We start from the raw sequence: 56,195 nt of genomic DNA, 5'->3' as shown, positions 1-56,195 counted from the left end.
GGCATCCCGGGGACGGTGGCCGCCGCGCCCTGGACCTTGCGCAGGGCCACCGCCGGCACGATCCCGCAGACGGTGCCGAGCAGGGTGCCCATGGCGGCGATCACCCCGCACTGGAAGCCGGACAGCGTGCGCCGGATCCGGGGCTCGGCGCCGACCGCCGCGAGGGTGGTCAGGTCGCGCTGGGAGTCGGCGGCGGCGAGTCCGGTGGCGATGCCGGCCGCGCCGAGGGCGACGATGCCGGCGAAGATCGACAGCCCGAGGCCGATCAGGTCGGCCCTGGACTGGTAGCCGCGCTCGATCGAGAGGACCTCCTGGTCGGTGAGCTTGGCCAGCGCCCCGTTGGCCTTCTGCTGGGCGCCGTCGGAGGGGGAGCTGTCGGGCAGCCAGACCGAGCCGGCCGGGGCGGTGGTGAGGCCGAGGCGGGTGGCGGTGTCGGGGCTGATCACGGCCTGGCCGCTGGCCGGCACCGCCGAGGACGCGAGGACGGCGTCGACGGAGATCTCGGTGTGGCCGCGCTTCCTGGGGGACGGCCCGTGGGACGACCCGTCGGTCTCCTCCATCGGATCGTTCAGCTCGACCGCGATCTTGCCGTCCTTGAGGTAGCGCGCGTCGAAGACCACGGCCTTGCCGGCGGCGAGGGCCTGCCCGGCGGCCGGGTCGGTGACGCCGTAGAGGTTGTGCAGCAGGGTGGCGTCGCCCGCGGAGAGGTTGCTGAACTGGTTGCCGCGGTGGCCCGAGACCTGGCAGCGCGGGTCGGTGCCGAGGATGCGCTCCGTCTCGCTGGTGCTGCGCTCGGTGTCGTCGAGGACGGGGCAGCGCAGTTCCTCGGGCAGCGCGACCTGGATGTAGCCGCAGCGGCTGCCGCCGTCGGCGCAGTCGCCCTTGTAGTTGACGCGCTGGACGTCGGCGCGCGGTCCGAGGGCGGGGATGTTGCGTTCCACCGCGTCGCGCATCTGCGGCAGCAGATTGCCCTCGGAGGCGGGCAGCCAGCCGCTGCCGAGCAGGACGGCGCCGGAGGGGGCGGCGGCGGTGTACTCGCGGCGGTTCCCCTCGTCGTAGCTGGCGAGGTAGACGCTGACCGCGACGGTGCCGGCGACGGCGGCCATCACGGCGGCGACGGCGGGCGCGGTGCGGCCGCGGTGGCGCACCGAGTCGCGCAGGGCGAGCCGGGGGCCGAGCGAGAGCCAGCGGCCGAGCCGGCCGAACAGGCCGACCAGGTAGGGCGTCAGGGCGACCATGCCGAGTTCGGCGACGGCCGAGCCGCCGAGGACGGACAGGCTGCGGTTGGCGAAGCCGCTGGTGGCACCGAGCAGGGCGAGCGCGGAGCCGCCGCCGAGCATCAGCAGGCCGACCACGGCGAGCCTGCGGCTCGGGGGCTTGAGCGAGTCGCGGCCGGTGAGCGCGGCGACGACGTCCTGGCGGGAGGCCTGGACGGCGGGCACGACGGCGGCGAGCAGGCCGGTGACCAGGCCGACCAGGAGCACGCCGAGCAGGTCGAGCGGCTGGAGGTTGAAGTGGCCGAAGCGCTGGCCGGCGTACTCCTCGGCCCGGGTGCGCAGCAGGGCGACCAGGCCGATGCCGAGTCCGAGGCCGACGACGGCGCCGGTGACGCCGAGGACGATGCCGCCGCCGAGGACGACGGCGCGGATGTTGGCGCGCTCACCGCCGCCTGCGGCGAGCAGGCCGAGCTGCCGCCGGGAGCGCCTGGCCCCGACGGCGAAGGCGGGGCCCGCGAGGAGGACGATCTCCAGCAGGGCCATGCCGACGACGGTGGCGAGGATGACGACGGAGGTGCGGTCGAGGTAGCCGGGGGTGGGGCCGCCGTGCTTGTCGGCCTCGACGTAGTAGGGCACGTCGGCGCGGGCCGGCGGGTCGAGCAGGACGGCGCGGGAGGCGAGGGCGAAGCCGTAGCCGCCCAGTTCGGTGACCTTGGGCCAGTCGAGGGTGGCGCCGGCGGGGAGCTTGACGAGCCAGTGGGTGGGCGCGTCGGTGCCGGCGTTGCGGCCGCGGTCGGCGCCGGGGAGCTTGGCGAGCTTGCTGATCAGGGTGCCGGGCCGGGCGATGATCTCGGTGGCCGTCAGTTCACCGGGGTACTCGACGACGCCGGTGATGGTGAAGGGGCTGTCCTCCAGGCCGCGGACGGCGGTCCGGTCGCCGATCTTGAGGCCGGAGCGGGTGAGGAAGTCCCGGGTGACGGCGGCTTCGCCGTCGGTGGCGGGGGCGCGGCCCTTGACCAGGTTGACGCGGCCGTTCCAGACCGGGTCGGTGAGGTCCAGTTCGGTGGTCCCGGTGCTGAGCAGGCCCTGGGAGCTGCCGGCGGCGATGTAGGGGCCCTGCCGCTCGGGCACGAGGGTGGCGCCGGGCGGGAGCAGCTGCTTCGCCAGTTCGGCGGGCTCGGTGTCGAGGCTGCGCTGCTGGGCGGGGGTGTACTGGGGGGCGGCGCCGTTCTTCGCCTCGTCCTTGGCGCTCTTGGTGGTCATTCCCTTGTCGGGGTCGGGCGCCTGGAGGACGGTGGAGCCGCGTTCGACCATCTGCAGTTCGCCGGCGGCCTGGCCCATGACGCGCACGACGTGTTCGGCGGGTTCGAGGTCGGCGCTGCGGAAGACCACGTCGGCGCCGGTGACGCCGAGGACGGGCAGCGCGACCATGGCGATGACCAGGGCGCTGCGTCCCTTGGCCCGCAGGGCGTCGCGGCGGGCGATGCGCAGGGCGACCCGCCAGGCGCTGAGCTTCACTCGTCCACCTTCATGCTGTTGGTGGCGGCGCTGACGAGCAGGCTGGCGGCGTCCTGGCTGACGCTCTCGTCGACCATGCGGCCGTCGCGCAGGAAGACCACGCGGTCGGCCCAGGCGGCGTGCCGGGCCTCGTGGGTGACCATCATGGCGGCGGCGCCGGCGTCGCAGCGGGCGCGCAGGACGGCGAGGACGGCCTCACCGGTGGTGGAGTCGAGGGCGCCCGTGGGCTCGTCGGCGAGGACGAGGCGGCGCTCGCCGATGAGGGCGCGGGCGATGGCGACGCGCTGCTGCTGGCCGCCGGACATGTCGTCGGGGAAGCGGTCGGCGAGCTCGGGGATGCCGAGCTCCTCCAGGGCGGCGAGCGCCTCGCGGCGGGCGGCGCGGGCGGAGAGGCCGTCGAGTTCGCGCGGCAGCGAGATGTTCTCGCCGGCGGTGAGGGCCGGGATCAGGTTGTAGTCCTGGAAGACGTAGCCGATGGAGCGGCGGCGGACCTGGGCGAGCCGCTTGCGGTTGAGCCCGCCGAGGGCGACGCCCTCGACGAGGACCTGGCCGGTGGTCGGGGTGTCCAGTCCGCCGGCGAGGGTGAGGAGCGTCGACTTGCCGGAGCCGGACGGGCCCATGACGGCGACGAACTCGCCGGGGTGGACCTTGAGGTCGATGCCGCGCAGGGCTTGGACCTCCGCGGCGCCTTGGCCGTGGACTCGGGTGACGTTCTCCAGGTGCAGTACCGGCGTCTGCCGGGCCGGGTCGGTGTGGGACATGGTTCCCCCCTTGTGCTGGTGGTGGGCTCGGCGTCGGGTCCGGGCCGATGGTTCGGGTGGCCGCCGGGGTCAGGTGCGTCAGCGGCGGCGGGCGGGGTCGGGTGCGTGGGCTACGGCGGGCGAGGTCAGGTGCGCGCGGTCAGGTGCGCGAGCGGCGGCGGGCGGGCCGGGCGGCCGTGGCGCCGCCGTCGCGGGCGGCTTCGGCGGCGCGGGCCTGTTCGGTCTCCGCGTGCTGGTGGAGCCGGGTCTCGCAGTGGTCGAGCCAGCGGATCTCGGCCTCGGTCTGGAAGATCAGCTGGTCGAGGACGAGCAGCCAGGCCAGGTCGTTGCTCGCGGAGGGCGCGATGCCGGGCCGGGACTCCCCGGCCAGCGCGCGGCCCTTGAGCCGGGTGTAGTCCTGGAGCGCCTTGATGCTGTGGCGGCGCTGGCCCTGGACGACGGCGGAGACGTCCACCCCGGGGACGGTGACGGCCATGGCGAGCTTGATGGCCAGTTCGTCGCGCGGGGGGTTGGTCCGGGGCACCGGGGTGTCGAACCAGGCCCGCAGCTCGGTGCGCCCCTCCTCGGTGACGGCGTAGAACTGGTGGCCCTCGTCGTCCTCTCCGGCGGGCTCGACCAGGCCGTCCCGCTCCAGTCGGGACAGCGTGGTGTAGACCTGCCCGACGTTGAGCGGCCAGGTGGCGCCGGTGCGCGCCTCGAACTCGGTGCGCAGTTGGTAGCCGTAGCGCGGGCCCTGGTCGAGCAGGGCGAGCAGACCGTGTCGGATGGACATACTCAGTATGTATACCCGGTATGCCCTACAGGCTCAAGCCGCGCCCCCTCCCCCGGCGAGCGGGTACCGTCGTGCGGTGTGAGCCAGTTGCGCATCGCCACCTTCAACCTGCTGCACGGTCAGCCGCTCGCCCCGGACGGCGCCCCGCGGCCCTACCCCGCCGACGCCGGCGGGCCGCTGGCGGAGGCGGTGGCCGCGCTGGACGCCGACGTACTGGCCCTGCAGGAGGTGGACCGCCACCAGTCCCGCTCCGGCGGCACCGACCAGGCCGCGGTGGCCGCCAAGGCCATGGGGGCCGCCGACTGGCGGTTCGCCGCCGCCCTGCACGGGCGCCCGGCGCCGGTCGCGGGCTGGGTGCCGGAGCCCTCCGTGCCCGGCGGCCTGCGGGTGTACGGGCCCGGCGACGTCGGCGACGGCGCCCCGCCCTCGTACGGCACCGCGCTGCTGACCCGGCTCCCGGTGCGGCACTGGCGGGCCCGCCGGTTCGCCCCGGCCCCGTTCGGACTGCCGCTGCGGGTGGCCGGCCGACGCGGGCTCACCCCGGTGCCGGACGAGCCGCGGGCGGCGCTGGCGGCCGTACTGGAGGGCGACCACGGCCCGTTCACCGTGGTGGCGGCGCACCTGTCCTTCGTCCCCGGGTGGAACATGGCGCAGCTGGCCGGCATCCGGCGGTGGATCGCGGACCTGCCGCAGCCGTACCTGGTGCTGGGCGACTTCAACCTGGTCGGCGCGGTGCCGCGCACCGTCCTCGGCGGGGCGACCGCGCTGGAGCGCACCGCGCCCCGGGCGCGGGTCCGGGAGCTGCGGGCGGCCCGGCGGGCCCGGCCGGCCCTGGCCGAGCCGCGCCGGCGCCGGGTGCGCGAGCCCCGCCCCCGGCTGCAGGGCTGGTACGACCTGGCCCGCACCCCGACGTACCCCTCGCACCGCCCGGCGGTGCAGTTCGACCACGTGCTGGCGGTCGGTGTGCCGCGCGCCGCGGTCGGCCCGGCGGCGGCGCCGCGCGCGGCGGTGTCGGACCACCGGCCGCTGCTGGTGGAGGTCTCGCTCTAGCGTGTGTCCGAGCCTAGCGCTGGCGGGACAGGATGCCGTGCTGGTGCGGTAGTTGGGGGCCGGCGGCGGGGGCCGGCGCGTACTGGAGGAGCAGCATGGCCGCGTCGTCGCCGAGTTGGCGGCCGACGTGGCGCACCACGTCCTCGTGCAGGCGCTGCAGGACGTCCGCCGGGCGGCCGTCGGCGCAGCGCGGGAGGCGTTCGGCGAGCGGGTAGAAGGCGCCGGAGCGGTCGCGGGCCTCGATCACCCCGTCGGTGAACAGCAGGACCCGGTCGCCGGGCCGCAGTGCCACCCGGTGCACCGGCGGCCGGACGTCGGCCGGGTCGAGGACGCCCAGCGGCGGGACGGTCTCGGCGAGTTCGAGCGGCCGGACGTCCCCGCCGCGCAGCAGCAGCGGCGAGGGGTGGCCGCAGTTGACCAGTTCCGCGGTGCCGTCCGCCCCGACGCCGATCAGCACCAGGGTGACGAACTCCTCCTCCACGCCCGGGTGGTCGTTCTCGTGCAGGGCCCGGTCGAGGCTGACGGCCAGCCAGCCGGCGACCCGGTCCAGTGCGGGCTCCTGGTGCGCGGCCTCGCGGAAGGCGCCGAGGACGGCGGCGGCGGTCTCGACCGCGCCGAGGCCCTTGCCGCGGACGTCGCCGACCACGGCCCGCACCCCGTGCCGGGTGTTGACCACCTCGTACAGGTCGCCGCCGATCCTGGCGTGCGCGGCGGCGGCCTCGTAGTGGACGGCCGCCTGGACGGTGCCGACCCGCTCGGGGACGGGCCGCAGCAGCACCCGGCGGGCGATCGAGGCGACGAGCTGGGCGTCGGCCAGCGCCCGCTCCTGGCGCAGCCGCAGGGTGGCGCTGACCCAGCCGATCAGGGCGACCAGCAGGATCGCGAAGACGCTGGCGGCGTGCACGGACTGGTCGAGGGCGTCGCTGCGGAAGGCCATCAGGAAGGCCACCGCCTCGGTGAAGAGGCCGATGGCGAGCGGGTACCAGGTTCGGTGGCTGACCACGGCGGCCAGCGCGGGGACGGCGGTGAGGGCCGGTTCGACCGTCACCTCGGTGTTGCTGACGAAGTCGAGGGCGACGATCAGCGCCATGCCGATGAAGGGCAGCGCGAGCGCCGTCCTCGGCCAGGTGCCGGTCGTGCCCGGAGCGGGTCCCGGGGTCGGCCCGGTGAACCGCTCTCTGATCCATCCGGTCGCGCTCAACGTCGGTTACTCCAGCAGAAGACGCCGATGCCCGGGGGCACCTGCGGTGATGACTGAGGGTTAGGGAATGCGGGCCTCGCTGGCGGCCGGAGCACGGGGGTTGACCGGTTACCGACCCCACAATAGGCACGAAACGTGCATGGCGCACAGGTTTCGGGCGCTGCCGTGATGACTTGAATGCTCTGCGTGACTCATTCTTCACTGTTCCCGATCAGGAGCCGTTCCAACTCTTTTCGGTCGGGAAGTCCTGTCGGACGGACGATCCGCCCGCTGCGGACGTACAGGAAGGAAGCCGTGACCTGCTCCGGCGGAACGCCCGCCTGCTCGGCCCAGGCGATCCGGTAGACCGCGAGCTGCAACGGGTCGGCAGTCTCCTCGCGGTGGGTCTTCCAGTCCACCACTTCGTAGCGTGACGCGCCACCGGTTACTGACGTCACGTCACCGTCCCGGTATACCGCGTCGATCCGGCCGCGCACCACCCGCCCCCCGAGCACCAGCTGGAACGGCGCCTCCACCCGGTGCGGCCGGCGCTGGGCGTACGGGGTACGCAGGAACGCCTCCTTGAGCCGCTCCAGGTCCTGCTCGTCCTCGATGCCGTCGTCGTCGGCGCCGGGCAGCGCGCCCGGCTCGATCAGCAGCAGCGGTTCGATCCGGGACTGCACCCAGGCGTGGAAGCGGGTGCCCCGCCGGGCGGCCGGCTGCGGCGGGCGCGGCATCGGCCGGGCCAGGTCGCGCGCGAAGCCGTCCGGGTCGGCGGCCAGGCGCAGCAGTTGGGTGGCGGACAGCGCGGCGGGCAGCGGCACGTCGCGGGCGGTGCGCCGGGAGCGCTCCAACTCGCCCAGCAGCGCGGTGAGGTCACGGTCCCAGGAGGCCGCCTGGCGCTGGTCCTCGGCGGCCATCAGCTCGGGTTCGGGGGCGGGCGCGCCGGCCAGCCGGGCGTGCACCACCTCGGCGACCCGGCGGCGGGCCAGCTGGGCAGCCGGGTCCAGCGGCAGCGGCCAGGGGCGCTCGACGGGATCGGCCAGCGCCGGGTTCTCGGCGCCCTTCTCCGGCTGCTCGGCCCAGTGCTCGACCTCCCCGGCGCCGGGCCGCTCGCAGTGCTCGCGCAGCTGCTCCAGGAAGGCGGACGGGCCGCGGACGGTCTTCTGGCTGGGCCCCCACCAGTGCCCGGAGGCCAGCAGCAGCGTGCGCGGGCGGGTGAACGCGACGTAGCCCAGGCGCAGTTCCTCGGTGCCGGAGTGCTCGGCCAGCTGCCGCTTGAACGCGGTCATGGCCTTGCCGTCCCACCCGCCGCGCACGTCGGGCAGGGTGTCCGCGTCGCCGCGCAGGGCGTGCGGGAGCACCCGCTTGCTGCTGGTCCAGCGCTCGCGCGAGGTGGTGGACGGGAACGAGCCCTTGACCAGGCCGGGGACGGCGACGACGTCCCACTCCAGGCCCTTGGACTTGTGCGCGGTGAGCACCTTCACGGTGTCCTCGCCGCCGGGCAGGCTGCTGTCCAGGCCGCGCTCGTACTCCTGGGCGGCGCGCAGGAAGCCGAGGAAGGCGGCCAGGCCGGGATCGCCGTCGAGGTCGGCGAAGGAGGCGGCGACGTCCAGGAAGGCGTGCAGGGTCTCGCGCCGCCGGGCGGCCAGCGCCTGCGGGGAGGCGGCGAGTTCGACCTCCAGGCCGGTGACGGCCAGCACCCGGTGCAGCACGTCCATCAGCGGGTCGGCGAGCGAGCGGCGCAGGTCGCGCAGCTCCTGGCCGAGGCGGGCCAGGCGGACCCTGGCCTCGGCGGAGAAGGGCAGTTCGTCGGGCTGCTCCGCGTCGAGGAAGGTCTCCACCGCGTCGGCGAGCGAGACCACCTCGGTGGGGTCGGCCTCGGCGACGGCCGCCGTCAGCGCCTCCACGCCCTCGGGCCGGTCGGTGCGCACCAGGTCGGCGGCCCGGCGCCCGAGCAGGGCGAGGTCGCGCGGGCCGATCCGCCAGCGCGGGCCGATCAGCAGGCGCACCAGCGCGGCGTTGGCGGTCGGGTCCTGGAGCACCTCGCAGACCGCCACCAGGTCGGCCACCTCGGGCAGTTGCAGCAGCCCACCCAGGCCCACCACCTCGACCGGCACCTCGCGGGCGACCAGGGCGGCGTGGATGTCCGGGAAGGCCGCGCCGCCGCGGCACAGCACGGCGATCCGGCCGGGCGCGGTGCCGGTGCGCACCAGGTGGGCGATCGAGTCGGCGAGCCAGTCGACCTCCTCGGCGTGGGTGGGCAGCAGCGCCGCCCGCACGTAGCCGTCCTGCTCGGCGCCGGGGGCCGGGCGCAGCGCCTCGACGCCCTCGTGCATGGCCCGCAGCGGCGCGGCGAGTTCGTTGGCGAAGGCGAGCAGCCGGCCGCCGCTGCGGCGGTTCTCGCTGAGCGCGTAGCGGGCGGCGGGGCGGCCGTCGGCCTTCGGGAAGTGCCGGGGGAACTCGTCGAGGTTGGCGACGGAGGCGCCGCGCCACCCGTAGATCGCCTGGCAGGGGTCGCCGACGGCGGTGACGGGGTGGCCGGCGACGGGACGGTCGGAGCCGGCGCCGGGGCCGGCGCCGAACAGGCCGGCCAGCATCAGCCGCTGGGCGACCGAGGTGTCCTGGTACTCGTCGAGCAGCACGACCCGGAACTGGCCGCGGAGCAGCGCGCCGACCTCGGGCCGCTGCTGGGCGAGCCGGGCGGCGGCGGCTATCTGGTCGCCGAAGTCCATCAGCCCGGCGGTGTGCTTGCGGCGCCGGTAGTCCTCGACCAGGCGCAGCAGCTCCAGCCGGGCCCGGGCGGTGGCGGGGACGGCCCGCAGGTCGTCGTTGGTGAGCTTGACGGTGGCGAGGGTGTCCAGCAGGTCCTCGTCGTGGGCGCGCAGGGTGTCCGGCTCGACCAGGTGTTCGGCGAGTTCGCCGTCCAGGGCGATCAGGTCGGCGACCAGGTTGGCGAAGGTGCCGGTGAGCGCGGGGAACGGGCCGCGGGCGGTGCGCAGCACCTTGGCGGCGAGCTGGAAGCGGGTGGCGTCGGCGAGCAGCCGCACGTCGGGTTCGATGCCGATCCGCAGGCCGTGCTCCTTGAGCAGCCGGCCGGCGAAGGCGTGGTAGGTGGAGATCTCCGGTTCGCCGAGCGGCTCCGCGGCGTCCTGCCCGGTGACGCCGGCCCGCAGCAGGGCGGTGCGCACGCGTTCGGCGAGTTCGCCGGCGGCCTTGTTGGTGAAGGTGAGGCCGAGCACCTCCTCGGGCCGGACGGCGCCGGAGCCGACCAGCCAGACCACCCGGGCGGCCATCACCGTGGTCTTGCCGGAGCCGGCGCCGGCCACGATCACGGCCGGTTCCAGGGGGGCGCCGATGGCCGCCATCTGCTCCCGGTTGAACGGGATGCCCAGCAGCTCCTTGAGCTGGTCGGGATGGCTGAGCACGGCGGTCACCCCGCAACGTTAACCGGAGCGGCGGACAACCTTCACTCGACGAGTTGCGCCCCGTCCCGCTGGGCGGAGCAGCTGCGGCGGAAGGTGCAGCGGTCGCAGCCGCCGCCGGTCTGCGGGACGAAGCGCTCGGCGAGGACCCGGCCGGCCGCGTCGGCGAGCAGGTTCTCGATCCACGGCTCGCCCTCCGGCGGGTCCTGCCGCTGCACCTTGGGGGCGTCCTGGGCGGCCTTGGCGGCGGGCTCGCGCAGGTGGACGAGTTCGGCGCCGCCGGTGGCCGGGGGGCGGTCGGCGAAGCCGGGCAGTTCGTTGAGGGCCCCGGCGCGGACGGCGAGCTGGTAGACGGCGAGCTGCTTGTGCTCGGGCAGCGACTTGTCGGTGGGGATCTGCTTGCCGGTCTTGAAGTCGACGACGTAGGCGCGCCCGGCCGCGTCCTTCTCGACCCGGTCCATCGAGCCGCGGATGCGCACCGAGACGCCACCGGCGTCGAGGGTGACGTCGAAGCCGTGCTCGGTGGCGACGAGGTCGCGGCCGCGTTCCAGCACGTGCCAGTTGAGGAAGCGCTCCAGGGCGGCGCGGGCCTGGGTCTTCTCCTGGTGGGACTTCCAGGGCGCGTCGAAGGCCAGCGCGTCCCAGACGGTGTCCAGGCGTTCCATCAGGACGGCGAGGTCGGCGGGGGTGCGCCCGGAGCCGACCTCGTCGGCGAGCGCGTGCACGACGTTGCCGAAGCCCTGGGCGGCGGAGCCGGCTGCGCGGGCCTTGACCTCCTTGTCCAGGAACCACTGCAGCGAGCAGTTCTCCAGTTGTTCCAGGCCGCTGCCGGACAGCCGCACCGGCAGGTCGGCGCTGCGCAGCGGGTCGGGGGCGGCGGTGGCGTCGGCCAGGCCCCACCAGCGGTCGGGGCGGGCGGCGGGCACCAGCGGCTGGCCCTCGTCGTCGGTGGCGGTGGCGAGGAGGGCGAGCCGTTCGGCGGCGGCCCGGCGCAGTTCGGGCGAGCGGGCCGGGTCGACGGTGACGGCCCGCAGTTCGGCGACCAGTGCGGCGACGGACAGCGGGCGGCGCGGGCGGTGGGTGACGTCCTCGACGACGACGGACGGGGTGCGGCGCACGACCTTGCCGGTACGCGGGTCGACGTCCTCGCGGTAGAGCTCGCGCAGGAAGCGGGAGGGCTCGTCGCCGTCGTCGGCGGGGGCCTTGACGGCGGTGACGATCAGCCGTTCCCGGGCGCGGGTCGCGGCGACGTAGAAGAGTCGGCGCTCCTCGCCGAGCAGGGCGCCCGGGGAGAGCGGTTCGGCGAGGCCGTCGCGGCCGATCCGGTCGGCCTCCAGCAGGGAGCCGCGGCGGCGCAGGTCGGGCCAGAGGCCGTCCTGGACGCCGGCGACGACGACCAGGCGCCACTCCAGGCCCTTGGAGCGGTGGGCGGTCATCAGCCGGACGGCCTCGGGGCGCACGGCCCGGACGGTGAGGGTGTCGGCGGCGATGTCCTGGGCGTCGAGCTCGGCGAGCAGGTCGAGGGCGCCGCGGTGTCCGGTGACCTGCTCCTCGGCGCGGGCGGCGGTCTCGAACAGGGCGCACAGCGCGTCGAGGTCGCGGTCGGCGTTGCGGCCGGCGGCGCCGCCGCGCAGGGCGGCCCGTTCCAGGCGCTCGCGCCAGCGGCGGCTGCCGTCCCACAGCTCCCAGAGCGCCTCCTCGGCGGTGCAGCCGCCGGCGAGGCGTTCGCGGACCTTGCGCAGCAGGGTGCCGAGGTCGCGGGCCCGGCGGGCGTGGGCGGGGTCGAGGGCGATCAGCCGCTCGGGTTCGGCGAGGGCCTCGCGCAGCAGGTCGCCGGCCGGGCGCGGGGCGGCCGGGTCCCCGTCGGCGCGCAGGGCGGCGCGTTCCTCCTCGCGCAGGACGCGGCCGAGGCGGCGCAGGTCGGAGCCGTCGAGGCCGCCGAGCGGGCCGGTGAGCAGGGCGTGGGCCAGGTCGGTGGTGAGCGGGTCGGGTGTGTCGGGGTCGCCGTGCCGGTCGCGGGCGGCCTGCTCGGCGCAGACCCGCAGGGCGAGCAGCAGGTGGGCGACGGCCGGCTCCTCGCGCAGCGGCAGGTCGTCGCCGTCGATCTCCAGCGGGACGCCGGCCGCGCCGAGCGCCCGCCGTACGCCGGGGATGGAGCGGGCGCCGGCCCGGACCAGGACGGCCATCTCGCCCCAGGGCACGCCGTCCTCCAAGTGGGCGCGGCGCAGCAGGTCGGCGATCGAGTCCAGTTCGGCGCCGGGGGTGGGGTAGGTGTAGACCTCGGCCCGGCCGCCCTCGCGGGAGGGCAGCAGCGCCCGGTGCTGGGCGAGTTTGTCTGCGGGCAGCCGGCCCATCGGCATCCGCCGGGCGAGCTCCCGGGAGGCGGCGAGCAGGACGGCGCCGGAGCGGCGGGAGACGCGCAGCACCTTGACGTCGGCGGGTTCGCCGTCGGCCCGGCGGAAGGTCTGCGGGAAGTCGAGGATGCCGTTGATGTCGGCGCCGCGGAAGGCGTAGATCGACTGGTCGGGGTCGCCGACCGCGACGAGTTCGCGGCCGCCGCCGGCCAGCTGGCGCAGCAGCCGGACCTGGGAGGGGTCGGTGTCCTGGTACTCGTCGACGAACACCACCTCGTAGCGCCGCCGCAGTTGGTCGGCGACCTCGGGGCGTTCGGCGAGCAGGACGGCCCGGTGGACGAGTTCGGCGTAGTCGAGGACGCCGCGCAGGTCGAGCACGTCGAGGTAGTCGGCGAGGAAGTGCGCGGCGGCGGCCCAGTCGGGGCGCTGGACGCCCTGGGCGAAGCGCTCCAGTTCGGCTTCGCCCAGGCCCAGCTCGCGGCTGCGGGCGAGGACGGCGCGGACCTCGTCGGCGAAGCCGCGGGTGGTCAGGCAGGCCCGCAGGTCGAGCGGCCAGTGGATCCGGGAGCTGCCGAGCTTCGCGTCCTCGGCGCCGCCGGCCAGCAGTTCGCGGACCATGACGTCCTGCTCGGGGCCGGAGAGCAGCCGCAGCGGTTCGGCGTAGTCCTGCGGGTCCTGGTGGGCGCGCAGCAGGGCGTAGCTGAAGGAGTGGAAGGTGGTGGCCTGGGGGGCTGCCGAGGAGGAGCCGAGCCGGGCGGACATCCGGTCGCGCAGTTCCGTCGCGGCCTTGCGGCTGAAGGTGAGGACGAGGATGCGCTCGGGGTCGGTGCCGTGCTCGATCCGCCGGGCGACGGCCTCGACCAGGGTGGTGGTCTTGCCCGTCCCGGGGCCGGCGAGCACCAGCAGCGGCCCGCCGCCGTGCTCGACCACGGCGCGCTGGTACTCGTCCAGCACGGGTGGGGCGGGCTGGACGAGCGGGCTGCGCACGAGCCGGTACGGGGAACTCACGGAGGCGGATCCTGGGGTTGTGCTGGAGGCGTGGCCGGGCGGGCCCGCCGGGGCCCGCCCGTATCGAGCCTACGATCCTGCCCCGTCATTCCCGTCCGCGCGGCGGTTTCGCGGCATCCCCGGTCCGCGGCGACCTCGTTCCGCTTTCCGCGGCGACCTCATTGCTCGCCGCCCGGCTCCCGCCCGTCCCAGCGGGCCCGCCGCAGGTCGACCCGGGGCGGGTCGGCGAGTTCGCGCAGCGGGGTGCCCTCCTCGCCGTAGTGGGCGAGGGCGCGGTGCTCGTGTCCGGGCAGGAAGCGGCCGTCGGCGCGGATGACCCGCCACCAGGGGACCGAGCCGCCGTACAGGGCCATCACCCGGCCGACCTGCCGGGGGCCGCCCTGGCCGAGGTACTCGGCAACGTCCCCGTAGGTCATCACCCTGCCGGGTGGAATCCGCTCGGTCAGGTCGAGCACCAGTTCGGCGAAGGGTGGCAGGGTGTCCGGGAGGCCGTCGTCTGTTACGTCCGTCACCTGCGGCATTCTTCCTCACGGGGGCGCACCCGCGGCCCCGTACGAACGATCCGCCGCGCCCGATCCGGCCCCTGTCCAGCACGGGGCGCCGAGGCATGCCACCATCTTCGGGGCGGTGAGTGGTGATACGAGGACAAGACCAGATGACCGGGACGGCTGACGTGGGTGTGGACGAGGACTCCGACGAGTCCGCCGCCGCCGTGCCCTCGGCTCCCGGTGGTGGGCCCGCGACCGGGCCGACACCGGAAGTCTCCCTGATCAAGGACCTGACGATCAAGACCCCCGCGCCCGCCGAGGCCTCCGAAGAACCCGCCGAACCCGCTGAAGCCGCCGAGGACCCCGGGGAACCGGCCGCCGCCGCGCCGCCGGCCCGGCGCCCGCTGCCCGACTACCACGACCCGTTGGGCGACACCACGCACCTGGACGTCGACGAGCCCCTGCTCGCCGCCCGGGCGCACCGCCCGTCCGACCTGATCCGCTTCCTGGCCGGCGTCCTCGGCATAGTCGCCGTCTTCGTGCTGGCGGGCATCGCCACCTCGACCACCACCGGCATCGAACAGGACATCGCCACCAACGCGCCGCACTTCTCCGCGGTGCTCTCCACGATCACCGGCCTGCTCTCCAGCGTCGCGGTGCTCGCCGTACCGCTGGCCTTCGCGGTCGAGCGGCTGATCAAACGCGACGGCCTGCGGGTCGCCGACGGCGTGCTCGCCTCGGTGCTCGCCTACGGCGTCTCGCTGGGCATCGACTGGTGGGTGGCCGAGGGCGCCTCCGACCACATCCGGGACGCGCTGACCAGACTGCCGATGGACAGCAACGGCACCCTCACCGACCCGGTGCACGGCTACCTCGCCCCGGTGATCGCCTACATGACCGCGGTCGGCATGTCGAGCCGCCCCCGGTGGCGGGTCGCCCTGTGGGTGGTGGTGGTCTTCAGCGGGATCACCGAACTGCTCGGCGGCTACACCACCCCGCTGTCGCTGCTGCTCACCGTCCTGATCGGCTGGTCCGTCGCGTACGGCACGCTGTACGCGATCGGCTCCCCGAACATCCGGCCCACCGGCCAGCACCTGATGATCGGCCTGCGCAAGGTCGGCTTCACCCCGGAGAGCGCCCACCGCGCCCCGGACGCGCCCGGCGGCACCCGCCGCTACTACGTCACCCAGCAGAGCGGCCCGCCGCTGGACGTCCACATCATCGACCGCGAGCAGCAGGCCTCCGGCTTCTTCTACCGGGCCTGGCGGCGGCTGCGGCTGCGCTCGGTGGCGGTGCGCCGCAGCCCGCAGTCGCTGCGCCAGGCGCTGGAGCAGGAGGCCCTGATCGCCTACGCGGCGGCCGCCTCGGGCGCCCGCGCGCCGCAGCTGGTCGCCACCTCCGAGCTGGGTCCGGACGCCGCGATCCTGGTCTACGGCAAGGTCGAGGGCCGCATCCTGGACGAGCTCTCCGACGAGGAGGTCACCGACCAGGTGATGGCCTCGCTCTGGGAGTCGGTGGCGGCCCTGCACGAGCGCCGGATCGCCCACCGCCGGCTGACCGGCGAGTCGCTGCTGGTGGTGGACGAGAAGACGGCCTGCCTGGTCAACCTCTCCGGCGGCGACATCGCCGCCACCGACCTGACGCTGCGCATCGACGTCGCCCAGCTGGTCACCACCTTCGCGCTGCGGATCGGCCCGGAGCGGGCCGTCGCCACCGCCAACGCGGTGCTCGGCGCCGACCGGGTCGCCCAGGCGCTGCCGCTGCTCCAGCCGGTCGGGATGAGCCGCTCCACCAGGGTCGACCTCTCTCGGCTCACCAAGGAGCGCAAGACCGTCGCCCGGGCCAGGGCGCTGGAGCAGGTCGCGGCCGGCGAGCGCACCCAGCAGCAGGCCGAGGAGGACATCGCGGTGGCCGGCGAGGACCTGCTGAGCCGCATCCGCGGCCAGATCCTCCAGATCGCCCCCGAGGCACCGATGGAGCCGGCCAAGCTGGAGCGGCTGAAGCCGAAGAGCCTGATCATGGTGATCGCGCTCACCTTCGCCGCCTACCTGGCGCTGACCACCATCAAGCCGGCCCAGCTCAAGCTCTCCCAGATGGACTGGGTCTGGGCGGCGGCGGCCCTGCTGGCAGCCGCGTTCAGCTACGTCGCCGCCGCGATGAGCCTGACCGGCTTCGTCCCGGAGAAGCTGCCGTTCCGGCGCACCGTCGCGGCCCAGCTGGCCGGCTCCTTCGTCAAGCTGGTCGCGCCCGCCGCGATCGGCGGCATCGCGCTCAACACCCGCTACCTGCAGAAGGCCGGGATCCGCTCCGGCCAGGCGGTGGCCTCGGTCGGCGCCTCCCAACTGGCCGGCCTGGCCGGGCACCTGCTGCTGCTGTTCAGCTTCGGCCTGATCACCGGCAGCCAGACCAACGGCGACCTGTCCGCCTCCCGCGCGGTGATCATCGGCGTGCTGACCGCCGCCGTGCTCGCCCTGGTGGTGGCGGCGGTCGCGCCGCTGCGCCGGTTCGTGCTGGGCCGGCTGCGCTCGCTGTTCTTCGGCGTGGTGCCGCGGATGCTCGACCTGATGCAGACGCCCAGCAAGCTGGTCACCGGCTTCGGCGGCATCCTGCTGCTGACCCTGTCCTTCACCGCCTGCCTGGACGCCTCGGTGCAGGCCTTCGGCGGCGACGTCAGCTTCTCGGCGGTGGCGGTGGTCTTCCTGACCGCCAACGCGGCCGGCTCGGCGATCCCCACCCCGGGCGGCATCGGCCCGGTCGAGGTCGCCCTGATCGGCGCCCTGACGGTCGCGGACGTGTCGCCGGCGGTCGCCACCCCCGCGGTATTCCTCTACCGGGCGCTCACCTTCTGGCTGCCGGTGCTGCCGGGCTGGATCTCCTACAACATGCTGCAGCGCCGCGGCGCGCTCTGACGTCCACCGGATACGCGGAAGGGCCCGCCGAGGCGGGCCCTTCCTGCACGTTCCGGCGTCCTAGTAGACCGGCTTGTGCGGCTCGATCTGGTTGACCCAGCCGAGCACGCCGCCGCCCAGGTGGACGGCGTTGGCGAAGCCGGCCGCCTTGACCACGGCCAGCACCTCGGCCGAGCGCACGCCCGACTTGCAGTGCAGCACGATCTTGCGGTCCTGCGGCAGCTTCTCCAGGGCGTCGCCCATGAGGAACTCGTTCTTCGGGATCAGCACCGCGCCGGGGATGTTGACGATCTCGTACTCGCCGGGCTCGCGGACGTCGATCAGGAAGATGTCCTCCTTGTCGTCCTGCCACTGCTTGAGCTGCGCCGAGGTGACGGTCGAGCCCGCGGCGGCGGCCTGCGCCTCCTCCGACACGACGCCGCAGAAGGCCTCGTAGTCGATCAGCTCGGTGACCGTCGGGTGCTCGGAGCAGACGGCGCAGTCCGGGTCCTTGCGGACCTTCACCTGGCGGTAGTTCATCTCCAGGGCGTCGTAGATCATCAGCCGGCCGACCAGCGGGTCGCCCACGCCGGCCAGCAGCTTGATCGCCTCGGTGACCTGGATCGAGCCGATGGACGCGCACAGCACGCCCAGCACGCCGCCCTCGGCGCAGGAGGGGACCATGCCCGCCGGCGGGGCCTCCGGGTAGAGGCAGCGGTAGCAGGGGCCGTGCTCGGCCCAGAACACGCTGGCCTGGCCGTCGAAGCGGTAGATCGAGCCCCACACGTACGGCTTGCCGAGCAGCACCGCGGCGTCGTTCACCAGGTAGCGGGTGGCGAAGTTGTCGGTGCCGTCCACGATCAGGTCGTAGCCGGAGAAGATCTCCATGACGTTGGAGTTGTCGAGGCGCTCCTCGTGGAGGATCACGTCGACGTAGGGGTTGATCTCCTTGACCGAGTCCCGCGCCGACTCCGCCTTGGAGCGGCCCACGTCCGACTGGCCGTGGATGATCTGGCGCTGCAGGTTCGACTCGTCGACCACGTCGAACTCGACGATGCCCAGCGTGCCGACACCGGCCGCGGCCAGGTACATCAGCGCGGGCGAGCCCAGGCCGCCGGCGCCGACGCACAGCACCTTGGCGTTCTTCAGCCGCTTCTGCCCGGCCATGCCCACGTCGGGGATGATCAGGTGGCGGGAGTACCTGCGGACCTCGTCAACGGTGAGCTCGTCGGCCGGCTCGACCAGGGGTGGCAACGACACGGGGACTCCGATGGGTGTCTGGTTCAGGTGGCCTGGGCCAGCCTCATGGTGGTTGCTGCGCCGCCACGCGGGTGGCTCCTAGGCCAACAGTGTCACGCCCCTCCGGTATTCCGAGACAGCTCGTCCGATGGGCGAGACAGCCGGCGTCGGATCGTGGGACCGCCCGCCGGAGCCCGGAAAAGCACCCCGGGCCTGTGCCGACAGGCCCGGGGCGCCCCCGGTGACCGCTCAGACCCGGCAGGCCGTCTCCAGCCAGACGTCCCCGAGCGACTCCTCCAGCGGCACCTGTGTCCGCCAGCCGAGACGGTCCCGGGCGGTGCGCACGTCCGCCTGCCGCCACGGCACCGGCTCCCCCGCCGCGACCCGGCCCTCCGGCCGGTGGCCCTCCACCCGGTGGCCCGGCAGGTGGTGGCCGGGCAGGTGGTCGCCGACCGGGCCGCCGGCCTGCGCGGGCAGCAGGACCTGCCGGTTCTCCTCGACGATCGCCCCCTCGAAGCCGGACGCCCGGACCAGCAGCTGGGCCGCGTCCCGGGCCCGGACGGCGTGCCCGCTGCCGATGTTGACCACCCCGGTGGCGGCCGACACCGCCGCCGCCTGGATCGCCCGCGCGACGTCCCGCACGTCCACGAAATCCCGGTATCCGGACAGGTCCGGCATCCGCACCTGGGCCTCGTCCCGCTCCAGGGCCCGCCGCAGCCCCTCCGCGAGCCGCCCGAACAGCGAGGCGGTCGGCGCCCCCGGGCCCACCACGTCGAACACCCGCAGCACCGCCGCGTCCAGGCCCGACGCCAGCACCAGCTCCGTCCCGGCCAGCTTGGACACCCCGTACGGGCCGACCGGCCGCGGCTCGGCCTGCTCCGACACCGGCACCCCGCCCGGCACCGGGCCGTACTCGGCGGCCGAGCCGACGTGCACCAGCCGGGCCGGCTCCCGGCTGCGCCGGATCGCCTCGCAGACGGTGGCGACGGCCAGCGTGTTCGACCGGATCAGGGTGCGCGAGCTGCCGTAGGTGGCGCCCGCGCAGTTGATCACCACCTGCGGCACGACCGCGTCCAGGAACCGGGCCAGCGCGCCCGGGCTTCCGGTGGTCAGGTCGAAGCGGATGTCGGCCGAGTCGCGCCGGCCGAGCACCGTCACCTGCAACTCCTGGTCCATGAGCAGACGATCGGTGACCCGGCGGCCGATGAAACCGTCGGCGCCCAGCAGCAGCACCCTCATCGGGGGCGTCCTTCCACGAAGCGAGGTCGGGGACGACCTGGCGGACTGAAATCAAGAGCGGACTGAGTGAGAGCAACGAGAAGGGGGCAGCACCCGGGGCCGCACCGGCGGGCGGGGCTCAGCGGTGCGAACCGGCCCGGCCGAGCACGGCCCAGGCGTACGCCAGCAGCACCGCGGCGACCGCGCCGCCGCCGAGCAGCCCGGCCGTCGGCCCGGAGCGGCCCAGGACGAGCAGCCCGAGCACCACGGCGGGCCCGGCCAGCGCCCCCGCCGCCGCGGCCGTCGTCCGGCCGCAGCGGGCCAGCAGCGCGGGCAGCACCAGCAGCAGGCCCAGCACGCCCTGCGCCGCCCACTGCGCGGCGCCGGCCCGTTCGGCCGCCAGGTGCAGCAGGCCCCCGCCGTGGCCCGGCCCGGGGCGCGGCGCGAGGACGGTCAGCACCGCCAGCGCGGCGAAGGTCAGCACCGCGAGCACCGCCAGGTGCAGGGCGACCGCCACCGGGAGCACCGGCCGCATCCGGGACCGGAACTCGGCCAGCGTGGCCGCCGCGCCGAGATGGCCGCGGCCGACCTGCCGGTACCAGCGGGCCGCCCGCTCGGCCGACCCGGCCGACACCGCCCCGGCCAGCACCAGCGCGGCGGTCAGCCGCCGGTCCCCGTCCGCCGCGGCCAGCGGGAGCAGCAGCAGCGCCGCCAGGCCCAGCCCGTACCCCAGCGCCGCCGGGCGCCACCGGGAGCCGGCCCGCCGCGGCGCCCGCGCCGGGCCCAGCCCGTCCACCGCGCGGCAGGGGGCGGTGCACGGCGGGCCGGGCTCGGCGCCGGGGTCCGCGGCCAGGGCGGGCACCAGCACCAGCGGGACGGCGGCCGGCAGCAGCACCGGCCAGCGGGCGCCGAGCGCGACCACGGCCGCGCAGGGCAGCGCGGCCAGCGCGGCGGCGGTCAGCGTCGCCCGGGTCGCGGCGGCGCACTCCCGGCCCGGCGGCGGCTCCGGCGGGGGCGGGCGGCGGGGCACCCGCGCGTACAGCTCCTCGGCGAGCGAGAACAGGTCGGCGTGCCGGCAGCGTGCGGCGGCCTGCGGGCCGAGCCCGGCCTCCTCCAGTCCGGCGGCGATCTCCAGCGGGTCGACGGCCCGCTCGCACAGCGCCCGGTGCTCGGCCATCACCTCGCGCACCGGGTCCCCCACCGGGCTCCCGGGGCCGCCCGGCGCCGCGCCGCCCGCCATCAGACGGCCTCCGCGAGGGCGCCGGGGCGCTCTTGCGCGCCGGCGTCGCCGCCCTCGTCCTCCGACCGCTCGGACCCGGCCGGCCCGGCGCCGTGGCGGCCGTCGGGGCCGTCCGCCGCGTCCGGGGCACCCTGGCCGTCCGGGCCGTCCGGCGCGCGGCGGCCGTCGGCGAGCCAGTACTCGGCGGGCCGGGCGAACGGGCGCGGCGGCTCCCCCGCCGCGCCGCCGGCCCCACCGCCGGGGAAGGCCGGGTACTGCGAGACCAGCTCCAGGTAGATCTCCCGGAAGGCGCCGATCACCGGCTCCACGGCGAAGCGTTCCTGCGCCCGCAGCCGCCCGGCCAGCCCGAGCCGGGCGCGCCGCTCCTCGTCACGCAGCAGCGCCAGGCAGGCGCCGGCCAGCGCGCGCGGGTCCCGGGCGGGCACCAGCAGCCCGGTCGGCCCGACCACCTCGCGGGCCACCCCGACATCGGTGGACACCACCGCCCGGCCGCTGAGCATCGCGTCCGCGAGCAGCCGGGGGCTGCGCTGGGACAGCGCGGAGAAGACGGCCAGCGTGCCGCCCTCCCAGACCTCGGCGAGCGAGCCGGGCCGCCCGGCGAAGTCCACCGCCGCGGCCAGTCCGAGCCGCTCGGCCAGCGCCGCGCAGTGCGCCCGGTAGCCGGGCGCGGCCTCCTCGCCGTGGATCACCAGCCGGGCCCGCGGCAGGTCGGCGTGCACCTGCGCGAAGGCGTGCAGCATCAGTTCGGTGTCCCGCCCCGGCTCCAGCGCGCCCGCCCACACCAGGGTCGGCGCGGCGGGCTCGGGCCCGGCCGCCGGGCGGACCACCGCGGGCGTCCCCTCGTACACCACCCGGGTGCGCGCCGGGTCGGCCCCGCAGCGGAGCTGCCACTGCTGGTCGTGGGCGCTGCCGGGGGTCAGGACGGCCGCCTGCCGGTAGGTCTCCTCGGTGAGCGCCCGGAAGTACGCCAGCAGCAGCGCCCGGACCGGCCACCGGTACGGCGCCTCGCGGTAGCCCAGGTACTGCTCGCGCAGGTGCAGGCCGTGCTCGGTGACCACGAACGGCACCCCGTGCAGGTACCGGGCGACGAGTGCGGGCAGCGCCGCGGGGCCGCCGCCGACCACGTGGCACAGGTCGGCGCCGCCGAGGCCGTCGGGCCCGGTGCCGTACCAGGGCGCGGACAGCGGCCGCAGGCACTGCTCCAGCAGGTCCGCCGCGACCAGCACGTCGCGGACCAGCGGCTGCCCGGCCGAGGTCTCCGCGCCCGGCAACCGCCAGACCCGCTCCAGGATGCGCCGGGCGTGCGCGGAGGCGAGGAAGGCGGGCAGCGTGCCGTCCTCCCGGGCGAGGACGGCCAGCCGGTACAGCCCGGCCCCGAAGCCGGCCCGCTCCCCCGGCAGCACCAGGGCTCTGACCAGGTCCTCGTACGCCCGGGCGTACTGGCGTCTGCGCAGCGCTCCGGGCACCCGGCCGCCCGGCCGGCGCCCCCACAGCGCCAGCTCGCGCGCCCCGCGCCAGCCGGGGGACGGCCGCTCGGCGGCGCCCTGGCCTCCCTGGCCGTCTTGGCCGGTCAGCAGGTACAGCCCGAACTCGTGCTCCGGCAGACCCGCGGCCAGCCGGTCGCACCAGCCTCCGGCGCCGCGCCGGGAATGTGGGCGGGCACCCTCGGTGAGCAGGGCGATGCGCACGGGAGACCTCCAGGGCAGAGCGGATCACGGGCGGGCGGATCACGGGCGGGCGGGATCGACGGATGGCTTGAGCGGCTTGAGTGGTCACCGGGGCGGCCCCGCACGGCGGCGGGGACGGTCCGGGGGCGAGGAGTCCGGTCGGCCGGGTACGACACCGCGACGCTCCCCCGGGGCGGGGCACCACCGAGCGGTGGTGCGGCCGTCCGGCCCGACGGTCCGGCCGCGCCCCTCCCGCGATCCGTTCCCCCGGGCGCACGCCCGTTCCGGCGGGTCGGGCCCGACCCGCCGGGCCCCCTGGGTGCGGCCGCCCCCGGATTTCCCCGGCGTCCGCGGCCTCCCCCACACCTGTTCGGTCCGACAGCAGAAAGGTAGGACCGGGCCCGGGCAATCCATCGGTCACATGCCTGGTTGCCACCTGAACGAGTGAACGAGCGTGACCTCGCCCCGAACCGGGCCGTTACCGGGCGGTCCGCGCGACCGGGCGCCGGTCGCCGACCTCCCCGCTCATGACGGACGATGGGAGTGACCTTGTTCGCCGCCGCGAGGGGTCCCCGGGTCCGCGATGCCCGGCCCGTGCTCCGCGCTCGGTGACACCGCCGGTGCGGTGCGTCACGAGGTTCGGATTCCGGCGGCCAGAACGGCCGTTCCGGCCCCTGTCACACCCCTGCCGACGCCGAGGTCAGCGCCGTATTGTGGGCTCCTGACAAGGAGGCCGAGGTCCTTTTCTCACTCCCGCCGAACGCGGAAGCGGTTACCGAAAAGTAGAATCGGCCCTCTTGCCAGCCCCGAACAACCGAAGTGAGGAGCGCCGTGACGGCCATCCAGGAGGCGCAGGAGCGCCCGCGCGGTGCCCGCCTGCCGCGAAGCGCCCGCCGTGAACAACTGCTCGGTGCCGCCCAGGAGGTGTTCGTCGCGCAGGGTTACCACGCGGCCGCCATGGACGACATCGCCGACCGCGCCGGGGTCAGCAAGCCGGTGCTGTACCAGCACTTCCCCGGGAAGCTGGAGCTGTACCTGGCACTGCTGGACAAGCACTGCGACGCCCTGGTCGAGTCGACCCGCGACGCACTGTCGACGACCACCGACAACAAGCTCCGGGTGGCCGCGACGATGGAGGCGTACTTCAACTACGTCTCCAGCGAGTCCGGCGCGTTCCGCCTGGTCTTCGAGTCGGACCTGACCAACGAGCCGGCCGTGCGCGAGCGGGTCGAGCGGGCCTCCGAGGCGAGCGCGACGCTGGTCAGCAAGGTGATCCAGGAGGACACCGACCTGCCCGAGGCGGAGTCCAAGCTGCTCGCCGCCGGGGTCTGCGGCCTGGCCCAGATCACCGCCCGGTACTGGCTGTCGCAGGGCCTGGACATCCCCCGCGACGAGGCGGTGCGGCTGGTCGCCAGCCTGGCCTGGCGCGGGCTGAAGGGCTTCCCGATGCATCCCGTTTCAGAGGGCGGGGAGGCCCTCTAGCAGGGGTGATCCACCGACCTTCGCCGCCCCGGTGATCCCGTGCTCTATGGTGAAGCCGTACGGCGCGGTCGTCGCGAACGCTTGTCCCAGGCGGTCGGGGTGTCCGCGCGTGGAGGCTGCAACCCCGGAGGGACGGAAGCCGTGGAGGTCAAGATCGGCGTGCAGAACACGCCGCGCGAGATCGTGATCGAGAGCACGCAGAGTGCCGATGAGATCCAGAGCGCGATCGCCAAGGCGCTGGAGGGTTCGGAGAAGCTCTTCGCGCTGACCGACGAGCACGGCCGCCGCGTCATCGTCCCGGCCGAGCGCCTGGCGTACGTGGAGATCGGCGAGCAGGCCGCCCGCAAGGTCGGCTTCGGCACCGCCTGAGGCGTCGTCCGAGCTGCTCACCCGGTGCCCCGCTCCCCCAGGGAGCGGGGCACCGTTGCGTGTACGGCCGGGTCGGCCGGGGTACGGCGACAGTGCGGCCGCCGGCGCCGCGCGCCCGTCCCCGGGGAGGCAGTTTTGCTGGTCGAGTCGATCGCCTTCGCCCTCGTCGGCCTGGCCGCGGGCCTGGCCGCACTGCTGGCGCGGCCCGCGTACTTCCGGGCGGCCCGCACCCTGACCCTGGGCACCGCCCTGGCGGCGGCGCTGCTCGGCGGGACGGTGGCGCACTTCTGCCTGGACGGGCGCTACCCGGCGGTGTCGATCGCGGCCGCCGCGCTGGCCTCGGCGGTGCTGACCACGACGCTGGCCCGGCCGGACCTCGCCGCCGGGCGGGCCCCGGCGCACCGGCACCACCCGCACCGGGCCGGTGTCCACCGCACGCGGCGCCACCGGCCGGCCTGACGCCTGGGGCCGGACAGGTCCTAGCTGGCCAGGCCCAGGGCGGCCATCCGCCGGGTGTGCGCCTCGGTGATCCGGTTGAACATCTTGCCGACCTCGACCAGGTCGAAGCCCTGCACCTGGACGCCGCCGACCAGCAGGTTGGACAGCGCGTCCCGCTCGGCGACCACCCGCTGGGCCTGGCTGAGCGCCTCGCCCATCAGCCGCCGGCCCCACAGCGCGAGCCGGCCGCCGGAGCGCGGGTCGGCCTCGATGGCCTGGCGCACCTTGTCCACCGCGAACTGGGCGTGCCCGGTGTCGGACATGACGCCGAGCACCAGGTCACGGGTGTCGTCGTCGAGCCGGACGGCGACCTCGCGGTAGAAGTCGGTCGCGATGGCGTCGCCGACGTAGGCCTTGACCAGGCCCTCCAGCCAGTCCGAGGGCGCGGTCATCCGGTGGAACAGCTCCAGCGGCTCGACGAACGGGCGCATCGCCTCCTGCGGGTCGGCGCCGATCTCGGCGAGCCGGTCGTGCAGGCGCTGGTAGTGCTGGAACTCGGCGGAGGCCATCCGGGCCAGGGCCGCCTTGTCGGCGAGGTCCGGCGCCAGCTTGGCGTCCTCGGCGAGCCGCTCGAAGGCGCTCAGCTCGCCGTAGGCGAGCGCGCCGAGCAGATCCAGCACCGCCGCCCGGTAGCCGGGGTCGGCCGAGCACGCGGCCCAGTCCCCGATCGAGCCGGCCGCGGCGTCCTGCGTCTCACCATGGGTCTCCATGACCCGCCACCTTAGTCCCGCCGGCCCGGGGGACCCACCCTGGCCGGCCGTCGGCTGGTCGCCCGGGTGACCGGCCGGAACACCCCTTCCGGCCCGGGTCGGAAGGGGCAATGTCAGACGCGTCACGTGTTCGAGTCGTCGCCTGACTGTATGGTGGTACGGAGCCCCGTCGTGTTCGCACGGTGTCACCGCCGTCTCGGTGTCCCGCGCAAGCCCGCTCCGAAGCGGCACCGTCCATCCGGACGTGTCCGCACCGGAGCCACGGGTACTCACGTACGCGGATGCCCGGTCGGAGAGCCGATCGGCTCCGACCATGGCTTGGACCTCAAGCCTTGGCACCGCATCAGTGGCCGAGCGAGGGCCGCCGAGACCGCGCCCCCTGGCGAAGGTCCCGCGCAGGTCCCTCATGGGAATCCTCCCCGACGCCGTCGGCGACGCGCCCCGCACAGGGCAGCGCGCACCGGCCGGCCGCAGGGACCGGCGCGGTTGTGCGTCCGCTCAGCTGCATCAGGGCCGCCAGGCCCGTACGCAGCCGTGCGGCTGCCCGCCCGCCGCTCGCTCTCGGCCCCTTTCACACGGAAGAGGCAGCACCCTGTCCACCACCGCTGAACCCATCAAGACGACGTTCCGGGATCTGGGAATCCTCCCGGAGACCGCCGAGGCGCTCGAGTCCGTCGGCATCGTCCACCCCTTCCCCATCCAGGAGATGACCCTCCCGGTCGCGCTGACCGGCCACGACGTCATCGGCCAGGCCAAGACCGGCACCGGCAAGACCCTCGGCTTCGGCCTCCCGCTGATCGAGCGCTGCATCGTGCGCGCCGACGTGGACGCCGGCCGGGCGACCGAGGAGCAGCTCTCCGACGGCCCGCAGGCGCTCATCGTCGTCCCGACCCGTGAGCTCTGCACCCAGGTCACCAACGACCTGCAGACCGCCGGCAAGGTCCGCGACGTGCGCGTCCTGGCCGTCTACGGCGGCCGCGCGTACGAGCCGCAGGTCGAGGCGCTCGCCAAGGGCGTCGACATCGTGGTCGGCACCCCGGGCCGCCTGCTGGACCTGGCCGGGCAGAAGAAGCTGAACCTGTCCAAGGTCCGCTCGCTGGTCCTGGACGAGGCCGACGAGATGCTCGACCTCGGCTTCCTGCCGGACGTCGAGAAGATCATCACCATGCTGCCGGCCAAGCGGCAGACCCTGCTGTTCTCGGCCACCATGCCGGGTCAGGTCATCAGCCTCGCCCGCCGGTACATGAGCCAGCCCACCCACATCCGGGCCGCCGCCCCGGACGACACCGGCACCACCGTCGCCAACACCGAGCAGCACATCTTCCGCGCGCACTCGCTGGACAAGGTCGAGCTCGTCTCGCGCATCCTCCAGGCCGACGGCCGCGGGCTGGCGATGATCTTCTGCCGGACCAAGCGCACCGCCGCCGACGTCGCCGACCAGCTGACCCAGCGCGGCTTCGCGGCCGGCGCCGTCCACGGCGACCTCGGCCAGGGCGCCCGCGAGCAGGCGCTGCGCGCGTTCCGCAACGGCAAGGTCGACGTGCTGGTCTGCACCGACGTCGCCGCCCGCGGCATCGACGTCGAGGGCGTCACGCACGTGGTCAACTACCAGTGCCCCGAGGACGAGAAGACCTACCTGCACCGGATCGGCCGCACCGGCCGGGCCGGCGCCTCGGGCACCGCCATCACCCTGGTCGACTGGGACGACATCCCGCGCTGGCAGCTGATCAACAAGGCGCTGGAGCTGACCTTCAACGACCCGGAGGAGACCTACTCCACCTCGCCGCACCTGTACGAGCTGCTGAAGATCGCGCCGGGCACCAAGGGTGTGCTGCCGCGTTCGGAGCGGACCCGGGCCGGGCTCGGCGCGGAGGAGGTCGAGGACCTCGGCGAGACCGGCGGGCGCGGTGCGCGCACCGCCCGGGCCAAGGGCCCGCGCAGCGGCTCCGGCCGCACCGGCGCCCCTGAGGCCGCCGTGGCGACCGAGGAGAAGCCGCGCCGCACCCGTGAGCGCCGCCGCACCCGCGGGGGCTCCACGGTCGCCGAGGGCGAGGCCGGGAGCGTCGTCGAGGCCGCCGCGGCCCCGGCCGTCGAGGGCACCGAGGGCGAGGCGGCCCCGCGCCGCCGTCGCCGCCGTTCGCGCGGCGCCGCCGCCGGCGAGGCCGCTGTGGTGGCCGAGGCCGTCGCGGTGACCGAGGCGGCTGTGGCGGCTCCGGTCGCCGAGGCCCCGGCCGAGGTTCCGGCCGCCGTGGCCGTCGTGGCCGCCGCCGAGGCCGTCGTCGAGGCCGCCGTCGAAGAGAAGCCGGCCGCCCGCACCCGGACGCGCAGCCGCAAGCCGAAGGCGGAGGCCGTCGAGGCCGTCACCGAGGCACCGGCCGAGGCACCCGCCGCCGAGGCCGTCGAGGCCGCCGTCGCGAAGAAGCCGGCCACCCGGACGCGCACCCGCAAGCCGAAGGCGGAGGCCGTCGAGGCCGTCGCCGAGGCACCGGCCGCCGAGGCCGTCGCCGTGGAGAAGCCCGCCACCCGGACGCGCACCCGCAAGCCCAAGGCCGAGGCCGCGACCGCCCCGGCGGCTCCGGAGGCTGCGGCCGCCGACGCCGCGACCGAGGTCCCGGCCCCGCGCAAGCGCACCAGGGCCCGCAAGGCCGCCGCCGCGCCGGAGGCCACCCCGGAGAGCTGACGCACCCCGCCCCGGAGGGGGCGGGCCGGGCCCCTGGTGGCCTGGCCCGCCCCCTCCGGCGTTCCGGCGTTCCGGCGCAGGCTGGATAGGGTCGGGGTTACCGGCCAGTCGCCCGCAGGAGAGCAGCCCATGAGCACGCCGCCGTTCCTCACCCTTCCCCGCTGCGCCCGCGCGCTGCGGCTGTCGACCAGCCGCGGCGGGTTCGCCGCGCTGCGGGCCGAACCGGACGGGCCGGTGCGCGGCTCGGCGCTGCTGGTGCCGGGCTTCACCGGCAGCAAGGAGGACTTCATCGCCCTGCTGGAGCCGCTGGCGGCGGCCGGCTACCGGGTGACCGCCGTCGACCAGCGCGGCCAGTACGAGACCGGCGGCCCGGACGACCCGGCCGCGTACGCCGTCGAGGCGCTCGGCGCGGACGTCCGGGCGCTCACCGAGGCGGTGGCCGCCGACGGCGGCGGCGGGCCGCTGCACCTGCTGGGGCACTCCTTCGGCGGCCAGGTGGTCCGGGAGGCGGTGCTGGCCGCGGCCGCGGACGGCCCGTCGCCGTGGCGCTCGCTGACCCTGATGTCCACCGGCCCGGGCGCGATCGATCCGGCCGAGGCGGCCCGCACCAAGCTGCTGCTGGACGTGCTGCCGGTCATGAGCCTGGAGGAGATCTGGCAGGTCATGCGGCAGATGGAGGAGGGCAGCGGGGACCAGAAGCAGCGCCCGGAGCCGGCCGTCGCGGAGTTCCTGCACCGCCGCTGGCTGGCCAACGTGCCGCTGTCGCTGAGCGTCACCGGTGGCCATCTGGTCGCCGCGCCGGACCGGGTGGCCGAGCTGGCCGCCGCCACCGCCGGCCTGCCGGTGCTGGTGCTGTCCGGGGTGCGGGACTACGCCTGGCCGGTGCCGGAGCAGACCCGGATGGCGGAGCGCCTGGGGGCCCGCCGGGTGGTTGTCGAGGACGCCGGCCACTCCCCCAACGCCGAACGCCCGGCCGCCACGGCCGGGGCGCTGGCCGCGTTCTGGGCCTGAACCGGGCCGATCCGGAGAGTGGTCTGAACCACTTCTCGAAGTTCGACCGTCTTCAACACAGGACAAAAGTCGTTAGTTACGGTAATCTTTGATTCTGTCCGGGAATCATCGCCGGCCTCCGCGTCGGCGCGAATCAGCCGAAACCTGGACTTCACGGGCGGGCAACGACCCGGAAGCACCACCACGTCACCGTGGTTCACGAGGCACCAGACGCACCGGGCAAGCAGGGGGAGCCCTTGCCGCAGCAGACCGCCGCACGTACGAACCGAGCGATCCGGCCGCACCGCCGGACCCGTAGGACCCCTCAAGGGCTGGTATCCACTCAGCCGCAATCGCCCCGACCGACGGGGCAGGAACAGGAGACGCCCATGACGAAGACCATGCGCTTCGAGATCGTTCGACTGGACGACGCCAACGGCTCCGCCGCCGACCGCCTGATAGCCGACGCCGAGACCGTCCGCGAGTTCGTCCAGGCCGCCGCCCGCACCGGTGAGCGCCTGCTCATCCGCCCGTGCCCGACCGTCTGACCACGCGCGGCGCCTCCGACCGGGAGCCCTCACCCGCCGCCGACGAGCCGGGAGCGTCCGATCCGGACGTTCCGATACCCGACTGACGCCCTGTCACCGCAATCGCCGATGACGGGGCGTCAGTGTGTCCGGGCCCTGCGCCCGTCGACGTTTGCCGCCGCCCGCCACGGGACATCCCCCAACGGGAACCGCCCGTGCCGCGCCGCCCCACCCCGCGCCGAACGGGCCCCGCCACCGACAGGTGCCGCCGAGCCCTCCGTACGGGTGATCGTCCTTGACGCGGCGGTCCGGAGGGAGGAGCGTTGTCGCCTATGAGGGGCGAGCCAAGCTGCCCGAGGTGCGCCGGTCGGGTCCGCGCCCCCGGTCTGTTCTCAGACACCTGGCAGTGCGACCGGCACGGAGCCGTGCACCCGATGCAGCCCGTGCTGCCACCGAGCGTCGAAGCCCTGGGCGTCGCCGTCACCCGCTCGCAGGTCCCCGTCTGGCTGCCCTGGCCGCTCCCGGTCGGCTGGCTCTACACCGGCATCGCCCACGTCGGCGACGACGTCTCCGGCGCCCGGGCCACCGCCGTCGCCTGCTCCGGACCGGCCCCGCTCGGCGGCTTCGGCGAGCTGGTGCTCGTCGCCGAGGAGCTGGGGGTCGGCCTCGGCGCCCGCTACGCCGGGATGCCCGGGCCCGATCCGGGCGACTCCGTCGGCCTCTACAAGCCCGCCGACGCCAAGCTGCTGGCCGCCGGACGGCCCACCCCGATGTTCCACATCCCGGACGCCCCGGCCGACCGCGCGGTGTTCGTCGGCGAGGCCCGCGGCCTCTGGCTCTGGGCGGTCGCCTGGCCCGAGCAGTCCGCCCTGGTGATGTACGACGAACTCGTCCTCACCGACCTGCGTGAGGCCGGCGCCGAACTGGACCTGCTCCCCTGCGGGGCCCTCTCCCCCCGCCTGCTGGGATAGGTCCCGTCCGGCCCGGGCCTGGCGCCCTGTCCTATCCTGGGCGGCACCCCGAGCCCCCAGGAGTCCGCCCCGTGCGCATCGACCTGCACGCCCACAGCAACGCCTCCGACGGCACCGACAGCCCGGCCGAGCTGGTCGCGGCGGCCGTGGCCGCGGGCCTCGACGTCGTGGCGCTCACCGACCACGACACCGTCGCGGGCCACGCCGAGGCCGCCGGGGCGGTGCGCGCGCTGCCCGCCGGCAGCCGGCTGACCGTCGTCCCGGGCGCCGAACTGTCCTGCGTGGTGGGCGGCGTCAGCATGCACCTGCTGGCGTACCTGTTCGACCCGGACGAGCCGGAGTTCGCGCGCGAGCGGGAGCTGGTGCGCACCGACCGGTTCCGGCGCGGGCGGGCGGTCGTCGAGCGCTGCCGCGAACTCGGCGCGGACATCAGCTGGGAGCAGGTGCAGCGGATCGCCGGGGCCGGCTCGGTCGGGCGCCCGCACATCGCCAGCGCGCTGGTCGAGGCGGGCGTGGTGGCCACCGTCTCGGACGCCTTCACCGCCGAGTGGCTGGCCAACGGCGCCCGGGCGGACGTCCGCAAGCACGAGACCGACCCGATCGAGGCGGTCCGGCTGGTCCGGGCCGCCGGCGGGGTGCCGGTGTTCGCCCACCCCGGCGCGGTCAAGCGCGGGCGGACCGTCCCGGACCAGGTGATCGCCGACCTCGCGGCGGCCGGGCTGGCGGCGCTGGAGGTCGACCACACCGACCACGACGAGGAGACCCGGGTGCGGCTGCGCGGCCTGGCCGGCGAACTGGGGCTGCTGGTCACCGGCTCCAGCGACTACCACGGCAGCCGCAAGACCGTCCGGCTCGGCGAGCACACCACCGATCCCGCGGTGTACGAGGCCCTGCTGGCGCAGGCCACCGGCGCGAAGCCGATCGGCGGCTGAGGGCCGCACGCCGGGGTGCGGGGGCGCGGCGGGAGCGCGGGGCCAGGACGGGAGACCCGCGGCCTGAGCCCCGGTCAGTCCAGCCGGACGCCGCGGCGGTCCGGGTCGCGCAGGTCGGCGCCCTGGTCCAGCCAGCGCTCCTGGAGCGCGGCCGCGCCGTGCACCCGCTTCCAGCCGGCCTCGTTGGGCGTCATCGGCAGCAGCGGCAGGAAGCGGACCGGGTCGGCCGGCTCGTCCAGCTCCAGGTCCGGCACCAGGCCGCCCGGCTCGGCGGCCAGCACCGAGGTGAACGGCGCGCCGTCCCACAGCGGGGCGCCGAGGTCCAGCGAGCCGCCGGGGGCCACCACCAGTCCCTCGACCTGCGGGGTCGCGGCCAGGGTGGCCAGGCTGCGCAGCACGCTGTCGCGCCCGCCGCGGACGGTCAGCACCAGTTCGGCGCGCGGGCCGCGCAGTTGGTCGGCCACCGGTGCGGTCGGGTCGGCCATCGGCGCGGCGGCCATGCCGAGCGTCGCGTACCGGACCAGGCCGTCCGCGTCCGGGCCGAAGCGCAGCACCTCGATCCGGTCGGTGCCGAGGAAGGTGACCGCGGCGCGGCCGCTCGGCTCGCCGAAGGTGGTGATCAGCCGGGCCTCGACGGCGGCCAGCACCGCCTCCCGGGAGAGCGCCGGGGAGCTGCCGCCGTGGGGTTCGCCGAAGAGCGGGAAGTCATGCGCCATGCCGGTGAGCGTAACCCCCGGGGGCGGGCCGGCCGTGTGCGGGCGGCCCGGGCAAAGCCTCGGGAAAGCCCGGGGCGCCGATGGTCGGTCAGATGTTAGGGTGAGCGACTGGCCACCGGAAATCCTCAGGTTCCCGGGGCGGCGGCACGAAGGAGGTGGTTGCGGTGGATACCGGCCGACCATGCAGTACCGGCAGCTCTACCCGGCCCCGACTTCCCCGTACCCCTCGCCACGCAGGCTGAACCGGCTGATCCAGCCGAGGTAGCCCGGGCAGGCCGGACGCGGACGAACCGGCCGGGAGAGCACCCTCACCCCCCTTCACCGGTGTTCTTCGCCGTCGCACCACGGCCGCCCGCTCCTCCCCCGCCTTCCGACCGGGGGGACCCCTACGCCGCTGTGCGGCGGCTCCTGTTCCAGGGAGCCTGCCATGTCGATGATCAACAGCCTGCGCGCCGCCGTCCGCACCAACCGCCGCCGCTCCGCGGTCGGCGCGTACGACGCCGTCCCGGCGGGCGCCGGCTCGGCGGTCGTCGACTGCGCGGTGTACCAGCACGGCAAGCGCCACGGCGAGACCTGCAGCCCCCGCGAGGCCGCCCGCCGGATCAAGGCCGCGCACCAACTCCCGGACGGGGACGGCTCGTTCAGCTGGATCGGGCTGCACGAGCCGACCGAGGCCGAGTTCGAGGGCATCGCCCAGCGCTTCGGCCTGCACCCGCTCGCGGTCGAGGACGCGGTGCACGCGCACCAGCGGCCCAAGGTCGAGCGCTACGACGACGTGCTGTTCGCCGTCTTCAAGACCATCCGCTACGTCGAGCACGACCAGCTCACCCCGACCAGCGAGGTGGTGGAGACCGGCGAGTTGATGGTCTTCGCCGGGCGGGACTTCGTGATCACCGTCCGGCACGGCGGCCACGGCTCGCTGCAGGAGCTGCGGCACCGGCTGGAGGCCGACGCGGACGAGTCCGGACTGCTCGCCAAGGGCCCGTCCGCGGTGCTGCACGCGATCGCCGACCACGTCGTGGACAACTACCTGCTGGTCTCCGAGCGGCTGCAGAACGACGTGGACGAGATCGAGTACGGCGTCTTCTCGGCCAAGGGCGGGCGCAGCTCCGACGTCGGCCGGGTGTACCAACTCAAGCGCGAGGTACTGGAGTTCAAGCGGGCCGTGGTGCCGCTGCTGCGCCCGATGCAGCAGTTGTCCGAGCCGCTGCAGCGCCTCGTCGACCCGGACATCCAGAAGTACTTCCGGGACGTCGCCGACCACCTGGCCCGGGTCACCGAGCAGGTGCACGGCTTCGACGAACTGCTGAACTCGCTGCTCCAGGCCAACCTGGCGCAGGTCTCGGTGGCGCAGAACGAGGACATGCGCAAGATCACCGCCTGGGCGGCGATCTTCGCCGTGCCCACCATGATCACCGGCGTGTACGGCATGAACTTCGAGTACATGCCCGAGCTGCACCACAAGTACGGCTATCCGATGGTGCTCGGCGCCATCATGCTGATCTGCGTCGGGATGTACCGGGGCTTCCGCCGCAACGGCTGGCTGTAGCCGCCCGCGGCGCCCGCCAGCCGCTACCGCCGGCCGCCGCGGGCGACCAGGACCAGGCCCACCAGGATCAGCACCACCGCCGGATACGCCGCCACCGGGGGCCACTGGCCGAGCCACAGGGCGGCGATCAGGGCCGCGCCCGGCGTCTCCAGCAGGATCGCGGTGGAGGTGATCGACGGGCCGAGGCTGCGCACCACGCGGTTGCTCAGCGAGTGGCCGAGCAGTTGGGCGGCGACCATCAGCAGCACGATCTGCCACCACACCCCGGCCGGCCAGCCGGCCAGCGGCGTCCCCGCGACCAGGCAGATCGCCAGCAGGCCCACCGCCGTGGTGGCGTAGCAGACCAGCGTGTACGCGGTGGTGCTGACGGTCTTGCGGACCTCCGCGCCCAGCAGCATGTACCCGGCGGCGGCCAGGCCCGCGCCGAGGGCGAGCGCGTCGCCGAGCAGCGCGCGCGGGGAGAGCGAGAGGTCGACGCCGGTCAGCACCAGCACGCCGGCGAAGGCCACGCCCGTACCGAGCCAGACCATCCGGGGGGCGCGGACGCCGAGCAGTCGCATCAGCAGGATGGTCCACAGCGGGGTGGTGGTGACCAGGGCGGTCGCCGAGGCCACCGAGGTCATCCGCAGGCTGGGCATCCAGAGCGCGAAGTGCACGGCGAGCAGTACGCCCGCCGCGATCGCGAGCAGCAGCGCCCTCCGGCCGATCCCGCGCAGTTCGGCGCGGTGGCGCAGCAGCGCGTACGGGCCGAGGACACCGACCGACATGACGTTGCGCCAGAACGCGATCGCCAGCGCGGGCGCGGCGGTGGCGCTGATCAGCGGGCCGGACAGCGAGATGCCGGCGATGGAGACGGCGAGCAGCAGCAGGTCGGCGGTGGGGAGCGGGTGCGCCGGCTCGGTGGCGGTGGCGGCTGGTGCGGGGGCGGTCGCGGGCCGGGCGGCGGGCACGGCGCTCCTCTGCTGGTCACGTGGGCTGGGGCGAGGCGGGGGCCGGGCTGAACCTGGCTGGGGCTGGACCGGGCCGGGCTGAACCGGGGCCGGGGCTGGGCGCTCCTACGGTAAGGCCCGTGGCAAGCCGATGGAACTGTCGCCCGACGGCTGAGACAACTCGTGGACGGCGGAGGTCGTACCCTGGGCGCCATGGACCGTACGCCCGCCGCCGCGACCGCCGACGACCTCCTCGACCAGGCCCTGCTGGAGGAGGCCGCGAAGAAGTCCGGCCTCCTCTGGGTCCGCGCGGACGGCCAGGAGCAGGCCCGCCCGCTCTGGCACGCCTGGCACGACGGCGCCGTGGTGGTGGTCGGCGAGGGCGGCGAGCAGCCGCTGCACGGTCTGACCGCCGGATCCGGCGCGGTGGTGACCGTCCGCAGCAAGGACAAGGGCGGCCGGCTGACCGGCTGGAACGCCCGGGTCTCGGAGCTGGCCCCGGGCGGCGAGGCCTGGCTGGGCGCCGTCGAGGAGCTCAAGGGCAAGCGGCTGAACGCGCCCGACACCGACACCATCACCGACCGCTGGGCCCGCGAGTGCCGGGTGCTGCGCCTGGAGCCCGCCGGAGCGCTGACCGAGCGTCCGGGCGCGATGCCGGACGGCTCGCACGCCGCCCAGCCGATGCCCACCGCGGCCACCACCCGCCGCCCCATCCCGGCCGGTCTGCCCAAACTGCTGTTCAAGCGCCGCTAAAGATTCACGCCCGGGACTCCTCGGCTGTGTACCGTGCCTCGTCGGGCCGGGCTCGCGACACGCGGGTAGCCTTGCCCGCAGGTGCGCCCCGGCGTACCCGGCACGGCGTCGAACGAGTCGAGGGAGTTCATGGCAGGGCCAGGTACCCGGGTCTTCATCTCCCACCTCTCCGCCCTCGCCGTCTTCGACCCGAACGGCGACCAGGTCGGCCGGGTCCGTGACGTCGTCGTCTCGCTGCGGCTCGGCGGCCGCCCGCCGCGGGTCCTGGGCCTGGTGGTCGAGGTGGTCGGCCGGCGCCGGATCTTCCTGCCGATGACCCGGGTGACCAGCCTGGAGTCCGGCCAGGTGCTCGCCACCGGCGTGATCAACCTGCGGCGCTTCGAGCAGCGCCCGTCCGAGACCCTGGTGCTCGCCGAGCTGCTGGACCGCACCGTCACCTGGTCCAAGACCGGTGAGGACGTCACCGTGCTGGACGTCGGGATGGTGCAGACCCGGATGCGCGAGTGGGAGATCAGCAAGGTCTTCGTCCAGGTCGGCCGGGCCGGCCGGCTGCGCAAGGGCAAGGGCGAGCGGCTCACCCTGGACTGGCAGGACGTCACCGGCTTCACGCTGCCCGAGCAGGACCAGGGCGCCGCCAACCTGCTCGCCACCTTCGACCAGCTGCGCGCCGCCGACCTCGCCAGCGTCATGCACCACCTGTCCGCCAAGCGCCGCGCCGAGGTGGCCGCCGCGCTCGACGACGAGCGGCTCGCCGACGTCTTGGAGGAGCTGCCCGAGGACGACCAGGTCGAGATCATCGGCAAGCTCAAGGACGAACGTGCCGCCGACGTCCTGGAGGCGATGGACCCGGACGACGCCGCCGACCTGCTCTCCGAACTGCCCGACGACGAGGCCGAACGGCTGCTCCAGCTGATGGAGCCGGACGAGGCCGAGCCCGTCCGCCGCCTGCTGTCGTACGAGGAGAACACCGCCGGCGGCCTGATGACCACCGAGCCGGTCGTGCTGGAGCCGGACGCGACCGTGGCCGAGGCGCTCGCCCGCATCCGGGTCTCCGACCACAAGCCCGCGCTCGCCGCGCAGGTGTACGTCTGCCGGCCGCCGAACGAGACCCCGACCGGCAAGTACCTGGGCACCGTGCACTTCCAGCGGCTGCTGCGCGAGCCGCCGTACGTGCTGGTCGGCTCGCTGGTCGACGACGACCTGGACCCGCTGCCGCCGGACACCCCGCTGTCGCTGATCACCAGCTACCTGGCGACCTACAACCTGGTGTCCGCGCCGGTCGTCGACGAGGCCGACCACCTGCTCGGCGCGGTGACCGTCGACGACGTGCTCGACCACCTGCTGCCGGAGGACTGGCGCGAGTCCGTCCTGCACGGCCACGACGACACGGACGGCACGAGGGAAGAGGTGCACGGTGGACGCTGACCGCAAGGGGCGGCGGGACGAGTCCCCCCGCCAACGCATCCAGAGCGAACTGCGGGAACTGCGCCAGCTGCGCGAACTGCGCGGCCGGGAGGGCGGCCGGGAGCGGCGCGCCGAGATCTCCGTGGCCGGCCCGGCCCGCACCCGGCTCGACCAGCCCCGCACCGCCCGGCCCGGGCTGATCTCGCTGCCCGCCTACGACCCGGAGGCGTTCGGCAAGCTCTCCGAACGGATCGCGCGGTTCCTGGGCACCGGCCGCTTCATCGTCTGGATGACGGTGGTGATCATCATCTGGGTGGCCTGGAACACCCTGCTGCCGGAGAACGTGCGCTTCGACAGCTACCCCTTCATCTTCCTCACCCTGGTGCTGTCCCTCCAGGCCTCCTACGCGGCCCCGCTGATCCTGCTCGCGCAGAACCGCCAGGACAACCGGGACCGGGTCAACATGGAGCAGGACCGGGCCCGCAGCGACCGCAACATCGCGGACACCGAGTACCTGACCCGCGAGGTCGCGGCACTGCGGCACGGGCTCGGCGAGGTCGCCACCCGAGACTTCATCCGCTCCGAACTCCAGTCCCTGCTCAAGGAGATCGAGGAGCGCCGGGAGCCCTCCGGGACGCTGTGACCGGCGGCACGCTACCGGCGGGTTAGGGGATCCCCCGAGCGCCGTACCATCAAGGCATGGCCAACGAGACAGAGGTCGCGGCCGGCGTCACGGAGGAGTCCGTACGCCAGGCGCTGGCGACCGTCAACGACCCGGAGATCAACCGCCCGATCACCGAGATCGGCATGGTGAAATCGGTCGGGATCGCCGAGGACGGCGCGGTGCGCGTCGCGGTCTACCTGACCGTCTCCGGCTGCCCGATGCGCGACACCATCGTCACCCGGGTCCGCGAAGCGGTCGGCCGCGTGCCCGGTGTGACCGGCGTCGAGGTCGAGCTCGACGTGATGAGCGACGAGCAGCGCAAGGAGCTCTCCCAGCTGCTGCGCGGCGGCGCCCCCGAGCGGGAGATCCCGTTCGCCAAGCCGGGCACACTGACCCGGGTCTACGCCGTCGCCTCCGGCAAGGGCGGCGTCGGCAAGTCCTCCGTCACGGTCAACCTGGCCGCCGCGATGGCCGCCGACGGCCTGAAGGTCGCCGTCGTGGACGCCGACATCTACGGCCACAGCGTGCCCCGCATGCTCGGCGTCGAGGGCCGGCCCACCCAGGTCCAGGACATGATCATGCCGCCGCAGTCGCACGGCGTGAAGGTCATCTCGATCGGCATGTTCACCCCGGGCAACGCCCCGGTGGTCTGGCGCGGCCCGATGCTGCACCGCGCGCTCCAGCAGTTCCTCGCCGACGTCTACTGGGGCGACCTGGACGTCCTGCTGCTGGACCTGCCGCCCGGCACCGGCGACATCGCGATCTCGGTGGCCCAGCTGGTCCCCAACGCGGAGATCCTGATCGTCACCACCCCGCAGATGGCCGCCGCCGAGGTGGCCGAGCGGGCCGGCACCATCGCGGTGCAGACCCACCAGAAGATCGTCGGCGTGATCGAGAACATGTCCGGCATGCCGTGCCCGCACTGCGACGAGATGATCGACGTCTTCGGCACCGGCGGCGGCCAGACCGTCGCGGACGCGCTCACCCGCACCGTCGGCGCGACCGTCCCGGTGCTCGGCTCGATCCCGATCGACGTGCGCCTGCGCGAGGGCGGCGACGACGGCCGCCCGGTCGTGCTCGCCGCTCCCGACTCCCCGGCCGGCGCCGCCCTGCGCGCCGTCGCCGGCAAGCTCGGCGGCCGCCAGCGCGGCCTCTCCGGGCTCTCCCTCGGGCTGACCCCGAAGAACAAGTTCTGACGACGCGTCGCCGAAGGGGCCGGGTGGTTCGACCACCCGGCCCCTTCGGCGTGCTCGGCGTCCTCGCGCCCTACGGGCGGGTGTAGGCGGTCAGGTCGGGCGCGGTGGCGAAGCCGGCGCCGTAGGCGCTGACGCCTCGGCCGTAGGCGCCGAGCAGGACGCCGGGGGCCTCGCCGGCGAGCACCCAGCCGTACTCGGACTCGCGGTAGCGGAAGGGCTGCGGCAGGCCGTTCACCGGGAGGCTGAGGGTGGACCAGCCGGGGCCGGCCAGGTCGTCGGCGAGGTCCCACGCGAGGGTGCTCTGCTGGTCCAGCCAGTCCTGGCGCAGCGCGCGGTCGAGCTGGCCGGGCCAGGTCGAGGCGAGCAGGCCCGAGCCGGCCAGCCAGGCGGCGGAGGAGGCGGAGGTCGCCTCCAGGGTGCCGGTGTTGTCAGCGCTGCGGCGGCTGTCCCGGCGGGCCACCGTGACCACGACCGCGAACCTGCGCATGTCGCGCGGCTCGTACTGCCTGGCCGGCTCCTCGCCGTGGCCGAGGCTGCCGTAGTCGACGCTGCCGGGCGCCCCGGCCCGGGGGCCGCCGGCGCCGGCCTGCATCAGGTAGCGGCGGCCGGTCCAGCCGTCGTCCAGGCCGTACCAGGGGAAGTCGGCGGACAGGTAGGGCACCAGCGGGTCCGCCGGGCCGGCCTGTCCGCCGACCACCGGGCCGCCGGCCGTGGCCGTCGTCCCCACCGCCTGACTCGTCGCGTCCATCCCCGGGCCTCCTCAAACACACGTTTGCCTGCCGTGGCGCGCTCCCATCGTGGCGTACCGCGGCGTTCCCGGGAGCCGTTCCTGGTCCGCGACAGCGCGGAATGTGACGGACGGCTCTGCGGGAACAATCAGCACAATAGCGGCGCACACGCCGCCGCCCCGCTCAGCCGGGCGGCCGGGCGGGGCGGTGGCGTGGTCGTACGGGGCGTGACCGGGGGCCGGTCAGGTCGCGTCGGGGTCGAACGGGGGCCGCTCGCCGGGCTGCAACGGCGCCCCGGTGGAGGCCGCCACCGGGGCGGCGGCCTTCTCGAAGCTCACGCTGCCGTTGCGGCCGTTCACCGGCGCCGCCGGCTTGTCGTCCAGGACGGAGCGGATGTCGAGCGAGTCCTTCATCTCCTTGAGGCCCAGCGGGTCCTCTTCGTCGCCCAGGAGCTGCTTGCGGACGAAGGTCTTGGGGTTCAGGTCCTCGAACTCGAAGTCCTTGAACTCGGGGCCCAGCTCGCTGCGGATGTCCTCCTTCGCGTTGTCGGCGAAGGAACGGACCTTCCGGATGAAGCCCATGGTGTCCTGGATCAGCTTCGGGAGCTTGTCGGGGCCGAAGATGACGATCGCCATCACGGCCAGGGTCAGGATCTCCAGCCCGCCTACATCGCTGAACACCTAAGCTCCCTAGCTCGTCGGACGACGGTCCCTACAGGGTAATGGCCATCGGCGGGTCCATGGTCCACGCTGCGATGAAGCCGTGGTAAAGACCTGCCGATGGCCGAGATCGTCGCGACCGGGGCGCGAGCGGCGCTCTAGGTAGGGACAAGGGCCTAGCGGGTCTGCTGGCGCAGTGCGGGCAGGCCGCCCGAGTTTCGCTCCGAGGCCGGCGGCGGCGTCGCGTCGCGGGTCGCGGCGACGGGGTGGGCCGGGAAGTCCACCGGGATCTGCGCGGTCATCGGGACCAGGCCCCCGCCGCGGCCCGTGCCGCCGCTGTTGCCGACCGTGCTGACCGGGTTGCCGTGCTGGTCCTCGCTCTGCGCGCTGAGGCCGCCGACCCCGCCGAGCGTCACCGCGGCGACCGAGAAGGCGCCCGCGGCGGCGAAGACGAAGCGGCGCCCGCGCGGCGCGGCGGAGCGTACGGCGGCGGCGGCCGGGCGGGGCCGGACGGCGCTCTCGGGGCGGGCCGCGGCCTCGGGGCGGCCGTTGCGCCGGCCCATCAGGGGCCGCAGCACCGCGCCGCCGCGCCCGAACGCCCTCGGGTCGACCCCGGGCACCGGGGTGTCGGCGCCGAGCGCGCCCGCGCCGAAGGAGGCGCCGGCGCCGCGGCCGAAGGAGCCGCCGGTGAGCCGGCTGCCGCCGAACGTGCCGCCGGCCGCGACCCCGCCGCCGGGCAGGTCGTCGTCGTCACCGCGGCCGCCGCGCCCGACGGGCCAGTCGGCGTCCGCCGGATCGTCCGCTGGCAGGGCGCCGACGGCCATCAGCCGGGCCATCAGGCCGGAGGACGGCCCGGGGGTGCCGGTGCGGGTCAGCAGGTGCTTGACGGCCCGGCCCGCGTCGACCTCGGCGAGGCACTGCGGGCAGGTCGCCAGGTGGGCCTGGACGCGATCGCGCGAGTCGTGGCCGAGTTCGCCGTCCAGGAACGCGGAGAGGCGCTCACCGAGGTGGTGCTCCTCGGCGGCCGGCTCGGCGGGGCGCACCGGCACCGCGCGCAGCGCCGTCTCGCCCGGCAGCGGGAGCGCGGGCAGGACGGGCTCGCCCGGTTCGTCGCCGCGGCGGCCGGGCAGGGCCCAGCCCCGCCTGGCCGCCGACCGGCCGAACGGGTCCGACTGGCCCGGCCCGGACCGGCCGGTTCCGCTCACGATCGCCTCCGTCCGCGCACACCCGGCGCGAGCGCGCCCTCGACGGCGGCGCCGACCGGCACCGGCTCCTCCGAGCCGCCGCGGCGCTCGCGCCCGGGGGCCGAGCCGGGGGCACGGTGCTTGAGCGCGGCGCGCAGGTGCGAGCGGCCGCGGTGGATGCGGCTGCGGACGGTGCCGAGCTTGACGCCCAGCGTGGCGGCGATCTCCTCGTAGGACAGTCCCTCGATGTCGCAGAGCACCACGGCGGCGCGGAACTCCGGGGCGAGGGTGTCCAGGGCGTGCTGCACGTCGGCGTCGAAGTGGGTGTCGCTGAAGTGCTGGGCCGGGCTGGGCTCGCGGGAGGCGAGCCGCTCGGCCGCGTCCTCGCCGAGCGCGTCGAAGCGGATGCGCTGGCGGCGGCGGACCATGTCCAGGAACAGGTTGGTGGTGATCCGGTGCAGCCAGCCCTCGAACGTGCCGGGGGTGTAGGTGGACAGCGAACGGAACACCCGGACGAAGACCTCCTGGGTGAGGTCCTCGGCGTCGTGCTGGTTGCCCGTCAGGCGGTACGCGAGGCGGTAGACCCGGGCGCTGTGCGCCTCGACGATCTCCTCCCAGGAGGGCGGAGTCCAGGTCTGCGCGTCGGGGCCCTCGGTGAAGGTCGCGAGGGCGGGGGCCTCGGTGGTACCGGCGGCCGGCGTTGCGGCGGCGGGCTGGTCCAGGTCGGAGTGCGCAGGCTGGTTCATCACGGGCTTCGGCGTACGGACCGACGCGGTGCAGCGGGAGTGCCGCCGCACGGGGACGTCGCCCTCGGCCACACCTCCTCGGTCGGCTCTTCTTCCCAGCAGGGCCACCACCATATCCACCTCACCCGTCAAGCCCGGATAAAAGTGCCCGGGAGGTCTCCCGTACCCGGTCCTTCGTGACAACGGCCCGCCGCCGTACGCGGTTCCCGGTCGGCCAGTAATCTGTGCCAGGAAATATCGACTTCCCTCGGCACCGGGCCGTAACCCGGGGCTCCGAAAGAGGCAGCCATCAGCGAGTTCGGGCCCGAGCGTGTGGCCCTCGCCGACACCTACGTCGGCGAGGACGCGGTGCTGACCTACGCCCGGGCGCAGTCCGCGCGCACCGGGATACGGGCGATCGGGCCCAGCGGCGGGGCGTGCCTGCGGCTGCTGGCCGCGGCACTGGACGCCAAGGCGGTGGCCGAGATCGGCACCGGGACGGGCGTCTCCGGGGTCTACCTGCTGCGCGGCATGCGGCCGGACGGCGTGCTCACCACGGTGGACTCCGAACCGGTGCGCCAGCAGCTGGCCCGCGAGGCGTACCACGCGGCCGGATTCGCGGCCAACCGCTCGCGGTTCATACCGGGCCGGGCGCTGGAGGTGCTGCCCCGGCTCGCCGACGGCCAGTACGACCTGGTGTTCTGCGACGGCGACCCGGCCGAGTCCCGGGAGTACCTGCTGGAGTCGCTGCGGCTGCTGCGGCCGGGCGGGATGGTCTGCTTCGAGGGGGTGTTCCAGGAGGGCCGGCTGGCCGAGCCGGAGCTGCAGGACCCCCAGACGGGCGCGGTGCGCGACCTGGTCCGGGACGTCCGGGAGAGCGAGGCGCTGCTGCCGGCGCTGCTGCCGGTCTCGGACGGGCTGCTCTGCGCCATCAAACGGTAGGACCGTCGAGCGGCAGGGCCGTCAGGCAGTGGGACCGTCAGGCGGCGGTCCCGCCGCCTCAGGCCGCGGCCGCCGGGCGCCTGACGCGCCGGGCCCTTGAACGCCGCGGGGCCCCAAACGCCGCAGGGCCCGGGCCGACATGACGTCGTACCCGGGCCCGGCAGCACATCTCCAGGAGATGACGAGCACCCGCTGCGGTCAGCCGCAGGCCTTCTTCAGGGCCTCGCCGAGGGCGTCGGCCTCGTCAGGTGTGAGCTCCACCACAAGGCGTCCGCCGCCTTCGAGCGGAACGCGCATGATGATGCCCCGTCCCTCTTTGGTGACTTCGAGCGGGCCGTCACCCGTCCGCGGCTTCATGGCCGCCATGCTCGTTCCCCTTCCTGCAACCGCTCAGCTACGCACCGGCAGTCCGTCCACCGCCGGTATCGAACGCATTGATCGGAAGCCATTATCCCGCATGCCACGGGCTGATGACCAACATCACTCTCGGTGCAACATCGGCCGGACCGCCCCCAAGCGCCGCAATTGCCGTCATAAGCCCCGGCGTGGCGGCGGTGCGCGGGCCGCCGAAAGGTGCGATACCTCACACTCCCCACCCGGCCGTCCGCTCCGGCATCCTGGCACTCGACCGACACCGAGCCGACCACCGGGGAGCCCTCGCCCATGTCCGATTCCGTGCTGTACGAGCTGGACGGCGGCCTGGCCGTCATCACCATCAACCGCCCGGAGGCGATGAACGCCCTCGACGTCGCGACCAAGATCGCACTGCGGGACGCCGTGGCCGCCGCGGCCGCGGATCCGGCGGCGCGGGCGGTGCTGCTGACCGGGGCCGGCGAGCGCGCGTTCTGCGTCGGGCAGGACCTGAACGAGCACCTGACGATGCTGAAGCGGGCCGACGAGACCGGCGAGGGCGCGCTGCGCACCGTCGCCGAGCACTACAACCCGCTGGTGCGGGCGCTGGCCGGGATGCGCAAGCCGACCGTCGCCGCGGTCGGCGGGGTGGCGGCCGGCGCGGGCGCCTCGCTGGCCTTCGCCTGCGACTTCCGGGTCCTCTCCGACCGGGCCGGCTTCAACACCGCCTTCGCCGGGATCGCCCTGACCGCCGACTCGGGCGCCTCCTGGACGCTGCCCCGGCTGGTCGGGCACGCCAGGGCCACCGAGCTGCTGATGCTGCCCCGGACGGTCAAGGCCGCCGAGGCGCTGGAGCTGGGCCTGGCCACCAGGGTGGTGCCGGCCGAGGAGCTCGCCGCCACCGCGCGGGCCTTCGCCCAGGAGCTGGCCGCAGGCCCCACGGTGGCCTACGGCGCCATCAAGGAGTCGCTGGCGTACGGCGCCTCGCACTCGCTGGACGAACTGCTCGACAAGGAGGACGAGCTGCAGACCCTGGCCGGCGAGAGCGAGGACCACCGGATCGCGGTCCGCGCCTTCATCGCCAAGGAGAAGCCGCAGTACCTGGGCCGCTAGGGTTTCCCGCCCGACCGGTCAGACCGGGCGCGCGGTGCGGACGTGGCAGTCCGCCAGGTGGTCGTCGACCAGGCCGCAGGCCTGCATCAGGGCGTAGGCGGTGGTCGGGCCGACGAAGCGGAAGCCCTCCTTCTTCAGGGCCTTCGCGAGCGCGGTCGACTCGGGCGTGACGGCCGGCACCTCCCCCATCGTGCGGGGGGCCGGCCGGTCCGGGGCTCCGGCGAACTGCCAGATCAGCGCGTCCAGCCCGCCGTCCAGGTCGCGGGCGACCCGGGCGTTGGCGATGGCGGCCTGGATCTTGGCCCGGTTGCGGATGATGCCGGTGTCGGCGAGCAGCCGCTCCACGTCCGCCTCGCCGAACTCGGCGACCTCGGCGATCCCGAAGCCGGCGAACGCGGCCCGGAAGCCCTCCCGGCGGCGCAGGATGGTCAGCCAGGACAGCCCGGACTGGAACGCCTCCAGGCAGACCCGCTCGAACAGGGCGTCGTCGCCGTGCACCGGACGGCCCCACTCGGTGTCGTGGTAGGCCCGGTAGTCGTCGGTCGACTCGCCCCAGGCGCAGCGGCGCAGGCCGTCCGCACCGAGCACCGCGCCCTCGGTGAGGGCGGTCACCGGTCGTTCACCGGTTTCGCGTCCTCGGGCCGCTCCTGCTCGGGCCGCTCCTTGGTGAGCGCGACGGCCGGCTCGACCACCTTCGCGAACTCCTCCAGGCCGGGCAGCGGTTCGGCGCCGGCGTCCGGGCCGTCGGTCGCCTCGACCGCGCCGCGCAGGTGGCCGGCGGCCTCCAGTTCGGCGATCCGCGAGTCGCGGTAGGCGAGTTCGGCGCCGAGGCGGTCCAGGACGTCGTCGACCTCGTCCATCCGGTAGCCGCGGACGGCCATCGGCAGCCGCAGGTCGTCGACGTCCGCCTTGCTCAGCGGACGGTCCTGCGGCAGCCGGGCCGCGAGGCGGTCCTGCACCGCCTCCGGCATCGAGCCGCCCCCGCCGAGCGCCACCAGCGCGGCGCCGCCGACCACCACGGCCATGGCGACCACGATCACCCAGAACACGAGCTGTCCTCCCGAACTCCCGGCCGGCCTGCTGCGAAGTGCCCCCGACCAAACTGATCATGACAGCATGGTCCCTGTGAGGCCGGGGGCCATCATCGCACCCGCAGCAGCTGTGGAGGAGACATCGGTGGCACTGCGCCTGGGACCGCGGGAATTCGGTGACGACGAGCTGGTGATCATGGCGATCGTCAACCGGACGCCGGACTCGTTCTTCGACAAGGGGGCGACCTTCGCGGACGAGGCCGCGTTCGCCGCCGCCGACCGCGCGATGGCCGAGGGCGCGGCGATCCTGGACATCGGCGGGGTGAAGGCCGGGCCCGGTGACGAGGTCACGGTGGAGGAGGAGCTGCGGCGCACCGTGCCCTTCGTGGCCGAGTTGCGCAAGCGCCACCCGGAGGCCGTGATCAGCGTCGACACCTGGCGGCACGAGGTCGGCGAGGCCGTCTGCGAGGTAGGCGCCGACCTGCTGAACGACGCCTGGGGCGGGGTGGACCCGAAGCTCGCCGAGGTGGCCGCGCGCCACGACGTCGGGCTGGTCTGCACGCACGCGGGCGGCGCCGAGCCGCGCACCCGGCCGCACCGGGTCGGCTACCAGGACGTGATGGCGGACATCCTGCGGGTGACCGTCGGGCTGGCCGAGCGGGCGGTGGAGCTGGGTGTTCGGCGGGACGCGGTGATCATCGACCCGGGGCACGACTTCGGCAAGAACACCCGGCACTCGCTGGAGGCCACCCGGCGGCTGCCGGAGATGACCGCGACCGGCTTCCCGGTGCTGGTCTCGCTGTCCAACAAGGACTTCGTCGGCGAGACGCTGGACCGGCCGGTGAACGAGCGGCTGCTCGGCACCCTGGCCACCACCGCGGTCTCGGCCTGGCTGGGCGCGCAGGTCTACCGGGTCCACCAGGTCGCGGAGACCCGCCAGGTGCTGGACATGGTCGCCTCGATCCGGGGCACCCGCCCCCCGGCGGTCGCCCGCCGGGGGCTGGCGTAGGCGGCCCGGGGGGCCGGAGGGCCCAGGGCCTAGATCTGGTTGGTCGGCCGGCGGGTGTCGGCGAGGATCTTCATGACCTCGTCGATCTCGTCGGTGATGTGGAACAGCTCCAGGTCGTGCGGGGCCGCCTTGCCCTGCGCGACCAGGGTGTTCTTCAGCCACTCGTAGAGGCCGCCCCAGTACGCGCTGCCGAAGAGGATCACCGGGAAGCGGGTGACCTTCTTCGTCTGCACCAGGGTGAGCGCCTCGAACAGCTCGTCCAGCGTGCCGAGCCCGCCGGGCAGGACCACGAAGCCCTGGGCGTACTTCACGAACATCGTCTTGCGGACGAAGAAGTAACGGAAGTTCAGCCCGAGGTCGACGAACTCGTTGAGGCCCTGCTCGAAGGGCAGCTCGATGCCCAGGCCGACGCTGAGGCCGCCGGCCTCGGAGGCGCCGCGGTTGGCGGCCTCCATGGCACCCGGGCCGCCGCCGGTGATCACCGCGTAGCCGGCCTCGGCGAGGGCCCGGCCGATGGCCACGCCGGCCTCGTACTCGGGCGAGTCGGCCGGGGTCCGGGCGGAGCCGAAGACGCTGATCGCGGGCGGGAGTTCGGCGAGGGCGCCGAAGCCCTCGACGAACTCGGAGGTGATCCGCAGCACCCGCCACGGATCGGTGTGCAGCCAGTCGGTCGGGCCGGTGGTGTCCAGCAGCCGCTGGTCCGTGGTGCTCGTGCCGACCTGGTCCCGGCGCACCAGCACCGGGCCCTTCTGCTTCTCGGGCCAGGCCTTCTTCTTCCGCGGCACGCCGACCTGCTCGGGGCCGTGTCCGTAGTGCTTCTCGTCTCCTGTGCCTGTCATGACGAAACCCTACGTCCGGTGATCCCGGTTTTCAGGCAACAGGGGAAGGTCGGTTGGGCGACCGGAAGATGGCGCTCAGCCGATGATCGGCCGGTCGGACCGGCCGATCATCGGAGCGGCACCTCAGCTGGTCAGCCAGGTCCTCAGCCGGTCCTCGGTCTCCGCGATGGCGCTCAGCGAGCAGTGCTCCTCCCGCTTGTGCGCGAGGTTCGGGTCACCGGGGCCGTAGTTGACCGCCGGGACGCCCAGCGCGCTGAACCGGGCGACGTCGGTCCAGCCGAACTTGGCCCGGGCCTGGCCGCCGGTGGCCTCCAGGAAGGCCTGGGCGGCCGGCTGGGCGAGCCCGGGCAGCGCGCCCGGGGCGAAGTCGGTGACGGTCAGCTCGAAGCCGTCGAAGACCTCGCGCACGTGCTTCTCCGCCTCCGCCTCGCTGCGGTCCGGCGCGTAGCGGAAGTTGACCGTCACGACGCACTCGTCCGGGATGACGTTGCCGGCCACGCCGCCGTCGATCCGGACGGCGTTCAGGCCCTCCCGGTACTCCAGTCCGTCGATCTCCACCCGGCGCGGCCGGTAGTCCGCGAGCCGGGTGAGCACCTCGGCGGCGTGGTGGATGGCGTTGTCGCCGAGCCAGCTGCGGGCCGCGTGCGCGCGCACGCCGGTGAGCCGGATCTGCGCCCGCAGCGTGCCCTGGCAGCCGCCCTCGACGACCGCGCCGCTCGGCTCCATCAGCACCGCGAAGTCGGCGGTCAGCCAGTCCGGGTGCTCCCTGGCGAGGTGGCCGAGGCCGTTGCGGTGGGCCTCCACCTCCTCGCAGTCGTAGAACACGAAGGTGAGGTCGCGGTTGGGCTCGGTCAGGGTGGCGGCGAGCCGCAGCTGGACGGCGACGCCGGACTTCATGTCCGAGGTGCCGCAGCCGTAGAGCAGGTCCCCCTCGACGTGGGAGGGCACGTTGTCGGCGATCGGCACGGTGTCCAGGTGGCCGGCGAGCAGGACGCGCTCGGGGCGGCCGAGGGTGGTGCGGGCGACCACGTTGTTGCCGTACCGGTCCACGGTCAGGTGCGGGTAGCCGCGCAGCGCGGTCTCCACGGCGTCGGCGAGCGCCTGCTCGTCGCCGCTCACCGACGGGAAGTCGACGAGCCGGGCGGTCAGCGCGCCGCCGTCGAGGGTGAGGTCCAGGGGCGTCGGGTTCGGGCTGCTCATGGCGCCAGCCTAGTCCGCGGGGTGTGCGCCCCGCGTGGCGCTTGCGTGACGCGGGGCGCGGCGGCCCGCCCCGGAGCGAGCGGGCGGGTAACCGCAACCGGGTGGCGCCGCACACCCGTCCGAGTGGGTACGGTGTCGGATCAAGAAGCAAGGCGCGAGAGGGGCGACGGTGGCCAGGAGAAAGAGCGGCGAGGAGCTGGGCGAGGAGTTGGCGCCCCCCCGCCGCGGTCCACTGCGCGCGCTGTTGCTCGTGATCGTCGGCCTGCTCGGCCTCGCGCTGGTCGCGGGACTGGCCGTGGTCGGCATCTGGTGGTTCGGCTTCAAGCAGGGCGAGCCCGAGGGCTGCACGGTGAAGACCGCGGCCGGCAGCGGCACGCTGGAGCTCCCGCAGGCGGCCAACGCCGCGACGATCGCCGCGGTGGCGCGCTCGCGCGGGCTGCCGGACCGGGCGACGGCGATCTCGCTGGCCACCGCGATGCAGGAGTCCAAGCTGCGCAACCTCGCGGGCGGCGACCGGGACTCGATCGGCCTGTTCCAGCAGCGGCCCTCGATGGGCTGGGGCACGGCGCAGCAGATCGGGGACCCGGTCTACGCGACCAACAAGTTCCTGGACGGCCTGGTCAAGGTGCCCGGCTACACCCGGCTGCCGCTGACCGACGCGGCCCAGGCCGTGCAGAAGAGCGGCTACCCGCAGGCGTACGCCAAGCACGAGACCAAGGCGACGCTGCTCACCTCGGCGCTGGCCGGCCGGGAGCCCGGTTCGTTCTCCTGCGTGGTGCGCGATTACGCCAAGCCGGATCCGGCCGACTCGTCCTCCCCCACGGCGAGTGCCTCCGTCTCCCCGGCCGCCTCCCAGCCCACCGCCGCGGACCGGGCCCAGGTGCTGTCCGACCGGGTGCGCCGCGAGTTCGGCCGCACCGTGACCCCGGCCACCGGGTACGCCTCGACCATCAAGGGCGCCGAGAACGCGGTCTCGCTCACCCCGGACCCGTCCGCCGCCGCGCTGACCTCCTCGGCCGACGGAGCCGACGGCGGGATCACCGCCGAGCGGGCGAGCGGCTGGGAGGTCGCCCACTGGGCGGTCGCCCAGGCCCAGCAGCTGGGCATCGCGACGGTCGCCTACGACGGGAAGATCTGGCGCAAGGCCAAGTCGGAGGACGGCTGGCAGTCGCAGACCTCCGGGACGTCGACCAAGCTCGTTCAGGTCACCCTCGCCACGTCCGCCAAGGGCTGACGAACCGACGTTCGGGTGGCCGCCGGACGGGTGAACCCGGTCAACCGCGGTGGACCGGGAGCCCGCCGTGGCGGCCTTGCTGGAGAACCGTCACTCCCCTTGCCCGGGGCCGGGTCCACGGGGGCCGTACGGGCCCGCCAGGCACCGTCACGCCGGTCCTACGATCCGATGGTCGGTCAGACACTTTCCTGATCCAGGCCGAAACCTTCTGGCTTCTCAAGCGGTAACACCGTCGTCCGCCCGGCGGACGTGACGGACCCAGACCCTCCGAGGAGCCCCATGTCTCACCCCCTCACGCGACGGATCGCCAGCGCCGCGCTGCTCGTGGCGGCCGGCGCGACCCCGCTGGTCGCGGCCGGCTCCGCGTCCGCCCTGGGCGGCGACGCCCTGCTGCCCAAGAGCGACCTGGTCGCGCCGCTGGGCCAGCTGACCAACACCGACACCGGTTCCACCCTCCAGCACACCACCCACCAACTGGGCCAGGCCGCCGGCAGCACCGGCGCCGCCACCGTCGCCGCGGGCGTACCGGCCTCCGCCGACGCCGCCGGCAACATCGTCGCCCACCAGCTCCCCGAGGCGAACGAGAAGGCCAGCTCGCTGACCGCCCCGGTCGACCAGACCGCCGCCACCACCGGCCAGCTCTCCGCCGTCACCCCGAAGGTCGCCTCCGCACTGGCCGGCAAGCTCGGCGAGGCCGTCACCGGCAAGGGCGTCGGCACCCGCAGCGCCGCGGCCAGCCCGGTCGGCGGGCTCGCCCAGACCGGCTCCATCGCCAAGGGCCTGCCCGGCGCCGACAAGCTCGCCGGCGCCGTCCCCGGCACCAACGCCGTCACCGACGCACTGCCGCTCGGCTCCGTCGCGCGCGCGCTGCCCGCCCTGCCCGCCACCGACGTCCTGGGCCTGGCCGAGCACGGCTCGGCCAACCGCCTCGGCGGCGCCGACCTCGGCCCGAACAACCCGCTGTCCGGCCTCACCGGCGCGCTCGGCCCGATCGGCGGCCTGCTGGGCGGCGTGAACGGCGGCAGCATCAGCGGCCTGCCGCTCTAACCCGCCCCGGGTACGGCGAAGGGGCCGGTGTTCCGTTCGGAACACCGGCCCCTTCGGCGTCGGTCAGCGGGCCGCGTTCAGCCGCTCCACGGCCGCGGCCACCCGCTCGTCGGTCGCGGTGAACGCGACCCGGACGAAGCGCTCGCCGGCCGGCCCGTAGAAGTCACCGGGCGCCACCAGGATGCCCAGTGCGGCCAGTTCGGCCACGGTCTCCCAGCACGGGCGGTCCTGCGTCACCCACAGGTAGAGGCTCGCCTGCGAGTGCTCGACCCGGAAGCCGTACGCCTCCAGCGCCGCCCGCAGCGCCGAGCGCCGGGCCGCGTACCGCTCCCGCTGCTCCGCCACGTGCGCGTCGTCCGACAGCGCCGCGATCGTCGCCGCCTGGACCGGCGCCGGCACGATCATGCCGCCGTGCTTGCGGACCTCCAGCAGCTCCCTGACCACCACCGGGTCGCCCGCCACGAAGGAGGCGCGGTAGCCGGCCAGGTTGGAGCGCTTGGAGAGCGAGTGGACGGCCAGCAGGCCCTCGTGGCCCGCGCCGCAGACGTCCGGGTGCAGGACCGAGACCGGCTCGGCGGACCAGCCCAGCTCCAGGTAGCACTCGTCGCTGACCAGCAGCGCCCCGTGCTCCCGGGCCCAGGCGACCGCCCGGCGCAGCTCGTCCCCGCCGAGCACCCGGCCGGTCGGGTTGGACGGCGAGTTCACCCAGAGCAGGCGCACCCGCGAACCGTCCAGCTCGTCCACCGAGTCGTACTCGACCGGCTCCGCGCCGCACAGCCGCGCGCCCACCTCGTACGTCGGGTAGGCCAGCCGCGGGTAGGCGACCTGGTCGCCCGGGCCGAGGCCGAGCTGGGTCGGCAGCCAGGCCACCAGCTCCTTGGAGCCGACGGTCGGCAGCACGGCCTGCGGGCCGATCTCGGCGCCGCAGCGGCGGTGCAGCCAGCCGGCGATCGCCTCGCGCAGCTCCGCCGGGCCCCACACCGTCGGGTAGCCCGGCGTGTCGGTGGCGGCGGCCAGCGCCTTCTGGATCACCTCGGGGACCGGGTCCACCGGGGTGCCCACCGAGAAGTCGCAGAGACCGCCCGGGTGGGCCAGCGCGGTCGCCTTGTACGGCTCCAGCTTGTCCCAGGGGAAGACCGGCAGGAGGTCGGAAACGCGGCGCGCCGCCCCCGGGTGACCCGGGAACGGCGCGCGCGTGCTGTTGGTGTTCACAGCTCAGATGCCACCGATCGTCAGTGGTCGGCGTTCTGCGGCGGCAGAGCGGCGATGAAGGGGTGGTCGCGCTCGATCAGACCCAGCTTCGAGGCGCCACCGGGCGAACCCAGATCGTCGAAGAACTCGACGTTCGCCTTGTAGTAGTCCTTCCACTCCTCCGGAGTGTCGTCCTCGTAGAAGATCGCCTCGACCGGGCAGACCGGCTCGCAAGCGCCGCAGTCGACACACTCATCCGGGTGGATGTAGAGCGATCGCTCGCCCTCGTAGATGCAGTCAACCGGGCATTCTTCGATGCACGCCTTGTCCTTCACGTCGACACAAGGCTGCGCGATGACGTAGGTCACGCTGTCGTTCCTCCTCGGAAGGGCCGTGGCGGCCCGTTCTGTTCTGCTCGCGTGCGCGGTGAGCGCGGCGTCGTCGATGCCCGCCCCTAGTATCGCGGGTCGGAGACCGCAAATGCACAGGAGGTGCCCAGATGACGGCAGGCGGCCCGGCCCAGGACCGTCCGGAGGTCCGGATAGATCGCTCTGACGTGGGACGACGCGTGTCCGTCCGCCGCCTCTCGGGGTTCGTGGACGACCGTCCGGTGTTCCGGGATTCGATCGGCGTGCTCACATCGTGGGACGATCATGGACTGACGGTCGCCCCGCGGACCGGCGACCCCGTCTCCTTCGCCGAGAAGCTGCTGGTCGCGGGCAAGGTCGTGCCGCTCTTCCCGGCCCGGCGCGCACCGCTGCCCGCCGCCACGCCCGTCGAGCTCCAGCGGATCGCGGCCCGCGGCTGGCCCGCCGTCGAACAGGAGCCGCTCGGCGCGTGGACGCTGCGCGCCTCGGCCGGGTTCACCCGGCGCGCCAACTCCGTCCAGGCGCTCGGCGACCCCGGACTGCCGCTGCCCGACGCGCTCGCCGCCGTCCGCCGCTGGTACGCGGCGCGCGGCCTTCCCGCGTACGTCGAGGTGATCACCCCGGGCTCGCCGGACGAGCTGCGGGCCGAGCTCGACCGGCTGGGCGCCGGCTACGCGCCCACCCTGGTGCGAACCGCACCGCTGGCCGGGCTCGCCCGGGCCGGGTCCGGGCCCGGGCGGGTCCGGCTCGCCCGGACCGCCGACCCGGCCTGGCTCTCGCTCTACCGCCGGGTCGGCGAGGACGAGGCGCTGGAGCGGGCCGCCCGGCAGGTGCTGCACGGCGGGCCGTCGGTCTGGTTCGCCACCGTGCCGGGCGCCCCCGGACAGCCGCCGCTGGCGATCGGACGCTGCGTCATCGACGGGCCCTGGGCCTGCTTCGGCGCGATCGAGGTCGCGCCGTACGCCCGGCGGGCCGGGCTGGCCACGACCGTCATGGCGGTGCTCGCCGCCCGGGCCGCCGAGGAGGGGGCGACCGGCGGATACCTCCAGGTCGAGGCGGACAACACCGGGGCGATCGCGCTCTATGACGGACTCGGCTTCACGACCAGTCACACTTACCACTACGCCCTTCTCCCCCAGGGGTAGCACCGCCCGCACCGCCGCCCCGCCCGCCGCTTCTCGCCCGCCTTTGCCCGCCCGCCGTACGAAAGCCGTCGCCGTCACCGTGACCGAGCAGAGCAGAGACCGCTTCCGGACCGCCGCCCGCGCCGAGCATCCCGACCCGGTGCTGCTCTGCCTGCTCGCCGCCGCCGAACACGGCCCGGTCCTCGACCCGGACGACCCCGGGGAACCGCCCAGCGTGGACGCCCTGCTCGCCGCCTGCGAGGCCGCCCTCGACCGGCACGCGAGCGCCGTCCGGCTCGCCGTCGCCGAACGCGCCCCCGCCGGCCCGGAGGAGACCGCCGCCCTGCTCGCCGCCGTCCTCGGCGGGCGGGAACGCTTCCACGGGCGGCAGTCCGACTACCGGCGGCTCGAATCCTCGCTGCTGCCCGACGTGCTGCGGCGGCGGCGCGGACTGCCGATCATGCTGTCCCTGGTGTGGATGGCGGTCGGGCGGCGGGCCGGGCTAGCCGTCCACGGCATCGCGCTGCCCGGCCATGTCATCGTCGCCGTCGGCGGACCGGGCGGCGGCGACGAGTACGTGCTCGCCGACCCCTTCCACGGCGGGCGGCTGCTCGACCCGGACGACGCCGAACGCCTGGTCCGCGGCGCCGGGCAGGAGTTCAGCCCCGACCTGCTCACCCCCGCCCAGCCGCTCGACCTCGTGCTGCGCGTGCTCGGCAACATCCGCGCCTGGGCCGCCGACCGCCCCGAACACGCCCGCACCCAGCTCTGGGCCACCGAACTCGCCCTCCTGCTGCCCCGCCACCCCGCCCAGCTCCGCCTCGAACGCGCCGAACTCCTCGTCCGCACCGGCGACTTCCTCGGCGGCTCGGCCGAGATGGACGCCTTCGCGCAGATCCTCGACACCTTCGACCCCGACACCGCCGCCAAGGTCCGCCAGGAGGCCCGGGCCGCCCGGCACCGGCTCAACTGACGACCGCCCGAGAACGCGATCAGAACCGGTCAGGGGCGCGCTCGGAGCCGGCCGGGAGCGCGCTCGGAGCCGGCCGGGAGCGCGCTCAGAGCCGGTCGTGGGGCGCGCTCAGAGCCAGCCCTTCTCCCGGGCGATCCGCACCGCCTCGGTGCGGTTGCGGGCCTCGGTCTTCTGGATCGCCATCGACAGGTAGTTGCGGACCGTCCCCTCCGACAGGTGCAGCCGCCGCGCGATGTCCGCGTTCACCGCCCCGTCCGCCGCCGCGCCCAGCACGTCCCGCTCGCGCGCCGTCAGCGGGTTCGCGCCCTCCGCCAGCGCGGCCGCCGCCAGCACCGGATCGATCACCCGCTCCCCGCGCAGCACCCGGCGGATCGCCTCCGCCAGCTCCGAGGCCGGCGCGTCCTTCACCAGGAACGCGTCCGCCCCCGACTCCATCGCCCGCCGCAGGTACCCCGGCCGGCCGAAGGTCGTCGCGATCACCACCCTCGTCCCCGGCGCGTTCCGGCGCAGCTCGGCGGCCGCCTCGATGCCCGTCATCCCCGGCATCTCGATGTCCAGCACGGCCACCTGCACCTCGTGCGCCAGCACCGCCGCCACCACCTCGTCCCCGCGCCCCACCTGCGCGACGACGTCGATGTCCCCCTCCAGCCCGAGCAGCGCCGCCAGCGCCTCCCGGACCATCCCCTGGTCCTCGGCGAGCAGCACGCGGATCAGGGCCCCGTTCTGAATGTCGCTCATGCCCACGACCTTAGAGGGGTGCCGGAGAGGCTGCGGGCGGTATTCGCCTGGCTCGCCGAAGCCCTGCGGGCCAGACTGGCCGCATGCTGAACCTGGAGCGCCTCCGCCCGGACCACGCCGACGCCCTGCTGGCCTTCGAGCGCGCCAACCGCGCCTGGTTCGCGCGGACCGTTACGGACCGCGGCGACGCCTACTTCGCCGAGTTCCCGGCCCGCCACGCCGCCCTGCTCGCCGAACAGGACTCCGGCGTCTGCCAGTTCCACGTCGTCCTCGACGCGGCCGGCGCCGTCCTCGGTCGCGTCAACCTCGTCGACATCGCCGACGGCACCGCCGAACTCGGCTACCGCGTCGGCGAACACGCGGCCGGCCGGGGCGTCGCCACCACCGCCGTCGCCCACCTCTGCCGGCTGGCCGCCGCGGACTACGCCCTCACGTCGCTGACCGCCGTCACCACCCTCGACAACCTCGCCTCCCGAACCGTCCTCACCCGCAACGGCTTCACGGTCGTCGCCGAACTCACCCTCGACGACCGCCCCGGCCTCCGGTTCAGCCGCTCCCTCACCGACGGCCGGCCCTCGGCATAGGAAGTCGGCCCGGCCGACTTTCCACTCCGGATGCGGGTCAGAGCCAGCGCTGGGCGGCCTCGACACTGTCGGAGCCACTGGTGTTGAAGGCGATGGCGGCCTGCGGGGCGTGGCGGCGGACGAGGTTGACGACGAGCTCGAAGAAGGGCAGGACGGGTTCGGGCTTGCGGATGCCGCCGCCGATGACGACGACGTCCCAGTCCCGGCCGGCGAGGGCGGCGGTGATCGCGGGCCCGGCCGTCTCGTCGGGAGCGACCAGGGCCATCGCCGCGTCGATGCCGTGGTCGGCGAAGCGGGCGAGTTCGGCGTCGAGGACGGCCCGCAGGCCGTCGCCGTCCATGCCGGGGACGGTGTGCGGGTCGAAGCCGAGGATGAGTGCGGTAGCCATGCCGGGGAGGACGGTCAACCCGACCGGCCGGGTTCCGTGCCGGCCGGCGCGGTGACCGTCCGCAGCGGGACGAGGGCCCGGAGCCGGAAGCCCCGGCCCCGCTCGCCCGGCCCGGCCTCCAGCCGCCCGCCGACCAGGGCCAGCCGCTCCTCCAGGCCCGAAAGCCCGTTGCCCGGCTGGGACTTGCCCGGTCCGCGCCCGTTGTCGGCGATCTCCAGGACGGCGTAGCGCTCGCCGCCGCCCTCCCAGCTCTCGTCGGCCGTGACGGTGCAGACGGTGGCGCCCTCGCCGTGCCGGACGATGTTGGTGACGGCCTCGCGCAGGGCCCAGGCCAGCGCGCCCGCCTCCTCGTCGGCGAGCCCCGGCCAGGTG

Annotated in this window: 51 protein-coding genes (2 of these 51 running past the window's edge); 23 read left to right on the top strand and 28 right to left on the bottom strand. The window is 74.7% G+C overall.

Features of this window, described 5'->3' with window-relative positions; genetic code table 11:
- The 3 genes from AB0R04_RS19205 to AB0R04_RS19195 form a co-directional block, all read right to left on the bottom strand.
- A protein-coding gene (locus AB0R04_RS19205; protein WP_363372611.1) for an ABC transporter permease crosses the window boundary here: on the bottom strand, positions 1-2,735 show its 5' portion. 145 nt of this gene lie to the left of the window's left edge; 2,735 of the gene's 2,880 nt are visible here — the first part of the coding sequence; it begins with the start codon at positions 2,733-2,735; the stop codon falls past the left edge of the window.
- Positions 2,732-3,496: an ABC transporter ATP-binding protein gene (locus tag AB0R04_RS19200; protein ID WP_063347908.1), complete on the bottom strand. Its 765-nt coding sequence runs from the start codon at positions 3,494-3,496 to the stop codon at positions 2,732-2,734. The genes AB0R04_RS19205 and AB0R04_RS19200 overlap by 4 nt, the downstream gene beginning before the upstream one ends.
- Before the next feature lie 139 nt (positions 3,497-3,635).
- Complete coding sequence (locus tag AB0R04_RS19195) at positions 3,636-4,268, bottom strand: PadR family transcriptional regulator (RefSeq protein WP_063347909.1); 633 nt, start codon at positions 4,266-4,268, stop codon at positions 3,636-3,638.
- Positions 4,269-4,346: 78 nt separating this feature from the next.
- Between AB0R04_RS19195 and AB0R04_RS19190 the strand changes: the two genes are divergently transcribed.
- Entirely contained in the window at positions 4,347-5,318 is a 972-nt protein-coding gene (locus AB0R04_RS19190; protein ID WP_363372609.1) for an endonuclease/exonuclease/phosphatase family protein, read from the top strand.
- A gap of 13 nt (positions 5,319-5,331) precedes the next feature.
- Here AB0R04_RS19190 and AB0R04_RS19185 read toward each other — a convergent pair whose 3' ends face one another.
- The 4 genes from AB0R04_RS19185 to AB0R04_RS19170 all read right to left on the bottom strand — a co-directional run bounded on the left by AB0R04_RS19185 (position 5,332) and on the right by AB0R04_RS19170 (position 13,806).
- Entirely contained in the window at positions 5,332-6,519 is a 1,188-nt protein-coding gene (locus tag AB0R04_RS19185) for a PP2C family protein-serine/threonine phosphatase (RefSeq protein WP_079135641.1), read from the bottom strand.
- A gap of 191 nt (positions 6,520-6,710) precedes the next feature.
- Positions 6,711-9,935 (bottom strand): ATP-dependent DNA helicase, encoded by a 3,225-nt coding sequence (locus AB0R04_RS19180; protein WP_363372606.1) that lies wholly within the window; start codon positions 9,933-9,935, stop codon positions 6,711-6,713.
- Between the two features lie 32 nt (positions 9,936-9,967).
- A complete protein-coding gene (locus AB0R04_RS19175) occupies positions 9,968-13,285 on the bottom strand; it encodes an ATP-dependent DNA helicase (RefSeq protein WP_363372604.1) in 3,318 nt (1,105 codons plus the stop codon).
- A gap of 158 nt (positions 13,286-13,443) precedes the next feature.
- Positions 13,444-13,806, bottom strand: coding sequence for an MGMT family protein (locus AB0R04_RS19170; protein WP_363372602.1), 363 nt, complete (start codon positions 13,804-13,806; stop codon positions 13,444-13,446).
- A 134-nt stretch (positions 13,807-13,940) separates the two neighbouring features.
- Between AB0R04_RS19170 and AB0R04_RS19165 the strand changes: the two genes are divergently transcribed.
- Complete coding sequence (locus AB0R04_RS19165; protein WP_363372599.1) at positions 13,941-16,682, top strand: lysylphosphatidylglycerol synthase transmembrane domain-containing protein; 2,742 nt, start codon at positions 13,941-13,943, stop codon at positions 16,680-16,682.
- 60 nt (positions 16,683-16,742) lie between these two features.
- Here AB0R04_RS19165 and moeZ read toward each other — a convergent pair whose 3' ends face one another.
- The 4 genes from moeZ to AB0R04_RS19145 all read right to left on the bottom strand — a co-directional run bounded on the left by moeZ (position 16,743) and on the right by AB0R04_RS19145 (position 22,046).
- Positions 16,743-17,921 (bottom strand): adenylyltransferase/sulfurtransferase MoeZ, encoded by a 1,179-nt coding sequence (gene moeZ / locus AB0R04_RS19160; RefSeq protein WP_363372596.1) that lies wholly within the window; start codon positions 17,919-17,921, stop codon positions 16,743-16,745.
- Positions 17,922-18,149: 228 nt separating this feature from the next.
- Positions 18,150-19,139 carry an NAD-dependent epimerase/dehydratase family protein gene (locus AB0R04_RS19155; RefSeq protein ID WP_363372593.1) on the bottom strand — a complete coding sequence of 330 codons (990 nt, stop codon included), beginning with the start codon at positions 19,137-19,139 and terminating at the stop codon, positions 18,150-18,152.
- A 118-nt stretch (positions 19,140-19,257) separates the two neighbouring features.
- A complete protein-coding gene (locus tag AB0R04_RS19150; RefSeq protein ID WP_363372591.1) occupies positions 19,258-20,358 on the bottom strand; it encodes a hypothetical protein in 1,101 nt (366 codons plus the stop codon).
- Positions 20,358-22,046, bottom strand: coding sequence for a DUF3492 domain-containing protein (locus tag AB0R04_RS19145; RefSeq protein WP_363372589.1), 1,689 nt, complete (start codon positions 22,044-22,046; stop codon positions 20,358-20,360). Before AB0R04_RS19145 ends, AB0R04_RS19150 begins: the two co-directional genes overlap by 1 nt.
- Positions 22,047-22,856: 810 nt before the next feature.
- On the opposite strand from AB0R04_RS19145, the gene AB0R04_RS19140 reads away from it, so the two are divergent.
- The 3 genes from AB0R04_RS19140 to AB0R04_RS19130 all read left to right on the top strand — a co-directional run bounded on the left by AB0R04_RS19140 (position 22,857) and on the right by AB0R04_RS19130 (position 24,335).
- The gene (locus tag AB0R04_RS19140; protein WP_063347918.1) at positions 22,857-23,507 is read left to right on the top strand and encodes a TetR/AcrR family transcriptional regulator; all 651 of its coding nucleotides are present in this window, start codon (positions 22,857-22,859) and stop codon (positions 23,505-23,507) included.
- A gap of 141 nt (positions 23,508-23,648) precedes the next feature.
- Positions 23,649-23,876 carry a DUF3107 domain-containing protein gene (locus tag AB0R04_RS19135; RefSeq protein WP_063347919.1) on the top strand — a complete coding sequence of 76 codons (228 nt, stop codon included), beginning with the start codon at positions 23,649-23,651 and terminating at the stop codon, positions 23,874-23,876.
- A gap of 135 nt (positions 23,877-24,011) precedes the next feature.
- Entirely contained in the window at positions 24,012-24,335 is a 324-nt protein-coding gene (locus AB0R04_RS19130; RefSeq protein WP_363372586.1) for a hypothetical protein, read from the top strand.
- 20 nt (positions 24,336-24,355) lie between these two features.
- On the opposite strand, the gene AB0R04_RS19125 is transcribed toward AB0R04_RS19130, so the two are convergent.
- Positions 24,356-25,084 carry a ferritin-like fold-containing protein gene (locus AB0R04_RS19125; protein ID WP_063347921.1) on the bottom strand — a complete coding sequence of 243 codons (729 nt, stop codon included), beginning with the start codon at positions 25,082-25,084 and terminating at the stop codon, positions 24,356-24,358.
- 706 nt (positions 25,085-25,790) lie between these two features.
- Here AB0R04_RS19125 and AB0R04_RS19120 point away from each other — a divergent pair.
- The 5 genes from AB0R04_RS19120 (at position 25,791) to AB0R04_RS19100 (ending at position 31,184) form a co-directional block, all read left to right on the top strand.
- Positions 25,791-27,764: a DEAD/DEAH box helicase gene (locus tag AB0R04_RS19120; protein ID WP_363372583.1), complete on the top strand. Its 1,974-nt coding sequence runs from the start codon at positions 25,791-25,793 to the stop codon at positions 27,762-27,764.
- A gap of 129 nt (positions 27,765-27,893) precedes the next feature.
- Positions 27,894-28,775 (top strand): alpha/beta fold hydrolase, encoded by an 882-nt coding sequence (locus AB0R04_RS19115; RefSeq protein WP_363372582.1) that lies wholly within the window; start codon positions 27,894-27,896, stop codon positions 28,773-28,775.
- Positions 28,776-29,143: 368 nt separating this feature from the next.
- Positions 29,144-29,302: a hypothetical protein gene (locus tag AB0R04_RS19110; protein WP_159398440.1), complete on the top strand. Its 159-nt coding sequence runs from the start codon at positions 29,144-29,146 to the stop codon at positions 29,300-29,302.
- 311 nt (positions 29,303-29,613) lie between these two features.
- Positions 29,614-30,252, top strand: coding sequence for a DUF6758 family protein (locus AB0R04_RS19105; RefSeq protein WP_363372580.1), 639 nt, complete (start codon positions 29,614-29,616; stop codon positions 30,250-30,252).
- A gap of 71 nt (positions 30,253-30,323) precedes the next feature.
- Positions 30,324-31,184, top strand: coding sequence for a PHP domain-containing protein (locus AB0R04_RS19100; protein WP_063347924.1), 861 nt, complete (start codon positions 30,324-30,326; stop codon positions 31,182-31,184).
- 74 nt (positions 31,185-31,258) lie between these two features.
- Here AB0R04_RS19100 and AB0R04_RS19095 read toward each other — a convergent pair whose 3' ends face one another.
- The gene (locus tag AB0R04_RS19095) at positions 31,259-31,900 is read right to left on the bottom strand and encodes a suppressor of fused domain protein (protein WP_079135643.1); all 642 of its coding nucleotides are present in this window, start codon (positions 31,898-31,900) and stop codon (positions 31,259-31,261) included.
- Positions 31,901-32,327: 427 nt separating this feature from the next.
- On the opposite strand from AB0R04_RS19095, the gene corA reads away from it, so the two are divergent.
- Positions 32,328-33,449, top strand: a complete 1,122-nt coding sequence (gene corA, locus AB0R04_RS19090; protein WP_363372578.1) for a magnesium/cobalt transporter CorA — start codon at positions 32,328-32,330, stop codon at positions 33,447-33,449.
- Positions 33,450-33,472: 23 nt separating this feature from the next.
- Here corA and AB0R04_RS19085 read toward each other — a convergent pair whose 3' ends face one another.
- Positions 33,473-34,318 carry a DMT family transporter gene (locus AB0R04_RS19085; RefSeq protein WP_244293620.1) on the bottom strand — a complete coding sequence of 282 codons (846 nt, stop codon included), beginning with the start codon at positions 34,316-34,318 and terminating at the stop codon, positions 33,473-33,475.
- A 273-nt stretch (positions 34,319-34,591) separates the two neighbouring features.
- Between AB0R04_RS19085 and AB0R04_RS19080 the strand changes: the two genes are divergently transcribed.
- The 4 genes from AB0R04_RS19080 (at position 34,592) to AB0R04_RS19065 (ending at position 38,395) form a co-directional block, all read left to right on the top strand.
- Positions 34,592-35,131 (top strand): hypothetical protein, encoded by a 540-nt coding sequence (locus AB0R04_RS19080; protein ID WP_363372576.1) that lies wholly within the window; start codon positions 34,592-34,594, stop codon positions 35,129-35,131.
- Between the two features lie 129 nt (positions 35,132-35,260).
- Positions 35,261-36,556, top strand: a complete 1,296-nt coding sequence (locus AB0R04_RS19075; protein WP_063347928.1) for a CBS domain-containing protein — start codon at positions 35,261-35,263, stop codon at positions 36,554-36,556.
- A gap of 115 nt (positions 36,557-36,671) precedes the next feature.
- A complete protein-coding gene (locus AB0R04_RS19070; protein WP_063351159.1) occupies positions 36,672-37,178 on the top strand; it encodes a DUF1003 domain-containing protein in 507 nt (168 codons plus the stop codon).
- Between the two features lie 56 nt (positions 37,179-37,234).
- Positions 37,235-38,395 carry an Mrp/NBP35 family ATP-binding protein gene (locus AB0R04_RS19065; RefSeq protein WP_063347929.1) on the top strand — a complete coding sequence of 387 codons (1,161 nt, stop codon included), beginning with the start codon at positions 37,235-37,237 and terminating at the stop codon, positions 38,393-38,395.
- A 70-nt stretch (positions 38,396-38,465) separates the two neighbouring features.
- On the opposite strand, the gene AB0R04_RS19060 is transcribed toward AB0R04_RS19065, so the two are convergent.
- The 4 genes from AB0R04_RS19060 to sigE all read right to left on the bottom strand — a co-directional run bounded on the left by AB0R04_RS19060 (position 38,466) and on the right by sigE (position 41,826).
- Positions 38,466-39,143: a hypothetical protein gene (locus AB0R04_RS19060; protein ID WP_063347930.1), complete on the bottom strand. Its 678-nt coding sequence runs from the start codon at positions 39,141-39,143 to the stop codon at positions 38,466-38,468.
- Positions 39,144-39,365: 222 nt separating this feature from the next.
- Positions 39,366-39,803 (bottom strand): sec-independent translocase, encoded by a 438-nt coding sequence (locus AB0R04_RS19055; protein WP_363372573.1) that lies wholly within the window; start codon positions 39,801-39,803, stop codon positions 39,366-39,368.
- Positions 39,804-39,958: 155 nt separating this feature from the next.
- Positions 39,959-40,987, bottom strand: a complete 1,029-nt coding sequence (locus AB0R04_RS19050) for a zf-HC2 domain-containing protein (protein ID WP_363372572.1) — start codon at positions 40,985-40,987, stop codon at positions 39,959-39,961.
- On the bottom strand, positions 40,984-41,826 hold the full coding sequence (gene sigE, locus AB0R04_RS19045; RefSeq protein ID WP_363372629.1) for an RNA polymerase sigma factor SigE: 843 nt from the start codon (positions 41,824-41,826) through the stop codon (positions 40,984-40,986). Before sigE ends, AB0R04_RS19050 begins: the two co-directional genes overlap by 4 nt.
- Positions 41,827-42,024: 198 nt before the next feature.
- Between sigE and AB0R04_RS19040 the strand changes: the two genes are divergently transcribed.
- A complete protein-coding gene (locus AB0R04_RS19040) occupies positions 42,025-42,633 on the top strand; it encodes a class I SAM-dependent methyltransferase (RefSeq protein WP_244293377.1) in 609 nt (202 codons plus the stop codon).
- Positions 42,634-42,831: 198 nt separating this feature from the next.
- Here the strand turns inward: AB0R04_RS19040 and AB0R04_RS19035 are convergent, their stop codons facing one another.
- Positions 42,832-42,999, bottom strand: a complete 168-nt coding sequence (locus AB0R04_RS19035) for a DUF3117 domain-containing protein (RefSeq protein WP_014137929.1) — start codon at positions 42,997-42,999, stop codon at positions 42,832-42,834.
- A 297-nt stretch (positions 43,000-43,296) separates the two neighbouring features.
- Between AB0R04_RS19035 and AB0R04_RS19030 the strand changes: the two genes are divergently transcribed.
- Positions 43,297-44,097, top strand: coding sequence for an enoyl-CoA hydratase-related protein (locus AB0R04_RS19030; protein WP_063347934.1), 801 nt, complete (start codon positions 43,297-43,299; stop codon positions 44,095-44,097).
- Positions 44,098-44,115: 18 nt separating this feature from the next.
- Here the strand turns inward: AB0R04_RS19030 and AB0R04_RS19025 are convergent, their stop codons facing one another.
- Together AB0R04_RS19025 and AB0R04_RS19020 are read right to left on the bottom strand one after the other, a co-directional pair.
- Positions 44,116-44,709 (bottom strand): DNA-3-methyladenine glycosylase I, encoded by a 594-nt coding sequence (locus tag AB0R04_RS19025; protein ID WP_363372569.1) that lies wholly within the window; start codon positions 44,707-44,709, stop codon positions 44,116-44,118.
- Positions 44,706-45,146 carry a DivIVA domain-containing protein gene (locus AB0R04_RS19020; RefSeq protein ID WP_063347936.1) on the bottom strand — a complete coding sequence of 147 codons (441 nt, stop codon included), beginning with the start codon at positions 45,144-45,146 and terminating at the stop codon, positions 44,706-44,708. The genes AB0R04_RS19025 and AB0R04_RS19020 overlap by 4 nt, the downstream gene beginning before the upstream one ends.
- A gap of 178 nt (positions 45,147-45,324) precedes the next feature.
- Here AB0R04_RS19020 and folP point away from each other — a divergent pair, with 178 nt between their 5' ends.
- Complete coding sequence (gene folP, locus AB0R04_RS19015; RefSeq protein WP_063351161.1) at positions 45,325-46,137, top strand: dihydropteroate synthase; 813 nt, start codon at positions 45,325-45,327, stop codon at positions 46,135-46,137.
- A 29-nt stretch (positions 46,138-46,166) separates the two neighbouring features.
- Here folP and AB0R04_RS19010 read toward each other — a convergent pair whose 3' ends face one another.
- Positions 46,167-46,976, bottom strand: coding sequence for a TIGR00730 family Rossman fold protein (locus AB0R04_RS19010; protein WP_063347937.1), 810 nt, complete (start codon positions 46,974-46,976; stop codon positions 46,167-46,169).
- A 123-nt stretch (positions 46,977-47,099) separates the two neighbouring features.
- Positions 47,100-48,176, bottom strand: coding sequence for a succinyl-diaminopimelate desuccinylase (gene dapE / locus AB0R04_RS19005; protein ID WP_063347938.1), 1,077 nt, complete (start codon positions 48,174-48,176; stop codon positions 47,100-47,102).
- Between the two features lie 169 nt (positions 48,177-48,345).
- On the opposite strand from dapE, the gene AB0R04_RS19000 reads away from it, so the two are divergent.
- Positions 48,346-49,410 (top strand): hypothetical protein, encoded by a 1,065-nt coding sequence (locus AB0R04_RS19000; protein WP_363372567.1) that lies wholly within the window; start codon positions 48,346-48,348, stop codon positions 49,408-49,410.
- Positions 49,411-49,689: 279 nt separating this feature from the next.
- The gene (locus tag AB0R04_RS18995; protein ID WP_063347939.1) at positions 49,690-50,457 is read left to right on the top strand and encodes a hypothetical protein; all 768 of its coding nucleotides are present in this window, start codon (positions 49,690-49,692) and stop codon (positions 50,455-50,457) included.
- 63 nt (positions 50,458-50,520) lie between these two features.
- On the opposite strand, the gene dapC is transcribed toward AB0R04_RS18995, so the two are convergent.
- The gene (dapC, locus tag AB0R04_RS18990; RefSeq protein ID WP_363372564.1) at positions 50,521-51,669 is read right to left on the bottom strand and encodes a succinyldiaminopimelate transaminase; all 1,149 of its coding nucleotides are present in this window, start codon (positions 51,667-51,669) and stop codon (positions 50,521-50,523) included.
- A gap of 20 nt (positions 51,670-51,689) precedes the next feature.
- The gene (fdxA, locus tag AB0R04_RS18985; RefSeq protein WP_030061559.1) at positions 51,690-52,016 is read right to left on the bottom strand and encodes a ferredoxin; all 327 of its coding nucleotides are present in this window, start codon (positions 52,014-52,016) and stop codon (positions 51,690-51,692) included.
- A 200-nt stretch (positions 52,017-52,216) separates the two neighbouring features.
- Here fdxA and AB0R04_RS18980 point away from each other — a divergent pair, with 200 nt between their 5' ends.
- Together AB0R04_RS18980 and AB0R04_RS18975 are read left to right on the top strand one after the other, a co-directional pair.
- Entirely contained in the window at positions 52,217-53,161 is a 945-nt protein-coding gene (locus tag AB0R04_RS18980; protein ID WP_363372562.1) for a GNAT family N-acetyltransferase, read from the top strand.
- 79 nt (positions 53,162-53,240) lie between these two features.
- Entirely contained in the window at positions 53,241-54,113 is an 873-nt protein-coding gene (locus AB0R04_RS18975) for a transglutaminase-like domain-containing protein (protein ID WP_350879909.1), read from the top strand.
- Positions 54,114-54,221: 108 nt separating this feature from the next.
- Here AB0R04_RS18975 and AB0R04_RS18970 read toward each other — a convergent pair whose 3' ends face one another.
- Positions 54,222-54,851 (bottom strand): response regulator transcription factor, encoded by a 630-nt coding sequence (locus tag AB0R04_RS18970; protein WP_063347943.1) that lies wholly within the window; start codon positions 54,849-54,851, stop codon positions 54,222-54,224.
- An 83-nt stretch (positions 54,852-54,934) separates the two neighbouring features.
- Here AB0R04_RS18970 and AB0R04_RS18965 point away from each other — a divergent pair, with 83 nt between their 5' ends.
- On the top strand, positions 54,935-55,435 hold the full coding sequence (locus tag AB0R04_RS18965; RefSeq protein WP_363372558.1) for a GNAT family N-acetyltransferase: 501 nt from the start codon (positions 54,935-54,937) through the stop codon (positions 55,433-55,435).
- 37 nt (positions 55,436-55,472) lie between these two features.
- On the opposite strand, the gene AB0R04_RS18960 is transcribed toward AB0R04_RS18965, so the two are convergent.
- Together AB0R04_RS18960 and AB0R04_RS18955 are read right to left on the bottom strand one after the other, a co-directional pair.
- The gene (locus AB0R04_RS18960) at positions 55,473-55,823 is read right to left on the bottom strand and encodes a hypothetical protein (protein ID WP_363372557.1); all 351 of its coding nucleotides are present in this window, start codon (positions 55,821-55,823) and stop codon (positions 55,473-55,475) included.
- 14 nt (positions 55,824-55,837) lie between these two features.
- On the bottom strand, positions 55,838-56,195 hold the 3' portion of the coding sequence (locus AB0R04_RS18955; protein ID WP_363372555.1) for a histidine kinase. The gene runs 905 nt beyond the window's last position; 358 of the gene's 1,263 nt are visible here — the last part of the coding sequence; its start codon lies beyond the right edge, outside the window; its stop codon occupies positions 55,838-55,840.

The organism is Kitasatospora sp. NPDC056731, from assembly GCF_040687675.1.
GTDB lineage: Bacteria > Actinomycetota > Actinomycetes > Streptomycetales > Streptomycetaceae > Kitasatospora.
Note: the sequence above shows the minus strand (reverse complement) of the source record. Positions and strands in the feature narration are given on the sequence as shown.

Bases quoted from the DNA above. Each gene is read 5' to 3' on its own strand.
- AB0R04_RS19200 (WP_063347908.1), bottom strand. From the start codon at position 3,496: ATGTCCCACACCGACCCGGCCCGGCAGACGCCGGTACTGCACCTGGAG.
- AB0R04_RS19195 (WP_063347909.1), bottom strand. From the start codon at position 4,268: ATGTCCATCCGACACGGTCTGCTCGCCCTGCTCGACCAGGGCCCGCGC.
- AB0R04_RS19170 (WP_363372602.1), bottom strand. From the start codon at position 13,806: ATGCCGCAGGTGACGGACGTAACAGACGACGGCCTCCCGGACACCCTG.
- AB0R04_RS19165 (WP_363372599.1), top strand. From the start codon at position 13,941: ATGACCGGGACGGCTGACGTGGGTGTGGACGAGGACTCCGACGAGTCC.
- AB0R04_RS19155 (WP_363372593.1), bottom strand. From the start codon at position 19,139: ATGAGGGTGCTGCTGCTGGGCGCCGACGGTTTCATCGGCCGCCGGGTC.
- AB0R04_RS19150 (WP_363372591.1), bottom strand. From the start codon at position 20,358: ATGGCGGGCGGCGCGGCGCCGGGCGGCCCCGGGAGCCCGGTGGGGGAC.
- AB0R04_RS19125 (WP_063347921.1), bottom strand. From the start codon at position 25,084: ATGGAGACCCATGGTGAGACGCAGGACGCCGCGGCCGGCTCGATCGGG.
- AB0R04_RS19120 (WP_363372583.1), top strand. From the start codon at position 25,791: ATGACCCTCCCGGTCGCGCTGACCGGCCACGACGTCATCGGCCAGGCC.
- AB0R04_RS19115 (WP_363372582.1), top strand. From the start codon at position 27,894: ATGAGCACGCCGCCGTTCCTCACCCTTCCCCGCTGCGCCCGCGCGCTG.
- AB0R04_RS19110 (WP_159398440.1), top strand. From the start codon at position 29,144: ATGACGAAGACCATGCGCTTCGAGATCGTTCGACTGGACGACGCCAAC.
- AB0R04_RS19105 (WP_363372580.1), top strand. From the start codon at position 29,614: ATGAGGGGCGAGCCAAGCTGCCCGAGGTGCGCCGGTCGGGTCCGCGCC.
- AB0R04_RS19095 (WP_079135643.1), bottom strand. From the start codon at position 31,900: ATGGCGCATGACTTCCCGCTCTTCGGCGAACCCCACGGCGGCAGCTCC.
- corA (WP_363372578.1), top strand. From the start codon at position 32,328: ATGTCGATGATCAACAGCCTGCGCGCCGCCGTCCGCACCAACCGCCGC.
- AB0R04_RS19080 (WP_363372576.1), top strand. From the start codon at position 34,592: ATGGACCGTACGCCCGCCGCCGCGACCGCCGACGACCTCCTCGACCAG.
- AB0R04_RS19075 (WP_063347928.1), top strand. From the start codon at position 35,261: ATGGCAGGGCCAGGTACCCGGGTCTTCATCTCCCACCTCTCCGCCCTC.
- AB0R04_RS19065 (WP_063347929.1), top strand. From the start codon at position 37,235: ATGGCCAACGAGACAGAGGTCGCGGCCGGCGTCACGGAGGAGTCCGTA.
- AB0R04_RS19060 (WP_063347930.1), bottom strand. From the start codon at position 39,143: ATGGACGCGACGAGTCAGGCGGTGGGGACGACGGCCACGGCCGGCGGC.
- sigE (WP_363372629.1), bottom strand. From the start codon at position 41,826: ATGGTGGTGGCCCTGCTGGGAAGAAGAGCCGACCGAGGAGGTGTGGCC.
- AB0R04_RS19035 (WP_014137929.1), bottom strand. From the start codon at position 42,999: ATGGCGGCCATGAAGCCGCGGACGGGTGACGGCCCGCTCGAAGTCACC.
- AB0R04_RS19030 (WP_063347934.1), top strand. From the start codon at position 43,297: ATGTCCGATTCCGTGCTGTACGAGCTGGACGGCGGCCTGGCCGTCATC.
- folP (WP_063351161.1), top strand. From the start codon at position 45,325: ATGGCGATCGTCAACCGGACGCCGGACTCGTTCTTCGACAAGGGGGCG.
- AB0R04_RS19010 (WP_063347937.1), bottom strand. From the start codon at position 46,976: ATGACAGGCACAGGAGACGAGAAGCACTACGGACACGGCCCCGAGCAG.
- dapE (WP_063347938.1), bottom strand. From the start codon at position 48,176: ATGAGCAGCCCGAACCCGACGCCCCTGGACCTCACCCTCGACGGCGGC.
- AB0R04_RS18995 (WP_063347939.1), top strand. From the start codon at position 49,690: ATGTCTCACCCCCTCACGCGACGGATCGCCAGCGCCGCGCTGCTCGTG.
- AB0R04_RS18970 (WP_063347943.1), bottom strand. From the start codon at position 54,851: ATGAGCGACATTCAGAACGGGGCCCTGATCCGCGTGCTGCTCGCCGAG.
- AB0R04_RS18965 (WP_363372558.1), top strand. From the start codon at position 54,935: ATGCTGAACCTGGAGCGCCTCCGCCCGGACCACGCCGACGCCCTGCTG.
- AB0R04_RS18960 (WP_363372557.1), bottom strand. From the start codon at position 55,823: ATGGCTACCGCACTCATCCTCGGCTTCGACCCGCACACCGTCCCCGGC.